This window comes from Methylotenera sp. (assembly GCF_029945705.1).
GTDB lineage: Bacteria > Pseudomonadota > Gammaproteobacteria > Burkholderiales > Methylophilaceae > Methylotenera.
The window spans coordinates 1-50329 of sequence record NZ_JAQSDC010000007.1; the positions used below are offsets into that span (position 1 = coordinate 1).

48 protein-coding genes and 3 tRNA genes are annotated in these 50329 nt (G+C 42.0%); 36 read left to right on the forward strand and 15 right to left on the reverse strand.

The window, feature by feature from the left end; genetic code table 11:
- Window positions 1-41: 41 nt before the first annotated feature.
- Window positions 42-1205, reverse strand: a complete 1164-nt coding sequence (locus PSU78_RS02755; RefSeq protein ID WP_300383910.1) for a diguanylate cyclase — start codon at window positions 1203-1205, stop codon at window positions 42-44.
- A gap of 111 nt (window positions 1206-1316) precedes the next feature.
- Between PSU78_RS02755 and PSU78_RS02760 the strand changes: the two genes are divergently transcribed.
- Both PSU78_RS02760 and PSU78_RS02765 read left to right on the forward strand, forming a co-directional pair.
- Complete coding sequence (locus PSU78_RS02760; RefSeq protein ID WP_300383913.1) at window positions 1317-2333, forward strand: quinone-dependent dihydroorotate dehydrogenase; 1017 nt, start codon at window positions 1317-1319, stop codon at window positions 2331-2333.
- A 24-nt stretch (window positions 2334-2357) separates the two neighbouring features.
- Window positions 2358-2960, forward strand: a complete 603-nt coding sequence (locus PSU78_RS02765; RefSeq protein WP_300383918.1) for a glutathione S-transferase — start codon at window positions 2358-2360, stop codon at window positions 2958-2960.
- A gap of 37 nt (window positions 2961-2997) precedes the next feature.
- Here the strand turns inward: PSU78_RS02765 and clpA are convergent, their stop codons facing one another.
- The 7 genes from clpA to tgt all read right to left on the reverse strand — a co-directional run bounded on the left by clpA (window position 2998) and on the right by tgt (window position 11712).
- Window positions 2998-5271, reverse strand: a complete 2274-nt coding sequence (gene clpA / locus PSU78_RS02770) for an ATP-dependent Clp protease ATP-binding subunit ClpA (protein ID WP_300383921.1) — start codon at window positions 5269-5271, stop codon at window positions 2998-3000.
- Window positions 5272-5335: 64 nt separating this feature from the next.
- Window positions 5336-5662 carry an ATP-dependent Clp protease adapter ClpS gene (clpS, locus tag PSU78_RS02775; RefSeq protein ID WP_300383924.1) on the reverse strand — a complete coding sequence of 109 codons (327 nt, stop codon included), beginning with the start codon at window positions 5660-5662 and terminating at the stop codon, window positions 5336-5338.
- Window positions 5663-5876: 214 nt separating this feature from the next.
- Window positions 5877-7148, reverse strand: coding sequence for an HlyC/CorC family transporter (locus PSU78_RS02780; RefSeq protein WP_300383927.1), 1272 nt, complete (start codon window positions 7146-7148; stop codon window positions 5877-5879).
- A gap of 125 nt (window positions 7149-7273) precedes the next feature.
- On the reverse strand, window positions 7274-8242 hold the full coding sequence (gene secF / locus PSU78_RS02785) for a protein translocase subunit SecF (protein ID WP_300383930.1): 969 nt from the start codon (window positions 8240-8242) through the stop codon (window positions 7274-7276).
- 33 nt (window positions 8243-8275) lie between these two features.
- A complete protein-coding gene (gene secD / locus PSU78_RS02790; RefSeq protein WP_300383933.1) occupies window positions 8276-10120 on the reverse strand; it encodes a protein translocase subunit SecD in 1845 nt (614 codons plus the stop codon).
- A 55-nt stretch (window positions 10121-10175) separates the two neighbouring features.
- A complete protein-coding gene (yajC, locus tag PSU78_RS02795) occupies window positions 10176-10493 on the reverse strand; it encodes a preprotein translocase subunit YajC (RefSeq protein ID WP_300383936.1) in 318 nt (105 codons plus the stop codon).
- Between the two features lie 85 nt (window positions 10494-10578).
- Entirely contained in the window at window positions 10579-11712 is a 1134-nt protein-coding gene (gene tgt / locus PSU78_RS02800) for a tRNA guanosine(34) transglycosylase Tgt (RefSeq protein WP_300383939.1), read from the reverse strand.
- Window positions 11713-11872: 160 nt separating this feature from the next.
- Between tgt and PSU78_RS02805 the strand changes: the two genes are divergently transcribed.
- The 6 genes from PSU78_RS02805 (at window position 11873) to PSU78_RS02830 (ending at window position 18008) form a co-directional block, all read left to right on the forward strand.
- A complete protein-coding gene (locus tag PSU78_RS02805; protein WP_300383942.1) occupies window positions 11873-12451 on the forward strand; it encodes a 1-acyl-sn-glycerol-3-phosphate acyltransferase in 579 nt (192 codons plus the stop codon).
- Between the two features lie 27 nt (window positions 12452-12478).
- A complete protein-coding gene (locus tag PSU78_RS02810; protein WP_300383945.1) occupies window positions 12479-13471 on the forward strand; it encodes a phosphatidate cytidylyltransferase in 993 nt (330 codons plus the stop codon).
- A 75-nt stretch (window positions 13472-13546) separates the two neighbouring features.
- The gene (gene pssA, locus PSU78_RS02815) at window positions 13547-14356 is read left to right on the forward strand and encodes a CDP-diacylglycerol--serine O-phosphatidyltransferase (protein ID WP_300383949.1); all 810 of its coding nucleotides are present in this window, start codon (window positions 13547-13549) and stop codon (window positions 14354-14356) included.
- Between the two features lie 383 nt (window positions 14357-14739).
- Entirely contained in the window at window positions 14740-16302 is a 1563-nt protein-coding gene (locus PSU78_RS02820) for a 2-isopropylmalate synthase (protein ID WP_300383952.1), read from the forward strand.
- Window positions 16303-16389: 87 nt separating this feature from the next.
- Window positions 16390-17280, forward strand: a complete 891-nt coding sequence (gene yedA, locus PSU78_RS02825; RefSeq protein WP_300383954.1) for a drug/metabolite exporter YedA — start codon at window positions 16390-16392, stop codon at window positions 17278-17280.
- Between the two features lie 56 nt (window positions 17281-17336).
- The gene (locus PSU78_RS02830; protein ID WP_300383957.1) at window positions 17337-18008 is read left to right on the forward strand and encodes an HAD family phosphatase; all 672 of its coding nucleotides are present in this window, start codon (window positions 17337-17339) and stop codon (window positions 18006-18008) included.
- A 16-nt stretch (window positions 18009-18024) separates the two neighbouring features.
- Here PSU78_RS02830 and PSU78_RS02835 read toward each other — a convergent pair whose 3' ends face one another.
- Window positions 18025-18831 (reverse strand): inner membrane protein YpjD, encoded by an 807-nt coding sequence (locus PSU78_RS02835; protein WP_300383960.1) that lies wholly within the window; start codon window positions 18829-18831, stop codon window positions 18025-18027.
- 81 nt (window positions 18832-18912) lie between these two features.
- On the opposite strand from PSU78_RS02835, the gene ffh reads away from it, so the two are divergent.
- The 3 genes from ffh to PSU78_RS02850 all read left to right on the forward strand — a co-directional run bounded on the left by ffh (window position 18913) and on the right by PSU78_RS02850 (window position 20856).
- A complete protein-coding gene (gene ffh / locus PSU78_RS02840; protein ID WP_300383963.1) occupies window positions 18913-20277 on the forward strand; it encodes a signal recognition particle protein in 1365 nt (454 codons plus the stop codon).
- A 291-nt stretch (window positions 20278-20568) separates the two neighbouring features.
- Window positions 20569-20644: transfer RNA gene (locus PSU78_RS02845), tRNA-Lys, on the forward strand.
- Window positions 20645-20780: 136 nt separating this feature from the next.
- Window positions 20781-20856, forward strand: a tRNA-Lys gene (locus PSU78_RS02850).
- A 93-nt stretch (window positions 20857-20949) separates the two neighbouring features.
- Here PSU78_RS02850 and PSU78_RS02855 read toward each other — a convergent pair.
- Window positions 20950-24459 carry an EAL domain-containing protein gene (locus PSU78_RS02855; protein WP_300383966.1) on the reverse strand — a complete coding sequence of 1170 codons (3510 nt, stop codon included), beginning with the start codon at window positions 24457-24459 and terminating at the stop codon, window positions 20950-20952.
- Between the two features lie 335 nt (window positions 24460-24794).
- Entirely contained in the window at window positions 24795-25700 is a 906-nt protein-coding gene (locus tag PSU78_RS02860) for a LysR family transcriptional regulator (protein WP_300383969.1), read from the reverse strand.
- Between the two features lie 145 nt (window positions 25701-25845).
- On the opposite strand from PSU78_RS02860, the gene PSU78_RS02865 reads away from it, so the two are divergent.
- Both PSU78_RS02865 and PSU78_RS02870 read left to right on the forward strand, forming a co-directional pair.
- Entirely contained in the window at window positions 25846-26412 is a 567-nt protein-coding gene (locus PSU78_RS02865; RefSeq protein ID WP_300383971.1) for a YceI family protein, read from the forward strand.
- 64 nt (window positions 26413-26476) lie between these two features.
- Window positions 26477-27349, forward strand: a complete 873-nt coding sequence (locus tag PSU78_RS02870; RefSeq protein ID WP_300383974.1) for a pirin family protein — start codon at window positions 26477-26479, stop codon at window positions 27347-27349.
- Between the two features lie 58 nt (window positions 27350-27407).
- Here PSU78_RS02870 and PSU78_RS02875 read toward each other — a convergent pair whose 3' ends face one another.
- The gene (locus PSU78_RS02875) at window positions 27408-28457 is read right to left on the reverse strand and encodes an acyltransferase (RefSeq protein ID WP_300383976.1); all 1050 of its coding nucleotides are present in this window, start codon (window positions 28455-28457) and stop codon (window positions 27408-27410) included.
- Between the two features lie 162 nt (window positions 28458-28619).
- Here PSU78_RS02875 and arfB point away from each other — a divergent pair, with 162 nt between their 5' ends.
- The 11 genes from arfB (at window position 28620) to PSU78_RS02930 (ending at window position 36791) form a co-directional block, all read left to right on the forward strand.
- A complete protein-coding gene (arfB, locus tag PSU78_RS02880; RefSeq protein ID WP_300383979.1) occupies window positions 28620-29030 on the forward strand; it encodes an alternative ribosome rescue aminoacyl-tRNA hydrolase ArfB in 411 nt (136 codons plus the stop codon).
- A 6-nt stretch (window positions 29031-29036) separates the two neighbouring features.
- Window positions 29037-29726 carry a tRNA (adenosine(37)-N6)-threonylcarbamoyltransferase complex dimerization subunit type 1 TsaB gene (tsaB, locus tag PSU78_RS02885; RefSeq protein WP_300383982.1) on the forward strand — a complete coding sequence of 230 codons (690 nt, stop codon included), beginning with the start codon at window positions 29037-29039 and terminating at the stop codon, window positions 29724-29726.
- Entirely contained in the window at window positions 29723-30184 is a 462-nt protein-coding gene (rimI, locus tag PSU78_RS02890; RefSeq protein ID WP_300383985.1) for a ribosomal protein S18-alanine N-acetyltransferase, read from the forward strand. Before tsaB ends, rimI begins: the two co-directional genes overlap by 4 nt.
- A gap of 34 nt (window positions 30185-30218) precedes the next feature.
- Window positions 30219-30851 (forward strand): hypothetical protein, encoded by a 633-nt coding sequence (locus PSU78_RS02895; protein WP_300383987.1) that lies wholly within the window; start codon window positions 30219-30221, stop codon window positions 30849-30851.
- A gap of 130 nt (window positions 30852-30981) precedes the next feature.
- Entirely contained in the window at window positions 30982-31581 is a 600-nt protein-coding gene (locus tag PSU78_RS02900) for a LemA family protein (RefSeq protein ID WP_300383990.1), read from the forward strand.
- Between the two features lie 38 nt (window positions 31582-31619).
- On the forward strand, window positions 31620-32498 hold the full coding sequence (locus tag PSU78_RS02905) for a YgcG family protein (RefSeq protein WP_300383993.1): 879 nt from the start codon (window positions 31620-31622) through the stop codon (window positions 32496-32498).
- Entirely contained in the window at window positions 32498-33004 is a 507-nt protein-coding gene (locus PSU78_RS02910) for a TPM domain-containing protein (protein ID WP_300383996.1), read from the forward strand. The genes PSU78_RS02905 and PSU78_RS02910 overlap by 1 nt, the downstream gene beginning before the upstream one ends.
- Complete coding sequence (locus PSU78_RS02915) at window positions 32985-33602, forward strand: hypothetical protein (RefSeq protein ID WP_300383999.1); 618 nt, start codon at window positions 32985-32987, stop codon at window positions 33600-33602. The genes PSU78_RS02910 and PSU78_RS02915 overlap by 20 nt, the downstream gene beginning before the upstream one ends.
- 109 nt (window positions 33603-33711) lie before the next feature.
- Entirely contained in the window at window positions 33712-35433 is a 1722-nt protein-coding gene (locus PSU78_RS02920) for a proline--tRNA ligase (protein WP_300384002.1), read from the forward strand.
- 6 nt (window positions 35434-35439) lie between these two features.
- Window positions 35440-36069 carry a lytic transglycosylase domain-containing protein gene (locus PSU78_RS02925; RefSeq protein ID WP_300384005.1) on the forward strand — a complete coding sequence of 210 codons (630 nt, stop codon included), beginning with the start codon at window positions 35440-35442 and terminating at the stop codon, window positions 36067-36069.
- Between the two features lie 209 nt (window positions 36070-36278).
- Window positions 36279-36791, forward strand: coding sequence for a DUF1097 domain-containing protein (locus tag PSU78_RS02930; protein WP_300384008.1), 513 nt, complete (start codon window positions 36279-36281; stop codon window positions 36789-36791).
- Between the two features lie 98 nt (window positions 36792-36889).
- Here PSU78_RS02930 and PSU78_RS02935 read toward each other — a convergent pair whose 3' ends face one another.
- Complete coding sequence (locus tag PSU78_RS02935) at window positions 36890-37765, reverse strand: hypothetical protein (RefSeq protein ID WP_300384010.1); 876 nt, start codon at window positions 37763-37765, stop codon at window positions 36890-36892.
- Window positions 37766-37859: 94 nt separating this feature from the next.
- Window positions 37860-38912, reverse strand: coding sequence for a tRNA preQ1(34) S-adenosylmethionine ribosyltransferase-isomerase QueA (queA, locus tag PSU78_RS02940; RefSeq protein ID WP_300384012.1), 1053 nt, complete (start codon window positions 38910-38912; stop codon window positions 37860-37862).
- Window positions 38913-38974: 62 nt separating this feature from the next.
- On the opposite strand from queA, the gene PSU78_RS02945 reads away from it, so the two are divergent.
- The 6 genes from PSU78_RS02945 to PSU78_RS02970 all read left to right on the forward strand — a co-directional run bounded on the left by PSU78_RS02945 (window position 38975) and on the right by PSU78_RS02970 (window position 44479).
- A tRNA-Leu gene (locus tag PSU78_RS02945) sits at window positions 38975-39061 on the forward strand.
- Window positions 39062-39371: 310 nt separating this feature from the next.
- The gene (locus PSU78_RS02950) at window positions 39372-39851 is read left to right on the forward strand and encodes a DUF2244 domain-containing protein (protein ID WP_300384015.1); all 480 of its coding nucleotides are present in this window, start codon (window positions 39372-39374) and stop codon (window positions 39849-39851) included.
- Between the two features lie 20 nt (window positions 39852-39871).
- Complete coding sequence (coxB, locus tag PSU78_RS02955) at window positions 39872-41044, forward strand: cytochrome c oxidase subunit II (RefSeq protein WP_300384018.1); 1173 nt, start codon at window positions 39872-39874, stop codon at window positions 41042-41044.
- Window positions 41045-41108: 64 nt separating this feature from the next.
- Entirely contained in the window at window positions 41109-42701 is a 1593-nt protein-coding gene (ctaD, locus tag PSU78_RS02960) for a cytochrome c oxidase subunit I (protein ID WP_300384021.1), read from the forward strand.
- A 185-nt stretch (window positions 42702-42886) separates the two neighbouring features.
- Window positions 42887-43474: a cytochrome c oxidase assembly protein gene (locus tag PSU78_RS02965; protein WP_300384024.1), complete on the forward strand. Its 588-nt coding sequence runs from the start codon at window positions 42887-42889 to the stop codon at window positions 43472-43474.
- A 96-nt stretch (window positions 43475-43570) separates the two neighbouring features.
- Window positions 43571-44479, forward strand: a complete 909-nt coding sequence (locus PSU78_RS02970; protein WP_300384028.1) for a cytochrome c oxidase subunit 3 — start codon at window positions 43571-43573, stop codon at window positions 44477-44479.
- Window positions 44480-44554: 75 nt separating this feature from the next.
- Here PSU78_RS02970 and PSU78_RS02975 read toward each other — a convergent pair whose 3' ends face one another.
- Window positions 44555-44755 (reverse strand): twin transmembrane helix small protein, encoded by a 201-nt coding sequence (locus PSU78_RS02975; protein ID WP_300384031.1) that lies wholly within the window; start codon window positions 44753-44755, stop codon window positions 44555-44557.
- Between the two features lie 43 nt (window positions 44756-44798).
- Between PSU78_RS02975 and PSU78_RS02980 the strand changes: the two genes are divergently transcribed.
- From PSU78_RS02980 to PSU78_RS03005, 6 genes are all read left to right on the forward strand, one after another.
- A complete protein-coding gene (locus PSU78_RS02980; RefSeq protein ID WP_300384033.1) occupies window positions 44799-45596 on the forward strand; it encodes an SURF1 family protein in 798 nt (265 codons plus the stop codon).
- 78 nt (window positions 45597-45674) lie between these two features.
- Window positions 45675-46286 (forward strand): hypothetical protein, encoded by a 612-nt coding sequence (locus PSU78_RS02985; protein WP_300384036.1) that lies wholly within the window; start codon window positions 45675-45677, stop codon window positions 46284-46286.
- A 2-nt stretch (window positions 46287-46288) separates the two neighbouring features.
- Window positions 46289-47296, forward strand: coding sequence for a heme A synthase (locus PSU78_RS02990; RefSeq protein WP_300384039.1), 1008 nt, complete (start codon window positions 46289-46291; stop codon window positions 47294-47296).
- Window positions 47297-47345: 49 nt separating this feature from the next.
- Window positions 47346-48248 carry a heme o synthase gene (gene cyoE, locus PSU78_RS02995; RefSeq protein WP_300384042.1) on the forward strand — a complete coding sequence of 301 codons (903 nt, stop codon included), beginning with the start codon at window positions 47346-47348 and terminating at the stop codon, window positions 48246-48248.
- A gap of 273 nt (window positions 48249-48521) precedes the next feature.
- On the forward strand, window positions 48522-49280 hold the full coding sequence (locus tag PSU78_RS03000) for a PEP-CTERM sorting domain-containing protein (protein ID WP_300384045.1): 759 nt from the start codon (window positions 48522-48524) through the stop codon (window positions 49278-49280).
- A 157-nt stretch (window positions 49281-49437) separates the two neighbouring features.
- On the forward strand, window positions 49438-49941 hold the full coding sequence (locus PSU78_RS03005; RefSeq protein WP_300384048.1) for an FxDxF family PEP-CTERM protein: 504 nt from the start codon (window positions 49438-49440) through the stop codon (window positions 49939-49941).
- Window positions 49942-50329 lie beyond the last annotated feature (388 nt).

The following is a 50329-nucleotide window of genomic DNA, read 5'->3' on the forward strand; positions in this document are numbered from 1 at the left end:
TTCTTTTCGTCATTTTATACGATAAAAAGTGTCCACTTTTTTCAACAGGGGTCAAACACCACTTTGTTCTTACCTGAATTTTTAGCGTGATACATCGCTTTGTCGGCGGCCATCATGAGTTTTTGGGGAGTGAATGCATCTGAGCGGTGAATGGCGACGCCGATACTGACGCCTACTGATAACATGGCATTTTCAACAGCAATCGGTTTTTTTAATGCGTTGATGAGTCGATTAGCTAATGTTTCCAACTCGTCTTTGTCTTTAAATTTTTGCACGATTAAAGTAAATTCATCGCCGCCTAAACGTGCTAATGCATCGTGTTCTCTTAAACAACTTTGGAATAACTGACTGACGGTGATGAGAAGTTGGTCACCAATTGCATGGCTGTATTGGTCATTAACGGTTTTAAAGTTGTCTAAGTCCATATAGAAAATGGCATATTTCTGTTTTTCTATAATGGCATTATCGTGAATGTGTTGTAGCTTGTTTTCAAAGCCACGCCGGTTTAATAAATTAGTGAGCGGGTCATGTGAGGCTTGGTGGTTAAGGTGGTCAACCTTATTTGAGCTAGATAAAATGACATTAAATAAATGGAGCGTGTTGAGGTATGAAAATATCAAAATACCGAAAATCATTAGCGCCAGTGCTACGCCTGCAATAATGCTGTAAAGGATGGTTGTTTGCATGCGGTTATTGAGTGTATGTCGACGTTCCAGTAAGTCTCCGTCAGCTTCCATCAATGCAGTTCGAATGTTATCCATAACTATTTTGCCGCGGTCCTTAGATAGGCTGAGGTGTGAAGCGTATGAGCCTGCACTCAGCTGCACTGTGGTGCTGGCTTCTATAATGCTAAACTTATCGTCACAAAGCCGCTGTATTTTTTCTAGCATTGGCGTTAGCGTAGTGAGTTTACGTGCGCTTTTAGTGAGGTCACCTATGGTTTTATACGCTTGAATTTTGCTTTCATTATAATGATCAAGAAACGTGACATTATTTGTGATTAAATAGCCGCGCTGGCTGGTTTCCGCATCTAATACGGCATTTCTTAGGGTGATAATATTAAAGCGTTGCATGTCGATAAAATCTTTATTTTTTTCGATTTTATTTAAATTGTACATCGTATAAAAAAGACTCAGCATGACCACGCTAATTAATAGCGACGCCGCAAGCAGCGGGTAGATAATCTCTTTCTTATAGTTCAACATGAGTAACTTAGGGTTAGCATTCTCGTAATTTTAATTATAATAGCGCTTAGCTAAATGTAATTTCCCATATACCAGCAATTTTACCTATCAATTCAAAAGATTAAGCACAATATGAATATATACGCCATGGCAAAACCTTTGTTGTTTTGCTTAGATGCCGAGGTCGCGCATGATGTTACGATTAAAAGCTTAAAGCTAGCAACTAAACTGCATGTGACGCAATACTTTAATCATGCGCCTATTTGTCAGCCAAGAACAGTCATGGGGATTACATTCCCGAATCCCGTTGGCTTGGCTGCAGGTTTAGATAAAAATGGTGCTGTGATTGATGGTATGGCGGCCTTGGGTTTTGGTTTTATTGAAGTGGGTACTGTGACACCGCGTCCGCAACCTGGTAACCCTAAGCCACGTTTGTTTCGGGTAAAAGAAGCACAAGGGATTGTGAACCGCTTTGGGTTTAATAATTTGGGTGTGGATAATCTAATCGAAAACGTAAAAGCTGCGCAATACAAGGGCGTGCTAGGCATTAATATTGGCAAAAATTTTGATACGCCGATGGAAAGCGCGGTAAATGATTATTTAATTGGCATGCAAAAAGTGTATGCGTATGCCAGTTATATTACCGTGAATATTTCATCGCCCAACACGAAAAACCTTCGTGCGCTGCAAGAAAAAGAGGCTTTATCTCACTTGTTGGCGACGCTCAAGCTACAGCAAACTAAATTAGCCAATCAACATGGCAAGTATGTGCCTATCACCTTAAAGATTGCGCCTGACCTAGCACTTGAACAAGTGAATGAAATTGCCGATTTGTTGATGCAGCATAACATCGACGGCGTGATTGCTACGAACACCACTTTGGCTCGCGAAATGTTGCAAGGCATGGAACATGCGGAAGAAACAGGCGGTTTATCAGGTGCGCCTGTACGTAACAAATCAACACTGGTGATTCAGCAACTATCGCAACGTTTACAGGAGGCTTTGCCAATTATTGGGGTAGGTGGAATTTTAAGTGGTGCTGATGCCGTTGAGAAAATAGCAGCGGGGGCAGACCTTGTGCAAGTTTACAGTGGGTTAATATATAAAGGTCCAAAGCTAGTGCATGATATTTGTAAATCTCTTGGTTAACCGACTGCATCTTTCAAAAGCCCAATGTCTTTACCTATTTTATATTCATACCGCCGTTGTCCTTACGCCATGCGAGCGCGTATGGCACTTAGACTTGCCCAAATTGATGTTGAGATTCGTGAAATTTCATTGCGTGATAAACCAGCACATATGTTGCAAGCTTCACCTAAAGCTACCGTGCCAGTGTTGGTGCTGCAAGATGGTACAGTGATTGAACAGAGCTTGGATATTATGCATTGGGCATTGCAAGAGCATGCGCTAGGGGAAGTTGCTCATTCAGGTGCTGAAGCACTTATTTTGGAGAATGATACGGCGTTTAAACAGGCTTTAGATGCATACAAATATCCTGAGCGTTACCCGAGTAAAATGCAAAAAGAGCATCGGGCTGATGGTGAAGTATTTTTGCAGAAGCTCGAAAATTTGCTACTTGAGCATCCTTATTTATTCAGCGCCACACCTAGCTTGGCTGATATTGCCATTTTTCCCTTTGTTCGGCAGTTTGCTGCCGTAGATGCAGTTTGGTTTGAAGCTGCGCCTTACCCAAAATTGCAGGTTTGGCTAAACAAACTTATTGAATCTGAATTATTTATGAGCGTGATGGAAAAACAGCCAACTTATATTGAATAAGCTGGCTGTTATTTGTACTGCTATCAATAATGCCTTGTTAAGCTTCTGCTAATGCACTTTCTGAAGGTGCTTTATCATCGGCAAATATTAATTTCACCTCATCTTTGCTGTCAATATCCACATGTACGTTGCCGCCGTTTGCTAGTTTGCCAAACAGTAACTCATCAGCAAGCGCCTTGCGAATCGTATCTTGAATCAATCTAGCCATTGGCCTTGCACCCATGAGTGGATCAAAGCCTTTTTTGCCTAAGTAAGCTTTCAATGCATCACTAAAAGTTACTTCCACTTTTTTGTCATGCAATTGATCTTCTAATTGAATCAAGAACTTATCAACCACACGAATGATAATGTCTTGTGATAATCCAGCAAAAGACACGGTTGCATCCAAACGATTACGGAACTCAGGTGAGAATAAGCGTTTAATATCAGCTTGCTCATCGCCGGCTTGTTTGGCATTGGTAAAGCCAATATTCGCTTTAGATAAATTCTCCGCACCAGCATTGGTGGTCATGATAATCGTGACGTTTCTAAAGTCCGCTTTGCGGCCATTGTTGTCTGTCAGCGTGCCATTGTCCATTACTTGCAACAAAATGTTGAAAATATCAGGGTGTGCTTTTTCAATCTCATCAAGCAACAATACGCAATAAGGATGCTTAGTAATCGCTTCGGTCATCAAACCACCTTGCTCAAAGCCTACATAGCCTGGAGGCGCACCAATCAAGCGGCTCACCGCATGGCGTTCCATGTATTCACTCATGTCGAAGCGAATCAACTCAATGCCCATGATGTAGGCTAACTGTTTAGCTACTTCCGTTTTACCTACGCCAGTCGGGCCGCTGAATAAAAAGCTACCAACTGGTTTATTATTGCCACCTAAACCACTACGTGCCATTTTTACGGCTGATGTAAGTGCTTCAATGGCTTTATCTTGACCAAATACCACGGCTTTCAAATCGCGCTCTAATGTTTTAAGCGCGCTTCTGTCATCCGCAGAGATATTTTTGGGCGGAATGCGCGCAATTTTAGCAATAATGTCTTCAATCTCTTTAATACCAATGACTTTTTTCTGTTTAGATTTTGGCAAGATCCGCTGCGCTGCGCCAGCTTCATCAATCACGTCAATGGCTTTATCTGGCAGGTGACGATCGTTAATGTATTTAGCTGAAAGCTCAGCGGCTGTTGTTAATGCAGAAGCCGAATATTTCACGCCATGATGCTCTTCAAATCTTGATTTCAAGCCTTTTAGAATCTCAATGGTTTCAGCCACGCTAGGCTCAGTCACATCCACTTTTTGGAAGCGACGTGATAGCGCATGGTCTTTTTCAAAAATACCGCGATATTCTTGGTAAGTTGTTGCGCCTATGCATTTGAGCGTACCGTTTGATAAGGCTGGTTTTAGCAAGTTGCTTGCATCCAAGGTGCCGCCACTGGCTGAACCTGCGCCTATCAAAGTATGAATCTCATCAATAAACAAAATCGCGTCTGGGTTTTCAGCAAGCTGTTTCATGACTGCTTTTAAGCGTTGCTCAAAGTCGCCGCGGTATTTGGTACCAGCCAGCAATGCGCCCATATCAAGAGAGTAAACAATGGCATTGGCCAATACTTCAGGAATATCTTTTTCCACAATACGACGTGCTAAGCCTTCAGCAATCGCAGTTTTACCTACACCAGCTTCGCCAACTAATAACGGGTTATTTTTGCGGCGACGGCATAGTGTTTGCACAACACGTTCAAGTTCTGGGCCACGACCAATCAGAGGGTCAATTTTGCCTGCTGCTACTTGTGCGTTTAAATTGAGTGTGTAATTTTCAAGCGCGCCAGCAGGTGAAGCCTCAACATCAGCTTCTGTATCAGCGCCTTCAGGTTTCGCGGTTTCGCCAACCTTAGATACGCCATGTGAAATGAAATTCACTACGTCTAGACGCGTTACGCCTTGTTGATGCAAGAAAAATACCGCATGAGAGTCTTTTTCACCAAAAATGGCAACCAATACGTTAGCGCCAGTCACTTCTTTTTTACCAGAAGATTGCACATGTAACATAGCACGTTGAATCACACGTTGGAAACCTAAAGTAGGTTGTGTATCAACGTCCTCTTGACCACCCACTGTTGGCGTGTGCTCTTCAATATATTGGTTTAGCTCGGTGCGCAACACCTCTAGTTTCGCACCGCATGCTCGCATTACTTCGGCTGCGGTTGGGTTGTCTATCATGGCAAGTAGCAAATGCTCAACCGTAATGAGCTCATGACGCTTTTGTCTAGCGTCCATAAATGCCATGTGAAGGCTAACTTCTAACTCTTGAGCAATCATTTCATAACCCTCTAAATTTAAATTCCATATTTCAATTTTGCAGTGTCTAGATTAAAAGTAGACACTAAGCTGGCTCTGTTACACACTGCAAAGGATGTTGCTGATCTCTTGCATAGCTCAATACTTGGTTCATCTTTGTTTCTGCAATATCTTGCGGGTATACCCCACACACCGCTAAACCTTCTGTATGTACTTTGAGCATAATTTGCGTCGCTTGTTCACGGCTTTTGTTAAAAAAACGTTCTATACATTCAACGACAAATTCCATAGGCGTATAGTCATCGTTTAAAAGTAAAACATTAAACATTGGCGGCAACTTAGGCTTCGCCACTTCCGGTTTAAGTGCAACATCATTTTCAAAGGGCTTAGTACTTTTTTGTAACTGTGTCATATGAACCTATTTTGAGCCAAACCACAGAAATTTCAAGCCCAATTTCAATAGGGTTATCGTAAATCATTAAATAAAATTCATTGCGTGGAATAAGCGTGCAAAATAGTGGCTGATTGTAAGCAATTATTTTAGGGGAGATATTGAATTTAGATCAGGCTGTACTAAGCGGGACTTGGCGATATTGGTTAAAGCTGAGTGAAAACAGAACGGTGCTTTAAGGGTAGATTTTAACGCTTTTAACAATGCGGTCTTGCGTTTGAATGATTTCTATCACGTGAGTTCCAATTTTAAAACTGGTGTTAGATTCTGGAATATCCTCAAAGTGTTCTAGAATGAGTCCATTAAGCGTGCGCGGGCCTTCAAGAGGTAAGTTCAGGTCTAGCTTTTTATTTAGATCGCGTAGTGTGCTACTACCATCGACTATCCAGCCGCCATCTTCATCTTTGCGATAGCTGCCTAAACGTGAGGGTGATTGCGTAGTAAAGTCACCGATCATTTCTTCTAAAATATCTTCTAAGGTCACAAGGCCTTTAAATTCGCCATATTCATCAACAACCAGTGCTACGCGTTGTTGTTTTTCTTGAAATTGCTGAATTTGCGTATAAAGTGGTGTGCCTGAAGGCACAAAGTAAGGCTCGGCGATTACTTCGCGTAATGTTTCTTTATCAAAATCATTACTTTCATGGTGTGCACGCAATTGCGACATGACTTTGCGCAGATGCAGTATGCCGATGATTTCTTCTTGTTCACCTTGTCTTACTGGCAAGCGCGTGTGTTGGCTATTCGAAATCTGCTGCATAATTTCATCAAGCGGCGCATCAAAGTCAATGCTTTCTACCAAGGTATGAGCGGTCATCACGTCATCAACGGTAATTTTTTCTAAATCAAATAGATTTAATAAAATGGATCTATGCTTTTTGGGAATGAAGTGGCCAGCATCAGTGACAATGCTACGTAATTCTTCAGTAGTAACCGCATGGTGGGCTTCTGCAAAATTGGCTTTCATGCCCAATAAGTACATAAAGCCTCTTACAAAAAGATTGACGAATGAAACGATAGGGTTAAATAACCAGAGCAAAGGGTAAAGTAAATAGCTGCAAGCAAAGGCAAATTTTTCAGGATGAGCTGCAGCAATCACTTTGGGCGATATTTCACTAAACACTAAAATAACGAATGTCAGCGCAAGCGAGCCTGCTGCAAGCACGTATTCTCCCTCACCAAATAATTGATGGCTGATGACGACTTCTAATGCCGATGAGCCAACAATGCACAGTGTATTACCTAATAGAATGACACCTAGTAATTTGTCAGTTTTCGAGAGTAATACACTGGCTAAGCGTGCGCCGCGATGACCTTGCCTTGCCAAATGCTTCATCCGATAACGGTTGACTGACATAAGGCTGGTTTCTGAGATTGAGAAAAAAGCAGTACACAGCAGTAGCAATACCAGAATGCCAAACTGCGAGCTTAAGGAAATATTATCCAAAGGGGTCTACCAAAGGGAGTCTAATTGTTGATATATAAGATAAAGAGAGTGTATACGGCAGGGGGATCAGAAATCAAGTGCAATGTAACTGCACTTGATTGATTTATTTGAAGTTTATGTGAAGGTTAAGAGGCGAATTCAGAAGGGTCTGGCTCAACTACGACTTCTTTCTTTCCACCTTCTTTTTTCTCAACATCACCAATTAAGTTGGCGCGATTGACGCCTAACCACATGGCGATTGGGCAGGCAACCAATACTGAAGAGTAAATACCGAACAAAATACCAATAGTGAGTGCTAATGCGAAGTTATGCAGTACTTCGCCGCCGAATAACAGCATTGAGCCAACCATGGTTTGCGTCATGGTGTGCGTGATGATAGTACGTGACATGGTGCGAGTAATCGCGTTATCAATTACTTGTACCACGCTAGCTTTACGCATCTTGCGGAAGTTTTCACGTACTCGATCAAACACTACTACGGATTCATTCACTGAATAGCCTAGAACCGCTAGAATCGCCGCCAATACCGTTAGGTTGAATTCCCATTGAAAGAATGCAAAGAAACCTAAAATAATCACCACGTCATGCATATTGGCAATAATTGCTGCCACCGCAAAGCGCCACTCAAAGCGTAACCATAGATAAAGCATAATGCCTAAGCTAACGAAAAATAGTGCTAAACCACCATTTTCATATAGCTCATCGCCTACTTGAGCGCCCACTGCCTCTACACGGCGAACTTCAGCCGTAGCGTCCGCTGCGACTAATGCTGTTTTTACTTCCTCTGAAAGTTTAGCCACTGAAACGCCTGTTTTAACAGGTAGTCGAATCAATACATCATGGCTTGAGCCGAAGTTCTGCACGGTGGCCTCTTTCAAGCCTATGCTATCAACCGCTTTACGAACGCTTTCAAGATTAGCCGCTTGTGGATAGTTCACTTCCATGACAGTACCGCCAGTGAAATCTACCCCAAAGTTCAAGCCACGAGTGGCTAAAAACACAACAGCTAAAATGAATGTCACCAATGAAATTGCGGTCGTCAGGCGACCGTAACTCATAAAGGGAATATCTTTTTTGATTCTAAATAATTCCATAATATTTACTCTAATCTTTTAAAAAGTTTGCGCTTAAGCTTTGTAAATTTGGCCAATTGATAGCTTGGTAAGCTTACGGCGATAACCGTAAATCAAGTTCACTATGGCGCGAGATACTAATACAGCACTGAACATTGAAGTCAAAATACCTAAAACATGTACTACCGCAAAGCCTTTAATTGGACCTGTTCCAAACATAAATAAGGCTAAACCGGCAATCAGCGTTGTTACGTTTGAGTCTAAAATAGTATCCCAAGCGCGCTCGTAACCCGCATGAATACTAGCTTGTGGCGTGTTGCCATTACGTAACTCTTCACGAATACGTTCGTTAATTAACACGTTAGCATCAATCGCCATACCAAGTGCTAGAGCAATCGCCGCCAAGCCTGGGAGGGTAAGTGTTGCTTGTAGCATCGATAGAATCGCCACCAGCAGTAGCAAGTTAATCGCTAGTGCGGTCACTGAAACTGCACCAAAAGCCGCGTAGTAAATCATCATCATTACTGCAATTGCAGCAAAGCCCCATAGCGTTGAATGTACGCCACGGTTGATATTGTCTTGCCCCATGCTAGGGCCAACAGTACGTTCTTCAACAATATCCATCGGTGCGGCGAGCGCACCGGCACGTAATAGCAAAGCGATATCGGTGGCTTCCTGTGTATTGGCCATGCCAGAAATCTGCACGCGACCACCACCAATTTCTTCGTTAATAGTGGGTGCGGTAATCACTTCCGTACTGCCTTTTTCAATCAGCAATATTGCCATGCGTTTGCCTACGTTTTCACGCGTCACTTGCTGGAAAATACGTGCACCACGTGCGTCTAAGGTAACGTTTACAGTAGATCTGCCAGATTGACTATCTACGCCAGGGCCTGCATCCGTAATGTAATCACCTGTCAGTACTACATTCTTTTTAACCAACACTGCGCGACCATCACGGTTTTTAAATACGTCGTCACCTATCGGGGCTTGACCTTTTTCCGCTTTTTCTAAGGTAGCCGCATCGCTTTTCTCTTCATCAACCAAGCGAATTTCTAGCGTCGCGGTACGACCTAAAATCTCTTTCGCTTTGGCTGTATCTTGCACGCCTGGCAGCTGAACTACTACACGATCCGCACCTTGTTGTTGAATGATAGGTTCGGCAACACCTAACTCGTTAATACGGTTATGTAGTGTCTGAATATTTTGTTTAATCGCAAAATCTTGAATGGATTTTTGCTCAACCAAATTAAGTGAGGCTGTTAGAATTCTTTCTTCACCAATGGTTGATTCTTCTAGCGTTAAGTTTGGATATTCTTTAGCAATTACTGCATGCGCTTTGGCCAATTCATCTGGGTTATTGAAACGAATTTGCACGGTTTCACCTTCGCGCGACACGCCAACATAAGAAATGCGCTCTTTACGCAGTGCTATTTTGAAATCGCCTACAAAGCGTTCAGCGGCTTTACTTAAAGCTGCTTTCATATCTACTTGCATTAAGAAATGCACACCACCACGTAAATCCAAACCTAAATACATTGGTTTCGCGCCTAAGCTACGCAACCAGTTTGGAGAGCGAGAAAGCAAGTTCAAGGCAACCGTGTAATCAGTGCCTAAATTTGCTTGCAACACATCTTTAGCACGGATTTGTGTATCAGTGCTCTTAAAGCGCGCTTTTACACCACGCGCATCTTGATACACGCCATCATATTCAATTTTCTCTTGCTTAAAAATATCCTCAACTTTGCCCAGTAAAGCTGAGTCAAGCTTGGTGGTGCTTTTAGCAGGGGTGATTTGTACAGCTGGAGATTCACCAAAGAAGTTTGGAATCGTGTAAATCAGCCCAATCAAAATCATGACTGCAACAAGGATGTTCTTCCACATTGGATAGCGGTTCATAGTCTGGCTCTAATTAATAACGTTGTGGTGTTGAAATAGGCTTAGTTAATAGCGTTTAAATGCTCTTAATTGTGCCTTTAGGTAGTGCGCTTTGTACTGCTTGTTTTTGCACAGTGATTTCAGTATTTGCAGCAATTTCTAAGCTTACAAAAGACTCTGTTACTTTAGTCACTTTGCCTACAATGCCGCCGCTAGTGACCACTTCATCGCCTTTTTGCAAAGCGGTAATCATCTCGCGCTGTGCTTTTGCTGCTTTCATTTGCGGACGAATGATCATGAAGAAAAACAATACAAAAATAACGACAAGTGGTAAAAAACTCATTAAATCGCCACCTGTGGTAGCGCCTGCTGCGTATGCATTTGAAATAAACACGTTGGACTCTCTTTAAAAATGAACTGGAATATTGTAAAAAATTAGCTTCGGATTTTAACACAGACTGTTATTTATTGCAGACTCGTCACTTTAGCGTCATTTCGGAGTTTACTTGGGTATTGAGTTGAGTACGCTTAATTGCAAACTCAGTTTTAAACGCATCAAATGTGCCAGCTTCAATCGCACTGCGCATACTCTGCATCAGCACTTGGTAGTAATGTAGATTGTGTATGGTGTTTAAGCGCGCACCTAGAATTTCACCTATTCTGTGTAAATGGTGTAAATAAGCACGACTGAAATTTTGGCAGGTGTAGCAAGTGCAATCAGCATCTAAGGGTTGGGTGTCAGTTTTATAGCGGGTATTTTTAATTTTTACGTCGCCATATTGCGTGAATAGCCAGCCGTTGCGGGCATTGCGCGTTGGCATAACACAGTCGAACATATCAATACCTTGCGCAACCGCTGCGACTAAATCTTCTGGTGTGCCTACGCCCATGAGGTAGCGCGGTTTGTTTTGTGGCATTTTTGGTGCAGTGTGCGCCAATATGCGCAGCATATCTTCTTTTGGTTCGCCTACGGATAAACCGCCAATAGCAAAGCCGTCAAAGTCAATTTCAGTTAAACCTGCCAGCGACACATCGCGTAATTCTTCGAACATGCCGCCTTGAATAATGCCAAATAACGCATTGCTATTGCCTTGATGTGCGTCTTTGCTGCGTTTTGCCCAGCGTAAAGAAAGCTGCATAGAGTCGTTCGCTTCTTTTAATGTTGCTGGAAAGGGTGTGCACTCGTCAAAAATCATCACAATGTCGCTATTCAACACTTTTTGAATGCGCATCGACTCTTCTGGCGTTAAAAAGCATGTGTCGCCATTGATTGGGCTTTTAAACTTGACGCCTTCTTCCGAGATTTTACGCATTGCGCCCAAGCTGAATACTTGAAAGCCGCCTGAGTCAGTCAGAATCGGTCCATCCCAGCCCATGAATTTATGTAAGCCGCCATGTGCTTCAATCACTTCTAACCCAGGGCGTAGCCACAGATGAAAAGTGTTGCCTAAAACGATGTGCGCATCAATTTCTTTAAGTTCTAGTGGCGACATGGCTTTTACTGTGCCATAAGTGCCCACTGGCATGAAAGCAGGCGTTTGCACATCGCCATGCGCTAGGTGAACAGTGCCGCGGCGAGCAAGGCCGTCTTGTTTGTGTAAGGTAAATTGCATGGTAAGGCTATATTTGAACCGTCTTTTAAGAACCCGCGATTTTATCACAAGCCTTTGCTATACTCATTTTTGTATCAATAAACCACAATAAAATACTATAAAAATTCAATGTTGATTCATTAACTTAGCCAATATGCTCGTAAATATTACTCGATTAGCCATGATAGTTTTAGTTAGGCTATTAGTCGGCGCTCATCCGCGCTGGGTGGGTGCTGAGCCTAGTTTTGCGCAAAGTATTTATTTTACTAATCACACTAGTCATTTAGATACACTGGCACTGTGGGTTGCGTTACCTGCCGACATTCGTGCAAAAACCAGACCAGTAGCCGCTAAAGATTACTGGGGTCGCGGCAAAATTAAACAATTTATTGCATTAAAAGTGCTGAATGCCGTGTTAATTGAGCGGGAAGTTTCGCGCCATAGAGATCCATTAGCGCCTTTATTAGCTGCACTTGCTGCGGGTGATTCGTTGATTCTTTTTCCTGAAGGTACGCGTAAAGCGCAGGCTGAACCTAGCGACTTTAAAGGCGGTTTGTATCATTTGGCAGAAGCCTTTCCTCAGGTAAAACTTATCCCGGTTTATTTGGACACATTACATCGCAGCATGCCTAAGGGCAGTTATTTGCCAGTGCCGTTAATTTGTACGGTGCGCTTCGGCGCTACGCTTTTATGGCATGCTGATGAGCATAAAAAAGCATTCCTAACGCGCGCCCGAGCTGCGATTTTGCATTTGATTTAGGGTGAATTATTTAATGAAAGTAGAAGTATGCTAACTCAGCTTGCTAACACGCTTGAAGCGCTAGATCCAACACATAAGTTTTATTGGCTGATAGGCGCGGTAGCTGCATTACTGCTCATAGCGTCTATTGTTGGTTGGGTGCTAAAGCATCGGTTATTAGCCAAAAACAATCCCTCCGAAAAGTCGTTAAAGCTCATTAATAATCTAATTTCCAGAGTGAACGCATGGTGGGTAATGGTGGCAATTCTTGTCATAGCTTTTTTGGCAGGCAAGTTGGGCACCATTATTCTATTTGGTTTTATTTCATATTTCGCGTTGCGTGAATTTATGACGCTTACGCCAACGCGCGCAGGCGATCACCGCACCTTATCGTTGGCCTTTTTTCTGCTGATACCTTTACATTACTATTTAATTTACACCGATTGGTACGGTTTGTTTAGCGTGCTGATACCTGTTTATGCTTTTTTATTGATGCCTTCAATTTCAGTACTCGCGCATGACACTGAGCATTTTTTAGAGCGTGCAGCCAAAATTCAATGGGGCGTGATGGTTGCAATTTACTGCATTAGCCATGCACCCGCATTGCTTTTGCTTCCCATTACAAACTTTGAAGGTCGAAATACCTTGTTGCTGTTTTACTTTCTGCTTATCGTTCAGTTGAGCGATGTATTGCAATATGTGTTCGGTAACTTATTTGGCAAAACAAAAGTTGCACCTATCGTTAGCCCCAATAAAACGTTGGAAGGTCTTATTGGTGGCGGTTTGTCGACAATTTTAGTTGGCGCTGGTTTATGGTGGATTACGCCATTCACAGCGCTACAAAGCGCAGGCATGGCTGCGATTATCGTAACGATGGGCTTTTTAGGTGGCTTAGTGATGTCTGCCATTAAGCGTAGTTTAGGCGCTAAAGATTGGGGCAATATGATAGAAGGTCACGGTGGCATGTTGGATAGAATGGACTCGGTTAGTTTCGCTGCGCCAGTTTTCTTTCACTTAGTACGTTATTATTTTACGCCTTGAGTGACTTAAGTAAATTGTTTGCTTAAGCAAGTGTTTGATATACTAACCCAACTTAATTATTGAAGCTTTTCAAGCATGGCTGAACCTAACGACAAGATTAAATCTAGCGAAAAAGTTAAACGTAGAGAGAGCGATAGCGCCACTTTGCGCCAACGCGGCATTTACTTGTTACCAAATTTGTTTACCTCTGCGGCATTGTTTTCAGGTTTTTTTGCCATTGTGCAGGCGATGAATGGCAACTTTGAGCTTGCCGCCATTGCCATATTTGTAGCGATGGTGTTAGATGGTTTAGATGGTCGCGTTGCCCGCATGACTAATACTCAAAGCGCTTTTGGTGCAGAGTATGATAGCCTTTCAGATATGGTGTCTTTTGGCGTTGCACCAGCACTCATTCTATATATATGGGCGTTAAAGCCGTTGGGTAAATTGGGTTGGCTTGCGGCTTTTACTTATTGTGCGTGTGCTGCACTGCGTTTAGCCAGATTCAACACTAAGTTAGACGACGAGCATCAAGATAAACGCTATTTCCAAGGCTTACCTAGCCCAGCCGCAGCTGCATTGTTGGCTGGTTTTGTGTGGGTTTCGTACGAGTACGGCGTGAGTGGCCGCGATGTGTTTTTCGGTGTATTGCAATGGAAGTGGATGGCGTGGGGCCTTACTATATTCGCGGGCCTTTCTATGGTGAGCGATTTGCGCTATTACAGCGGCAAAGACATTAACCTAAAAGAAAGCGTGCCATTCTTTGTGATTTTGGCCATTATGTTGGTGATTGTGCTGGTTTCATACAGCCCTCCAGAGGTCTTGCTGTTCGTGATGGCATCTTATGCGCTATCAGGTTACATCATGTGGATACAGGAAAAATTTGAGAAAGCTAAACCTGAATAAATCGTTAACTTGACGACTCTTGCGACTTCTCTGAGAGTCTAGTGATTTTAAATTGAGTGCTTCAAAATAAACACTAGAAATTAAACACTTGCGCAACTTTGTAAAAAATACTATATTTATATCACTATGTTTATTTCACATATTTCATCAGTTATTTATGCAGCTAGCGTTATCGCTAGCGCATTGTTATTGCGCAAACTCTTTGCGTTACGTACTGCTGCGCTTCGTAGCAACAACCTGCGCTAGCGCGCAAACTATACCCCCACACACCATTGAATTAAATGCCGTTGCGTAATAGTCGCAGCGAAATGCTATTATTTGTGCTCAATGCATTTGAGTGTGATAGCGCTAAAATTAAACAGAATAAAAGATAGGTAATGACGATGAACACAGCGACCAACCAAGCAGCAAAACAAGATCAAATTATTATTTTTGACACCACATTGCGCGATGGCGAACAAAGCCCAGGCGCAGCGATGACCAAAGAAGAAAAAATTCGTATTGCACGCCAACTTGAAAAATTGGGTGTTAACGTGATTGAGGCAGGCTTTGCTGCGGCAAGCCCAGGGGATTTTGAATCCATTTCAGAAATCGCAAAAATCATTAAAAACTCAACGGTTTGTTCATTGGCTCGTGCCAGCGAAAACGATGTTCGACGTGCAGGCGAAGCGATTAAACATGCCGCTAGTGGTCGTATTCATACGTTTATTGCTACCAGCAAAATTCACATGGAAAACAAATTGCGCATGACAGAAGACCAAGTGGTCGAGCGTGCCGTGCAAGCCGTTAAATGGGCATTGGAATACACCAAAGATGTAGAGTTTTCAGCCGAGGACGCAGTACGCTCCGATATGGACTTCTTAGTACGTGTGTTTGATGCAGTCATTGAGGCTGGCGCAACGACTATCAACGTACCAGATACAGTCGGCTATTCAATCCCAGCACCTTGGGGTGAGCGGATGGCGACACTTATTCAACGCGTGAAAAATAGCGATAAAGTGGTGTGGTCTACGCACTGTCATAACGATTTGGGTATGGCTGTGGCCAACTCATTGGCGGCGGTAATGAATGGTGCGCGCCAAGTGGAGTGTACGATTAACGGCTTGGGCGAGCGTGCAGGTAACGCCAGTTTAGAAGAGGTAGTCATGGCGATTAAAACTCGCAGTGACATTTTTAACTTAACTACCAGTATCGACGCAACACAAATAGTCACAACTAGTAAATTAGTGTCAACTATTACAGGTTACCCAGTGCAGCCAAACAAAGCGATTGTAGGCGCGAATGCATTTGCCCATGAATCTGGCATCCATCAAGATGGTGTATTAAAACATCGCGAAACTTACGAAATCATGCGTGCAGAGGATGTAGGCTGGAATGCTAACAAATTAACTTTGGGTAAGTTGTCAGGTCGCAATGCATTTAGAACTCGCTTGAAAGAGTTGGGCATTGAGTTAGAAACAGATGATTTGTTGAATGTTGCATTTGCAAAATTCAAAGATTTAGCCGATAAAAAGTCTGAGATTTTTGATGAAGATTTGCACGCTTTAGTAAGCGATGACTTTGTTTCAGAAGCAACAGAAAGTTTCAAATTAGTATATTTGCAAGTGTCATCTATTACAGGTGAAGTGCCGCATGCCATTATCACCATCTCAGAAAATGGTAGTGAAACACGTGCTGAAGCTAATGGTGGGGGGCCAGTAGATGCGGCTTTCAAAGCAATTGAAACGATTGTAAGTAGTGGCGCTGAGTTGCAGCTTTATTCAGTCAATAATATCACCAGTGGCACCGATGCGCAGGGCGAAGTGACCGTGCGTCTTTCTAAAGGTGGTCGTATTGTGAATGGACAGGGCGCGGATACCGATATTGTGGTTGCATCGGTAAAAGCCTATTTGAATGCGTTGAATAAAATTCAGTCTAAATCTGAGCGTGCGCATCCGCAAGTATAGTCATAGCAGTATTGTGGAGTAGCTTTGTTGTCTGAGTTGACTACATACATAGTCAACTCAGACACAATCTTGAATATCATCATTTAAATGAAAAATAAAAACCAAGGTCTGTTGATAGTTTTAGCGCTGTTCTGCACCTATTTCATCTGGGGCTCAACTTATCTTGCTATTCGCTTTGGTATAGAAAGCTTTCCACCATTTCTAATGGCGGGTATGCGCTTTGCGATTGCAGGCTCAATTTTATATATTGTGATGCGCATTTTGGGCGCACCTAACCCTAGCAAGCGGCAGTGGCTAGGCGCGACTGCGGTTGGTATTTTGCTGCCGGCACTTGGCAATGGTACTGTTTGTTATGTGCAACAAACCGTGTCGTCAAGTGTTGCTGCGCTTTCTATAGCTACCGCGCCAATTTGGATGGCGATTTTCTCGTCTATTTGGGGTCATAAAATCACCCATAAAGAATGGCTAGGGATCGCTATTGGTTTAGTAGGCATTGTGCTGCTAAACGTTGGTGGTAGCCTGCATGGCGAGTTGGCGAGTGCAATGCTGTTGATATTTGCTGCGGCCAGTTGGTCGTTTGGCTCGGTATGGAGCAAGCGCATGGATATGCCAACTGGTTTAATGGCAAGTGCCGCACAAATGCTGGCTGGTGGCGTGGTGCTTTTGTGTGTAAGCGCATTTCAAGGTGAAAGCTGGCCGCAATATATTAGTGCTAAATCTTGGGGTGCCATGCTGTTTTTGGTCGTCTTAGGCTCTATTGTTGCTTACAGTGCTTATCAATATTTACTTAAAACTGTGCGCCCGCTAGTGGCGAGTAGTAATACATTCGTGAACCCTGTTGTGGCATTCATTGCGGGTATTTGGTTTGCAAATGAGCATGTCACCACTAATGAATACATTGCACTGGCGATTATTTTGGTTGGCGTATTCTTAGTCCTTTCTGAAAGCGGTAAATCGGAAAGTAGCGAAGTAACTTAATTAGCCTTTAACTTATAAAATTTAATTGACAAAGATTTTTAAAAAAGACCTTGAACATGAAACAAAATTTAGCACTATTCGATTTAGACAATACTTTGCTTGCAGGCGATAGCGATTACAACTGGAGCTTATTTTTAATCAGTGAGGGTTTGCTTGATGCAAAAACACATCAAGATCGTAACGAGCAGTTTTATCAAGATTATAAAAATGGCTGTTTGAATATTACAGAATTTTTAGCATTTCAGTTAAAGCCTCTTTCAGAGCATTCTAAAAAGTTCTTAGATGAGCTGCATGTGAAATACATGGATAAAGTGATTCGCCCAATGATGACGAAAAAAGCGCAAGCCTTGGTAAACGAGCATAAAGCCGCAGGTGATTTATGTGTAATCATTACCGCAACCAATAGCTTTGTCACTAAACCAATTGCAGCGGCCTATGGCATTGAGCATTTACTTGGCAGCGACCCTGAAATGGTCAATGGTGAATATACGGGTGGCGTAACAGGCGTGCCGACTTTCAAAGAGGGGAAAGTGATTCGCCTTAATCATTGGCTAGAAGCACGAGGCACCAAACTAGGCGATTACGAAGTGAGCTATTTTTATAGTGATTCGCATAATGATTTACCATTGATGCAATTGGTAACCAACCCAGTTGCGGTAGATGCAGATGAGATATTAACTGCATATGCAAAAGAGCAAGGTTGGCCTGCAATCAGCCTGCGTGACTAGTTGCTAGCCAGCTAAGTTATCTACCAAGCACTACTTCCAGTATGAACTTACTGCCGACATAAGCCAGTACTAGCAACATAAAGCCAGTTAAGGTCCAGCGTATGGCTTTTAGGCCGCGCCAGCCATATTGAAAACGACCGTATAAAAGTGCGCCATAGATAATCCAGCTGGCAATTGAGAATACGGTTTTGTGATTAAATTGCATCGGTTTGCCAAAAATCTGCTCTGAAAATAATATGCCGCTAATGAGTGTGACTGTCAGCAGAATAAAGCCTAGTGTAATGATTCTGAATAGTAATGTTTCCATCACCATCAGTGGTGGAAAGCTCGGTAATTTGATTAGTGTCGGTTTATTATGCAAAGCACGTTCGGCAACCGTCATCAGCAAGGCGTGAAATGTGGCGAATGTGAATAAGCTATAAGCCAGCAATGCAATGGCGATATGTGCTAAAAATAAGGGCGATTCAGCCAGTGGCATGAAGTGATTTGCTGCATTAGTGGCTGGCAGAATTGCAAAAATAGCAGCAGGTGGTAAAACGAAAGCTTGCAAGCTCGTCAGCTCATGTTTTAAGTCAGCCAGCCAGTAAATTAGGACAGTTAACCAAGAAATTGCTGAAAGCATATTAAAAAAGCCTAAATTGAAGTGGTTTTCAAAAATGACTTGATATAGCAACCATGCGTGAATGATTAACCCGAGCGTTATCATCGCTGAGTGTAGCTTTAGGGATTGTGCATTGGTTGTAACTTTAGCGCCGCGCCAAAAGTCCGCAGCTACCGCGATATAAATAACGAAAACGACTAAATATGGAATTAAATTTTGCATAACGTGATTATGGCGCAAATATGCTGTAAATATAATAGGTTGATGTAAAATCAAGTATCTAATGATTTGTAAGAGAACGCGATGCTAGAAAATCTAACCGACCGCCTACAGGGTGTCATCAAAACTTTACGTGGTCAAGCTAGGCTTACGGAAGAAAATATTTCAGATGCAATGCGTGAAGTGCGTATGGCATTGCTTGAGGCAGACGTTGCCCTGCCAGTGGTAAAAGAGTTTATCGCACAAGTTAAACTACGTGCGCAGGGGCAAGAGGTATTGCAAAGTCTAACGCCAGGCCAAGCCGTTATTCAGGTAGTACATGACGAACTTACCGAGTTAATGGGTAAGGCAAATGTCGGCTTGAACCTCGCAGTGGTTGCGCCGGCAATTATTTTGATGGCTGGTTTGCAAGGTTCAGGTAAAACCACAACTTCAGCCAAACTTGCAAAATTATTAAAAGAACAAAAAAAGAAAGTGCTACTTGCTAGTGCAGACGTTTACCGCCCAGCTGCGATAGAGCAGCTTAAAACGCTGGCTAAACAACTAGAGGTTGATTGCTTTGATAGCAACGCCACTCAAAAGCCCGCAGATATTGCTGCAGCGGCACTAGATTTCGCTAAACGCGGATATTACGATGTCATTATTTTCGATACCGCAGGTCGCTTAGGTATTGATGAAGTAATGATGGCGGAAATTAAAGCGCTACATACATTACTTAACCCGATTGAAACGCTGTTTGTGGTCGATGCAATGCAAGGTCAAGATGCGGTTAATACTGCAAAAGCCTTTGGCGACACATTGCCGCTGACAGGGGTAATCCTCACCAAATTAGATGGTGACTCACGCGGCGGTGCCGCTTTATCTGTACGCCACATTACTGGCAAGCCAATTAAATTTGTCGGCGTAAGTGAAAAGGTTGATGGACTAGAGCCATTCCACCCCGAGCGTATGGCGTCACGCATACTGGGCATGGGTGATGTGCTGAGCTTAATTGAACAAGCGCATAAAAATGTCGACATGGCAGAGGCACAAAAACTCGCCGATAAAGTTAAATCAGGTAAGAACTTTGATTTGGATGACTTTAAAGCGCAGATGTCGCAAATGCGCAAAATGGGTGGCATGGGCGCGCTGATGGACAAAATGCCCGCGCAAATGGCGGGTATGGCAAATAAAATGAATCCAGACGATGCTGATAAAGCAGTTCGCCGCATAGAAGGCATTATTAACAGCATGACGCCACTTGAACGTCGCAAACCAGAGCTGATTAAGGCAACACGCAAGAAACGCATTGCGGATGGCTCAGGCGTGCAAGTGCAAGAAGTAAACCGTTTGCTCAAACAGTTCGAAGAAACTCAAAAAATGATGAAGATGTTCGCAAAAGGAGGCATGGCTAAAATGATGCGAAACATGGGCAATTTGATGGGCGGGAAAATGCCTGGTATGCGTTAACCCCTTTGAGTGAGCTGCTTTTAGTTAATAACTTTGAATTAACTACTATGCGGTAAAAATCAGAGCAAATATCTCACGATATTTGCTCTAAACGTATATTCGGCGGGCTTTATGATGTGGTCCGCATTAATAATATAAAAAGTTTAGATAATTTGCTAATTTAGCATTGACCAAGTAGTAAGTTTCTAGCATAATTGCGCCCTTTCGTAGGTGATGCTTTATTAATAACAAAGCAGCTCTGAGAAAATACCAGAAACACAGAATTACCCATTAAGTAGTTAGTTTCACAATGGGGCGTTAGCTCAGCTGGTAGAGCAGCGGACTTTTAATCCGTTTGTCGTGGGTTCGATCCCCGCACGCCCTACCAATTCAAAGCCTAGTCAGAAATGACTAGGCTTTTTTGTTATGCAAATATGCTGGTTAATAGCTGTGCTATTTAACACCTTATATAAACGGTAAATTTCTATTTTTGGTATACTGCTCACTGGTATTTAAAAGTACTTGGGGTGTTAGCTCAGCTGGTAGAGCAGCGGACTCTTAATCCGTTTGTCGCGAGTTCGATCCTCGCACGCCCTACCAATACCTTGATTGTTCAGGTAAACCACATATTTCACTATGGTGAATGTTAAGCCTTGTAATGATTGTTGAGCTTTTGTTCGAAAGTAAGCAGCCTTAACTTTTAGTCAGGAGTTTTTCAAACTCATCTGCGGGAACGGGTCTGGAGAATAAAAAGCCTTGTGCGTAATCACAATCGGCTGCAATAAGTAGATCTCGTTGCTCCACTGTTTCAACGCCTTCTGCAATCACTTTGATGCCTAGTTTGTGTGCCATCACGATGATAGCTTCACAAAGTGCCATGTCTGCGGATGTAGGCGATAAGTTGCGTGTAAATGATTGGTCAATTTTTAGATAGTCAATGTCAAATTTCTTGAGATAGGATAGTGAGGAGTAGCCTGTCCCAAAGTCATCCAGAGCGACTTGAATACCAGCGTCACGAAATGCTAGTAGCTTGTTATTAATTAGGTCGCTGGCATCCATTAGCATCCCTTCAGTAATTTCTACAACAATACTTTGACCAGATAAGTCTAGCGCTTTAAGTTGATCTGGCCAAGGCGCATATTTTGAAAAGTCATCACGAAATTGCACGGGAGATTTATTGATGCTAATTTGGAATTCAGGATGGTATGCTACGCGCCAAGTGGCTGACTGCTTTACCGCTTCATGAAATACCCACTCACCAATGCTATTGATCAGGCCGGTTTCTTCCGCAATCGGGATAAACTCCGCGGGGCTAATCTGGCCACGTATTGGATGTTGCCAGCGAATTAATGCCTCAGCTTTGTGGATGGAGTTATTGGCAAGCTCTATAATTGGTTGGTAAAAAAGTCTTAGCTGACCTGCATCTTGGGCATCACGTAACTCATTTGTCAGTCGCATGCGGTTTAGCGCGGATTTCTGCATGGCTTGAGTAAAGTAATGGTAACGATTGCGCCCCATTTGTTTGGCTGCGTACATCGCTTGATCGGCGCTTGTTAGTAGCGTTTCATTTGTTGTGGCGTCATCAGGATAAAACGCGATGCCCACACTCGCTGAAATGTAGGCAATTTCATTACCAAGATGAAAGGCTTCTGTCATTTGGTTGAGAATGTCTTGCGCTACGCGTTCTACAATGCTGATGTCGTCTAACTGGCCAAGAATCACTGTGAACTCATCTCCGCCAAGTCGTGACAAAGTATCGCTTTCGCGCACACAACGTTTTAATCTTATTGACGCTTCCTTGAGCATTGCATCGCCCATATCATGGCCAAAGTTGTCATTAATCTCTTTGAATCGGTCTAAGTCGATAAAGAGTAGTGCTAACTGTAGATTATTTCGATTGGACTTCTTAATTTCCTGATTAAGACGGTCATGAAACATCTGACGATTAGGCAATCCCGTTAAAAAGTCGAAGTTGGCTTGTTTCCAAATAAGCTGATCGGCTTCTGTTTTCTGCGTAATATCTGTAAACATAGCAATGCGTCTTTGTACTGTGCCGTCTTCGTTATACACAGTATTGATCATCAGCCTCTTAGGATAGATTTCGTCATTCTTTCGTCTATCCCAAATTTCACCTCGCCATTGGCCTGTCGAGTTAATTTCATGCCACATGGTGTTGAAAAATGTTACATCATGTCGGCCAGAGCTCAGCATTCTTGGATTTTTACCAATGACTTCATCGAGACTGTAACCGGTGATATTTGTGAAAGCTGGATTAATAGCAATGATTGCGTTATTAGCATCGGTAATCATAATGCCTTCGCTACTGGTGTCGTAAACTGAGGCTGCGATTCTGAGCGATTCCTCACCAGCCTTACGCTGCATTTCCCTATCGAAGTTATCCAGTGCAAAAGAAATATCTTTCGACATATCTTCTAGCAGGGCTATTGCCTCTAAATCAAATGCATTTGCATACTCATGACAAACAGTCAGTACGGCAAATTTTTTGCCATTACGTTGTATTGGAAATGCTGCAGCTGAAGCCCAGCCAATAGCTATGGCGTTACTGACCCATGTTGCCGTCATTGGATTGGTCATGAAGTCGTTGATAATGATTGGTCTATTTTCCCGTAGTGCCGTGCCCGTAGTGCTTCTACCCTCAAGAACGTCTACTCTGGAGGATACTTTTATATTGTCTAGGTGTTTTGTTGAGTCGCCATTACTCGCTACGGGTAAAATCAGGTCCCCAGTAGTGTCCAGCTGTCCGACCCAAGCGATTTTCATGCCACCAAATTCAACAGCACACCGACACACTAGTGGAAATAGCTCGGATTGTTGTTCCATGCGTACAATGGCCAGATTAATTTCACTGATTGCCTTATACAACATGGATAGGCGTTTAATTCTATCATCAGATTGTTTGCGCTCTGTAATGTCGGTAATAAAGCCATGCCAAAGGATGCTGCCGTCTGACATTTTCTCAGGTTGTGACTCTCCTCGTCTCCAACGTATACCTTGCTTCGGCAACACAACTCTGAACTCATGTTGCCATAGAGATAGTGTACGTGCCGACTCTTGAATAGAGGCTAAAACGTCATCTAAATCTTCCTGATGTATTGTCGAGAATGCCACTGTCGCATTTTCTTTAACTTGTTGTGGTGAAACTTCATATATATCTTGTATTGCTTCACTGGCGTAAGGAAAGCATGAACTACCATCTGGAGATAATTTAAATTGGTAAATAACCCCTGGTACCCGTTGGGATACTTTATTGAACAGCATATTTTTTTGTAATAACAACGATTCTGTTGATTTGACTCTATCAATCACTAACGCAATTAATATACCAACAGTCGTTAGCGCCAGCATATACAGCCAAAAGTTTAGCAAGCCAACTGGTACTTGATTATTTGTCGTACCACCCACCGCTAATACCATCCCTAACAGCATTTGTATGGCTGTCATAACCAGTAAAAGTAGTGCGCCATGACGACCGAAGCGAACAGCTGCCCATGTTACAAATAGGAAGACCCAGTAACCTCTAGCGGTAATACCAAAAATATCGTGAAACCAACCCAAAAAGATCACCTGACCAGCAAAAAATGCAAGTCCGAAGCCAATGATGGCCTCAGTGATACGCTCCCGCTTTACCCAGTCGTAAGGTATTTGGCGCCAGACCAAAATCAGCGGTGTCACAAGTAGTATGCCTAATATATCGCCTTGCCACCAATTTAAAAAGTTATGCCCAACTTCGGATTTTGTCACTATCCCATTTAAGAACAGAGTGCTTAGGCCGATTGCTGCACTCACCAGAGAACTTAAAGCACCTGCTGCAGAAAGCCACAAAAAATCATGTGGCTGCTGAAGTGTGGGTTTGAATCGTTGTATGTGTGACAATATCCAGAAGCAGCTGAGCGCTTCTAATGTGTTACCAAAAGCAATCACCATAGAAATGCCAATTGGACTGCCTTGCATGATGTTGCCTGTGAGCGCCCCTATGAAAACGCTAGGCCAATATTTTTTCTTGCCGAGTATGAGTGCGGCCAGCGCTAAGCCGCTAGATGGCCAAACCATGGAGACAACGCCGTTGGTCGAGAAGTATCCTAGTGCAATTTTGGCGAGTAGCGCATAAGCTAAAGAAATACCAATCAGTAATGGTAGATCAGACCAACGGTAAAGTTGTTTTAGTTTGTAACTTGGCGCCACTTTTTATACTCAATATAAGTTAAATCATTTATTTTTATCTAAATCCCAACACGAGCGAATTTCATATTGCCATACAGGTAGCAGCAAATTTTTATGCGGCTATGTTTAAGGAGGGGTGATTAAAAATGCTTTACTTGATTAGTATATTATGCGGCGCTAAAGGATATTTAGAAGTTGGAATAAGACATAGAAAAAATACTTAGATCATTATAAGGATTACAATAAATAAGGTGCTTTATAGATTTAGTATACTCAATAATTACTGTAGAAATTATAAAAATACTCGATTTTTTTATTCTGCAATCACACTCAAAGTGTCTATCTTGGCTATATTTTTAGTCAATCTTATTACTGTATCTCTCCTCAACCGAGCTTTTAATAATCTCTGCTAAGCGTCTAATTCCTGGCCCCGCAAAATCAGGATTGGCTATCACTAGGTAGAGCGGAACTTCACGCGTGCCACCTTCAAGGAGCGGCAGTGGCTTAAGCAAGCCAGCTTCAAGTTCTTGCTTAATATGTGCTTCGGGCAGCCATGCGAAGCCATAGCCCATCGATACGGCTTGAATTGAGGTAGCGATTTGACTGACGGTCCAGCGTTGATCAACATCGACAATCGCAGGGCGCTGCCCGCGATTTTTACCTGAATCTCTCACCACTAGGTGACGATAAGCCCTAAGGTCTTTATAGGTGAGCGTGTGCCCTAAATGATGAAGGGGGTGGTCGGCATGGGCAACGGCAATTATTTTAATGCGAATCAACAGGTTACCTAAAAAGCCTGGAGGTAGTTGCGGAGAGATGGCAATATCTGCCTCCCCTTTGAGTAAAGCTTCAGAGGTACCGCCTATCACTGATTCAATTAGTTCTATACGTGTATGAGGGCTTTCTATGCCAAATTTTTGCATGCAGCTTAATAATAAGTGCGGCGGCAGGAGTATCTCGGCAGCAAGGTTAATATTGGCTTCCCAGCCTGCAGATAAGGCATGTGCGGCTTGTTCGAGTTCGTTGGCTTCATTAACAAGTGCTAGGGCACGGCGATACAGCATTTGACCCGTGGGGGTAAGTATGGCTTTGCGCCCTTGAATCTCAAACACTTTAACACCTAACATCGATTCAATTTTTTGCACCGCGTAAGTGATGGCTGACTGGCTCTTATACATCGTTTCTGCTGCCTGTGCATAGCCGCCAGCCTCTACGATACTAATCAACGTGCGCCATTGTTCTAAGGTGATATTTGGAGCCATTTAAGCTAATCCATCTAATTAGTTGATGATTTATAGCAGATTATTATACTTTTATATCTTATTGTTAAAGTATTTAATGGCTTCCTAGAAATTAATTTATTCAACCCCCTTTATTTTTAACGCTATTCACTTTGGAGTAAATCTTATGAAACGTTTTATTTTATTAGCTATTGCCGCCACCATCTCTACTGCAGCCATTGCTGCGCCAGAAACTTATGTGATTGACAGCAATCACAGCATGCCACGCTTTTCATACAGCCATTTTGGTTATTCAACACAGTTAAGTCGTTTTGATAAAGCAACAGGCAAAATCGTCATTGATCGTGCAGCGAAAACAGGCTCTGTGGATGTGACCATCGACACGACTTCAGTAAATACAGGCTTTGCTTTATTTAATGAGCACATTCAAGCTGAAGACTTATTTAATACAGCAAAATTTCCAACAGCAACATTTGTGTCTAAGAAAATGAATTTTGAAGGTGATAAGCCTGTTTCAATTGATGGCACGTTGACAATCAAAGGTGTTAGTAAAGCAGAAACACTGACTGTGACTTCGTTTATGTGTATGCCACACCCAATGTTGAAAAAAGATGCTTGTGGTGCGAACGCAACCGTAGTGATTAAGCGTTCAGATTTTAATATGGCTAAACATGTGCCTTACGTGAGTGACGAAGTGACCATCACTTTGCCTGTTGAGGCGGTTAAGCAATAAGTAGTAAAAAGGTTGATAGCGGATAGCTGGCTAGTTTTGTCAGCGGCAGAATATGGAGTTTGGTATGCAATATCAGCAAGTTAAAGCACGGCAATTGCAACGAGTAATTCAGTCTATTCCAACCTCAGATGGCGGCGGCGTGAAGTTGCGCCGTAGCCTCGGACAGTCTGGATTTACGCGACTAGACCCATTTTTAATGCTGGATGAATTTTCTTCTGAAAATCCAAATGATTACATTGCTGGCTTCCCTGATCACCCGCATCGAGGTTTTGAAACTGTGACTTATATGCTAGATGGCCATATGTTGCATCAAGACCATTTGGGTAATCAAGGCAATTTAAAAAGTGGAGGTGCGCAGTGGATGACTGCAGGTCGCGGCATTATTCACTCAGAAATCCCACAGCAAGAAAGTGGCCGTATGCGCGGTTTTCAGCTTTGGATAAATCTACCAGCCAATGAAAAGATGAAACCCGCGAGCTATTTAGATATTCAGCCTGATGAGATTCCATTAGTACATTTAGCAAATGCCGGTAGCCTTAAAGTGATTGCTGGCACGGCAGTGCTGGATGGTAAATCTGTTGCTGGACCGATTCAAGGTTTAACGACGGCGCCATTATTTATCGATGTACATTTGTCTGCAGGTGAAAGCTTTAGCCAATCAATTACAGAAGGGCACAATGCGTTTGTGTATCCCTATGAAGGTAAAGTATTGATTGGTGCTAACAGTGGTCAGCAGTTATTAGAACCACAATCTGTTGGTGTGCTGTCAGAAGGCGACTTTGTTGAAGTTAGCGCAGCAGAAACGCCTGCATCATTCTTGATCTTGGCTGCAAAGCCATTATTAGAACCTATTGTTCAATATGGTCCATTTGTGATGAATACACGTGAAGAAATCGACCAGGCTATTGCAGATTATCAAAATGGGCAGCTTGTGTAGGTGCCTAAATTAAGCAGTTTGTTTAGATACACAAAGCCCAGCCAGCAATGACTGGGCTTTATTTTTTCTGTGTTTTTAGTTTCAAATACAAGGTGGTTGGCTTTTCAACTTTGCGATGAAAAAAGTCGGCTAATATTAAACTGATAGCCCATGTGAGAAGCATGAAAATGCAAGCTAGCCATGAGTTTGTAAGGTTTAGCCAGCTAAAAATCGCATTAGTTAACATTAAAACTGAAAAATGCACGAGAAACAAAGCGTAGGAAATCGAACCTAAATAATGAATAAGCCTTTGTTGTTTTACATGCTCCTTGATTTGCATATTTCTGGTGAAAAATAGCGCAAGCGCAGTCAGCGCTGCAATCAAAATCCGCAATCTAAAATCAATCAAAATGGCAGTCATGGCAATGGTTATGTTTAGCCACAGCCAAGCGTTTGAATGCTCGAGTTGCCCTGCGTAATAAGCGATTGCACCCATGCCGTACGCACCAAAGAAATAAATCGCCCAGTCATCATAACGTTCGTGACGGTTAAACCAGAATAGAGAGCTGGCAGCGGTTAGCGTGATAATAATTAGAATCGCTTGTTTAGAGTTGGCTGCTTTTCCACCAAGCCAGCTAATACAAAGCATCACAAAGAATAGCTGAAAATCTACGGCAATGAACCATGCACCAGCTAATAGCGAATCGACATCCAGAACACCTTGCAGTAAGAAAACGTGCGACAGAAATTGAGAGAGTTTAGGAAAGTCTGGAATAAATTCATGGTCCACAATATTGCGTGCAATCATGGCGCAAATGACGGCGAGCATAAGTGCGAAAAAGAATGGAATCACTAATCTTAAATATCGGTTAGTTAAATTCACTTTTAGGTGGCGCATGCTGTTGCCATAATTAAGTACAGAGCGCGCTGCAAGGTAACCGCCAATGACAAAAAATATCTGTACCGCCATCCGCGCATAGTCATATAGCCAAGTGATGAGGGATGGTGCTATTTGTTGCACCGCATCTGAAATTGGGCCATAAGCGGCAAGATGGTGTAAAACAATCAACTGTGAAGCGATGGCTTTAAAAGCATCGATCATCGGGAAACGATTGAAATGGTCTTTCATGGCGTACTAATTCACATCGTATTAATTCATCTAGCGCCAATTATAATGTTTTCTAGGCGATTATGTGGCTTGGCTTGTGTACAATGTGACGCTTATTCATCGCGCTTTATGCGCCATATTGCCGCCTCAATAGCCACTCTAAAATAGTTTGAAACTTAAGCAATGATTTTAATCCCCGAAACCGAGTATGAACTTAGTGCAATCCGCGCACAGGGTGCGGGTGGGCAAAACGTGAATAAAGTGTCGAGTGCAATTCATTTGCGTTTTGATATTCAAGCCTCAACATTGAGTGGTTGGCTAAAAGAGCGCTTAATGCATTTGAAAGATAACCGCATCACGGCGGAAGGTGTTTTGGTGCTAAAAGCGCAACAATATCGTACGCAAGAAGCCAATAAGAAAGATGCTGTTGCGCGTTTACATGAAATTATTAATGCCGCAAACCAAGTAAAACCAACTCGTTATGCAACACGACCGAGTTACGGTTCGAAACAGCGGCGATTAGAAAGTAAAACACAACGTGGGCAAATTAAGCAGATGCGTGGCAAAATAGCGTCTGACAAAAATGAGCATTAACTTAACGTGAATATATTAGCTTTTGATACTTCAACTGAATACTTATCGCTAGCCTTGCTAAAAGATAGCGAAACGTATCGCTATGATTGCAATGCAGGCCAAACGCATTCGCAAATGATATTGCCGCAGATACAAGCCTTGCTGGATTCAGCAAGCTTGCAATTAAGTGATCTACAATGCATTGCTTTTGGCGCAGGTCCGGGCTCATTTACTGGTGTGCGCATTGCTGCTGGCGTTGCGCAGGGCTTGGGTTTTGGAGCTAACTTGCCGGTGGTTAGTGTGTGCACACTATTAGCGCTGGCCGAAGCCAGTGGCGCAGATAAAGTGATTGCTTGCTTGGATGCGCGCATGGGTGAGGTGTATCACGCAGCATATGAAAAAATGGATAATGTATGGCAATGCATCATTGAGCCTGGCTTATATAAACCAGACACTGTACCTGCCATTAATGGAGCAGGTTGGGTGGGTGCTGGTAGTGGTTGGCAGACTTATGCTGAACAATTAAGCGCTGCCTACGCAGAGCAATTGCAAGCGACTCAACCGCAGTTGTTGCCCGTAGCCGAAGCGATACTCAAACTCGCTTTGCCAATATTTACAAAAGGCGAAGCAAAACCAGCAAGTGAAGCCATGCCTCTTTATATTCGTAACCGCGTAGCGCTTAAAACCGCTGAGCGCGAGCAAGGCTTACGTTTATGAGCGCTGTGCTAAAAACACAATATCAGTTCCGCCCTATGCAAATGGATGACTTGGATGCCATCATGGCGATTGAGCCAAAGATTTATCCTTATCCATGGACGCGTGGTAACTTTAGTGACTCATTGACCTCTGGTTATAGCGCTTGGGTCATGATGTTGAATGAACAAATTATCGGTTATTCATTGATGATGCTAGTGTTGGATGAAGCACATTTGCTTAACTTGAGCGTAGCAAAATCCTACCAAAAACAGGGTTTAGGACGAACGCTTTTAGAGTATATGGTGAGTATTGCCAAAAACAATCAAATGGCTAATATGTTTTTGGAAGTACGCCCAAGTAATATTTCTGCCATCGCTTTGTATGAAAATATGGGGTTTAATGAAATGGCCGTTCGTCGTGGATATTATCCTGCTGCAACTGGCCGTGAAGATGCGGTTTTAATGGGTTTGGCACTTTAATGGCCGCTTTGATTAGTCTCTGGAAAGTAATGCGATGATGACGCGCGAAGACATAATGCGAGAATTAGGGCTGTTGCCAGTATGGCAGTCGCGCGCGCCAGCGCCTGTAGCTGAGGCAATTAATATTGAAAATCAGGCTTTAATCCAACAAGACATCACATTAAAGCCTGACCTAGAAGTACAGTTGGTAGATGTGGTTGTAGAGGAGTTATTGGTAAATCCAGACAAATCTCCAGAAATGTTAACGCCAGTCGCCATTGAACCGCCAGTATTCACCCATATTGCGAGCGATGATGGTGAGTATTTATTTGTACTGCCGAGTGCTGCAATGAGCGCAGACGAGCTACAGTTATTTCAAAATATATGCAAAGCGCTACGGATTAAAACCAAGGCAGCTGAAACCTCATCTGATATTTTGGCGTCCATCAGTGGTATGCCAACTAAATTGCTATTGGTCATGAGCGAAGCCGTGGCGCAAGTGACACTCCAATCTACTGAGCCAATCGCTCACCTACGTAGCACCCCGCATCAATTACATGGCGTTGCATTAGTCGCTACTTATGGTTTACTGCATTTATTACAAAACCCTGCAGATAAAGCAAAAGTCTGGCGTGATTTATGTATGGGATTGCAGATTTTACAAGACTTAAAAGTTACAAATAGTTAAAACAGCTAGAATTGCAAGGTCTTGAAATACAGAGCATAAGGCGCAATCTCATTTGAATAGAATGTATCTCGGTATGATGAATGTTAGTACAATGAGTCTTTAAATTTGATTTATTCATTAAGGAATGAACATGCAAAAAATTTACTTAAAACTATTGATGGTTTTGCTTTTGTTGAATCTAAGTGGCTGCGGCTACAACAATTTTCAATCACTAGATGAAGAGTCAAAAGCCAGTTGGTCGGAAGTGCTAAATCAATATCAGCGCCGTGCTGACCTGGTGCCTAACCTAGTGAATGTGGTAAAAGGCTATGCAGAACATGAAAAAGACGTGCTGACACAAGTGGCAGATGCCCGTTCAAAAGTAGGTAGCATGCAAGTAAATGCTGAGGTGCTGAATGACCCAGAGTTATTTGCTAAATTTCAAGCTGCACAAGCACAAATGAGTTCTGCTTTATCACGTTTAATGGCGGTTTCTGAAAACTACCCAAATTTAAAAGCAGATCAAGGTTTTAGGGATTTGCAAGCTCAGCTTGAAGGGACTGAAAACCGAATTACAGTAGCACGTAATCGTTATATAGAAACCATTAAAGTTTACAACATTGCAATACGTTCATTCCCACAGAACCTAACAGCAATGATGTTTGGCTATAAAACTAAACCATCATTCACTGTTGAAAATGAAAAAGCGATTTCAGTTGCACCAACCGTTGATTTTGGCGATAAAAAATAGCCATTGGTTAATCACATAACCTTCTAAATGAGCAGTAAGTGATTACTCACATTAAAGCGAGTTTGCTTGCAGTTTGCACAATGTTGTTATTTGTAACGTGCAATCTGCATGCTGAGCTCGTTGCTATTCCAGCACTGCAAACACACGTCACAGATTTAGCTCAAACACTCACCACCGAACAGCAAAGCCAGTTAGAAGCAAAATTCAAGGCTTTCGAGCTGGAAAAAGGCAGTCAAATTGCCGTGTTAATTGTACCTAGCACCAAGCCAGAAGAGATTGAGCAATATAGTATTCGGGTGGTGGATGCTTGGAAATTAGGTCGTGAAAAGCAAGATGATGGCATTCTTATTTTAGTGGCAAAAAATGACCATAAAATGCGGATTGAAGTAGGTCAGGGCCTAGAAGGTGCAATTCCAGATTTAATAGCGAAGCGTGTTATTAGTGAGGTGATGTCACCAAGTTTCAAGCAGGGAGATTTTTACGGCGGCATCAACAACGCTGCTGATAAATTGATGGGCTTGATTTCAGGTGAAAAACTAGCGCCGCCGCTACCTCAAGCTAGTCATGCCAATATGAGTTTTGATAATAGCCTAGCGCTTTTTGTTGTTGGCTGCTTAGTAGTAGGCGCCTTTCTTAGTTCGGTTTTAGGTCGACTTTTTGGCGCAGGCGCTACCGCAGGTATTATTGGAGGTGTCTCTTGGTTTATTTTAGGCACATTAGGGATGTCAATTTTTGTTGGTATCATGGCCTTTGTCTTCACCTTAATCATGCCCTATATTTTTGACGGAACTCGCGGCGGCGGAACATACTCAAGCGGCGGCTATGGGGGCGGTGGGTTTGGTAGCGGTGGCGGTAATGACAGCTTTAGCGGCGGCGGTGGTGGTTTTAGTGGCGGTGGCGCGTCAGGAGATTGGTGATGTCGTTTAAGCGCATAAAACGTTTAGCTAAGCACCTATTTATTTGGCCTGGCATGGTTAAACAATACTTTCCAAAAGAGTCAATGCTGCGTATTGAGAAAGCCATTGCTGCTAGTGAGAAAAATCACTTTGGCGAAATATGTTTTGTGGTCGAATCTAACTTACATGCGTTTGATATTGTTAAAAAAGTATCTGCTAGAAAACGCGCCATTGAGATTTTTTCAAAATTTCATGTGTGGGATACTGCGCAAAATAATGGCGTGCTAATTTACTTGTTGTTAGCCGATCACGATTTTGAAATTGTCGCTGACCGAGATATTCATCATCATGTAGGTAGCGAGGGCTGGGAACAAATCAGTCACGAAATGGAAAAGCACTTCAAAAATGGTGATTTTGAGTTTGGTGTTCTACATGGCATTACAAAAATAACTGAGCATTTGGATCGACATTTTGCCTCAGACAAAGAAAATGTTAACGAGCTAAGTAATGCGCCTATTGTTATCTAGTATCGTTTTTTTGTCGTTGATTTCTTTCAAGGCAACAGCCGAAATTTCTGATATATCAAAAATTTATCGCGAAGTACCAACTTTAGATGGCTTAGATGTATGTTTTGGAGGAGGTTGTGCTGAACTCAGACATATTTCCATTAATGCGCAGGAGTGGTCTCAAGTAGTAACTATTTTTGCGTTTAAAACAGAGGATGCTGCAATTGAGCGTCAGCAGATTTCTGATGCCGTAGGTATGATGGAAACTATAGTTGGCGCTAAAATAGGTACGTCAGGTGACCGCGCAGGAACTTTCAGTAATTCAAAGTTTCCGGGTCAGTTAGATTGCAATGATGAGGCGATTAACACCACAACCTATATGCATTTGATGCAACACTACGGCTTGATTAAGCTGCACGAAGCCGAAGACACGCGCACAAGAAGTTTCTTTTTTAACGGCTGGCCGCATACCACGGCTGTGATGCACGAAAAAGCCACGGGCGAACGCTTTGCAGTGGATAGTTGGTTTTATGATAATGGCGTACCCGCCACGATAGTGCCATTTGAGCTTTGGAAATCTGGCTATGTTCCTGCGGACAGCCCAGTTCGTAGCCACTAAATTTTTCTATCGGTGATGCCGTACTCTAATCCATTATAACAATTGCTGACTAAATGACTGATTAAATGTAAAATTCGGTCTTTGATTTTTGCTCAGATTCGATACCACCATGCGCGCCTCACAATTTTTCTTCAACACTCAAAAAGAAGCCCCAAACGATGCCGAGTTGCCAAGCCATATTTTAATGGTACGAGCAGGGCTGATTAAACGTTTGGGTTCTGGCTTATATAGCTGGATGCCACTAGGTCTTCGGGTGCTGCGCAAAGTTGAAACTATCGTGCGCGATGAAATGAACAAAGCGGGTGCCTTAGAGTTATTAATGCCAGCAGTTCAACCTCGCGAGCTATGGGATGAAACAGGTCGTTGGGCAGTATTTGGTCCGCAAATGCTAAAAATTACTGATCGCCACTCACGGGAATTTTGTTTTGGCCCGACGCATGAAGAAGTCATTACCGATATCGCACGTTCAGAAGTGCGTAGCTATAAGCAATTACCACTTAACTTCTACCAAATTCAAACTAAATTTCGCGATGAAATTCGCCCACGTTTTGGTGTGATGCGCGCGCGCGAATTTATGATGAAAGATGCTTACTCATTCCATACCGATTTTGCCTCTTTAGAAACTACTTATGCCAATATGTATCAAGCCTATAGCAATGTATTTAATCGCTTAGGTCTAAAGTTTCGCGCAGTAAAAGCCGATACAGGTGCTATAGGCGGTGATGGTTCTCATGAATTTCACGTGCTTGCAGATTCAGGTGAAGATGGTTTGGCGTATTGTGATACGTCAGATTACGCAGCCAACGTAGAGTTGGCTGAAGCGGTTGCGCCGAATGCACGTGCTGCCGCAACAGAAGCGATGAAAGATGTTGAAACGCCGAAACAAACTTCATGTGAAGAAGTTGCAGCATTACTTAATATTGGCTTAGATCGCACGATTAAAGCCATGGCATTAATCGCCACACTTGAGGATGGTAGTACTCAGTTTAATTTACTACTGATTCGTGGCGATCATCGCATGAATGAAATTAAGGTGAATAAATTGCCAGGCTTGCATGATTTCAGATTCGCCACTGAAGAAGAAGTGCGCGAGAATTTAAAATGTCCACCAGGCTTTATTGGTCCAGTGGGTGTTGGTGCACACGTACGCGTGATTGCAGATAGAACAGTGGCTGCGATGAGTGATTTTGTGTGTGGTGCAAATAAACCAAAATACCACCTAAGCGGTGTTAATTTCGGACGCGATTTGCCAGAGCCAAGTTTAGTGGCGGACATTAGAAATGTGGTTGAAGGCGATGCAAGCCCAGATGGTAAAGGTACTTTATCACTTTGCCGCGGCATTGAAGTCGGCCACATATTCCAGCTGCGCACTAAGTATTCTGAAGCGATGAATGCGACGTATCTTGACGAAAGTGGTCAAACGCAAGTGATGGAAATGGGTTGTTACGGCATTGGCGTTTCACGTATTGTAGGTGCGGCCATAGAGCAGGGCAATGATGCGCGTGGAATCATCTTCCCGAAAAGCATGGCGCCCTTCTCTGTGACAATTTGTCCGATTGGTTATGATAAATCAGAGGCAGTTTCAGCTGCGGCGAATAAGATATATGCGGATTTGAATGCTGCAGGCATCGAAGCCATGCTAGATGATAGAGGTGAACGCCCAGGTGTGATGTTTGCCGAGGCGGATTTAATGGGTATTCCACATCGCTTAGTCATAGGTGAGCGAGGCTTGGCGGATTGCACAGCGGAGTATAAAGGTAGAACGGATGCGGAAGCGCAGATGGTTTCATTGAATAATGTAGTTGAGTTTATGCAAAAAGTGGCACTATAATCAAATATGCTTAAAAATATTCAAATTTGCTTGCTGACATTGATTGGAGCTTTGGCTTCAATCAATAGCTATGCTGGCGCGCAGATTGAAGAGCCGTTGTCTAATAGTGTAAAAGCGATGATGCAGCGCAGCATTAGTGATAAAGCCGTACCAACGCTTACTTTTGCCAGCCCTGAGGAGGGCGAAGCTTGGCTGAGTGAGATGTCTCGACGTTTGCAAAAGCGCATTCCTGATACCAATTATCGTGAAGATTTACTACGTACCGTTCACTATGAAGCAACGCGTGCGGGGCTGGATCCTCAAATGGTTTTAGGTTTGATACAAGTGGAAAGCGGCTTTAAAAAGTACGCATTATCCTCAGTAGGCGCACGTGGATTTATGCAAGTGATGCCATTTTGGGCGCGCAGCATTGGTGCAACAGATCATAACTTATTCCTTTTACGTACCAACTTACGCTATGGCTGCACAATTCTAAGGCATTATATTGATATTGAGCATGGTGATTTATATCGTGCATTAGGTCGATACAATGGTAGTTTAGGCAAGCCTCAGTACCCTAATCTGGTGCTTGGTGCTTGGCGTAAGAACTGGGATTATTCGACCAAAAACTGGAATTACGCACCAAAAAATACTTAAATTATTGGGTTTTTTCTCAATTGGTCTACATTTTGCACTAGATTAGTGCAAAAATCTCCCTCAAAAAAGTTTACATTTCAGTAAAAATCATTCAGTATGCCCCTAGCGTTTATACGACTAAGGCAAAATTTGCACTATTCCAATAAGCCCAGCGTATGACGTTGCTGTTCGAAAAACTTGCTACTCAATATAATAATTAGGAGAAAAGTATGTCGAAATTAACTGCATTAGCACTAAGTATTGCTGTTTTAGGTGGGGTATGGGCATTTTTAGCATTGGGTCCGCTAGGTGGAGCTGCGCCAATTGCGTTAGTCTGGGTTGGCTTTATTGCATGGGGTTGTTATTTTCATACTGGTGGCGATAACGCAGCATTACAAAAAACAATAGCGGGTATGTCTTTTGGTGCTGTCATCGCAGGTGTTGCATTGTATCTAGTGAGTTCTGATATGTTGGCTGCGTTGGGCACATTAGCTGCGCCTGTTATTATTGCAGTCACTGTGTTTGTACTAGTGATTGTTGCAGGTATAAACTTACTGTCAGTTGTTCCAGCAAACGTATACGGCTATGCTGCAACCGCTGGCTTGGCTTTAACTGCCGGCACTGCAGGAAACTCAACGGCAATGAACTTAACTAACCCAGTACTGATCGTGATTGTTTCTACAATTATTGGTGCAATATTTGGTATGCTTTCAGGTAAATTAGCTGGCATGCTTGGGAAGTAATCATGACTAAATAATCTTACTTAACGAATTAAGTAAGATTTAAAAAAACCGCCTTAAAAGGCGGTTTTTTGTTTTAATGACTTAATTGCCAGTAAAGCTTAGTTTGCTTTTTGTACTTTAAAACCATAATAGGTACCAAACTCACCCTCAGAGTCATGATAAACAAATAGCATGTCATTAGCGTATCCAGCACCATTTAGGTGATTGTGTGAGCGAAGTTTTAAGTCCTTGGGAAGCTCGCTTTTACCAATATATTGACCACTCAAATCGAATATCAATACAGCTTTATGGTCAATATCTAGTAATTCTAGTTCCTCACCCTTAATGCCTGTGTAAGCCACAAAATAATCACTTACATCGTCAAAAGCTACGCCAGCTTTAGCTAAATCTAAATTAATTTCACCGATTGGTTCTCTAGCCTTTAAGTCAATAACGAGTACTTTGTTGCTACGCCCTTGCTTGGCGTAATAAATATTCTTTTCTGAGTTATAGCTAGGCATGGTATTAGCGTCACCAAATGCTGGATTAAAGCCGAACACATCAGAAGAGGTCTCTTTTACTTCGCCTGTTTCAGTTAAATCAATTGAATATATACCTGTGTTTGGTGAAAATCCGCCGAAGCTCGAGATGTTATAAGTAATCGTTTCTAGTTTTTTTGAGTTTGGATTGTAATAAATAGAGCGATTGTCATAGCCAGGCTTTGCAGAGTTAATATATTTACCTGCATCATCATAAGCATGAACTTCAGATTTAGAAACTGGCGCTTCTGTGTCGCTACCCATAGGCGCTAATCCGCCATCAGCAATATAGTAACGTTTTAAACTAGCTATATAAGCCACAGTCATAGGGCGTGTGCTTGGTTTTTGTGTCAGAGGGATTTTAATGCCAACCTGCGCTTCAGGAAAAATCGCGGCTTGTGAGGTTTGCAGTGCTGTTGCGAATGCAATTGAAACTATCACTGTAGAAATACGCATAATTACTCTTTCTTTTATCACTTAATATATAACGTTAGGTATGAAGCGCGACTGAGTTTAGTCAGTCTATTGTTCTTAATCGTTCAATTCAAATTTATGCCGTAGGGTGCTTCTCAATTAGCATGGCATCACCATAACTAAAAAAGCGGTAATGCTCATTGATGGCATGTTGATAGGCCTTTTTAATATTATCCACTCCTGCAAACGCAGACACTAACATGAGTAGCGTACTTTTAGGTAAATGAAAGTTGGTAAATAGTCGGTCTACCACTTTAAACTGATAACCTGGTGTAATGAATATATCGGTACCGCCATTACCCGCCAGTAAATTGCCCTTAGCATTAGCCTCAGTCACTCTCGCTGCACTTTCAAGAGCGCGTAACGCAGTCGTGCCGACTGCCGTTACTTTGGCACCATTGCTTTTAGTAGCATGAATCATATCAATCGTCGTTTGTGAGATGCTATATAGTTCACTATGCATTTTATGTTCATTAATATTATCTACTCTTACAGGTTGGAAAGTACCAGCGCCAACATGCAAAGTAACGTAGGCAATGTTGATACCTTTCTGTTTAAGCGTATCTAACATGGCCTCGTTAAAATGCAAGCCTGCAGTCGGCGCAGCCACCGCACCTAGATGTTTGCTAAATACCGTTTGATAGCGTTCCTCATCGTCGCTAGTGGCTGTATGCGCTATATAAGGTGGCAAAGGCAAAGCGCCATGTTGCTCTAGTAAATCCAGCACAGAAGACTCGCTTAAAAAACGAAGTTCAAATAAATCGTCATGACGCGCGGTAACTTCAACATCAAATGCGTTTGATAAAGTTAAGCGAGTGCCAATCTTAGGCGCTCTGGACGCCCTGACTTGAGCATATGCGATATGTTGATTAATCACACGCTCAATCATTACCTCAACATTGCCGCCTGTATGCTTCACGCCAAATAGACGCGCTTTAATAACACGCGTGTCATTAAACACCAATAAATCACCAGCTTGCAGGTGTTCTGGTAAGTTGATAAACATCTTATCGGCCAGTTCACCTTTGCTACTATTCAGGTGCAACATGCGGCTGGCCGTTCTGTCTGCGGTGGGGTGCTGCGCAATTAATGCGTCAGGTAAATAAAAATTGAAATCTTCTGTTCTCATAAATGCTATAGCTTGCTATAATGGCGACCGTTGCAATTATACAGTAATGTATATTCCCAAATGCCCGGGTGGCGGAATTGGTAGACGCACGGGACTCAAAATCCCGCGCTGGCAACAGCGTGCCGGTTCGATTCCGGCCCCGGGCACCAAATAAAATTATGGCTTACATCTTTGTAGGTCATTTTTTTTGCCTATTTTCTGCTTGATTTAAGCTAATGCATTGAATTTTAATATTAAAAATGCAAATGAGCAATCGTATGTTCTTCTCCGTACCTCAGATTCAGAAGTTTAAATAATCACATTAATGTTGTATAAGTATTGCCAAATTGTTACATAAGTGTAACTTTTCGCTTGAGCCTGATTACTTTTTATGATACTTTTGACATGCGTCAAATTGTCGCATGTCAAAGAAGTGTAAGAAAATTTAACTAAATAAGTTTTCTGGGTGAAGGGCAGTCTATGGCGATCACTGATTTAGGTTACAAAATCATTGCTAGGCACAATAACTCACTTGCGCCAAAAGCTGGAGTTAAGCTCCTATTGGCACTGGCAGGCATAGTTTTAATTGTCGGTTTCGGTTTCGCTCGGATAGGTGCTTGGTTGGTGCTGCCTTTTGCGGGTTTGGAAATATTGGCATTTGCATATGCTTTTCATTACATCTATTTGCATTCAGGTGATTTTGAAAGCATTACGATAGAAAAAGACAATGTTGTTGTAGAAAAAAGAGATTATAAAGAAGTCACTACAACGGTTTTTCAAAGGCATTGGGCGCAAGTTAGTTTGCGTGAGGTTGCAAGTGTAGGTGGAGTGATTGGTAAGCGCGGGCTTTTTATTCGTTCGCATGGAAAAGAAATTGAGTTCGGTAAACACTTTATGAATGATGAGCAGCGTACTTTATTGGCGCGGGAGCTCAAACAAAAATTAAAAAATATTGATTAATTAGTTTTGGAGCATGTTTTATGCAGGTATTTAGAAAAATTGGTTTAGGTATTTCAGCAATGCTGGTTTCATTCAGTGCTTTTGCTGATTATTCATGGAATTTCCCTACACCAGCTACCCCTATGGCATTAGATACTTTGCATGTGCATAACAAGTTCATGCTGATTTCGATGGCTATTTTTGTTTCTGTATTAGCTATTATGATTTATTCTATTTTTGCACATCGCAAAAGTAAGGGTTTTAAAGCGGTTGCTGACAAGGCGCCATCTACGACAGTCGAGATATTTTGGACGCTGATTCCGTTTGTAATACTTCTGTTGATTGACTTCGTTATTATGGGTATTCCTGCTTACCATAGCGTGATCATGATGGAGAATACGCGCGAAAAAGCAGATATGTTGATCAAAATTACTGGCTCACAGTGGCGCTGGCAGTATGAGTATTTAGATGGCGACGCTAAAGGGGTGAAGTTCGTTAGTAACTTATCAACACCTAAAGAGCAGACAGATAAAGGCTTTGAGGGCAAAAAAGATGAGCACTACTTACTTGAAGTAGATAATCGCTTAGTATTGCCCGTAGGTAAAAAAGTACGTATTTTGATGACATCTACAGATGTGTTGCATAATTGGTGGGTTCCTCAGTTTGGTTCTTCACGCGTTGCTGTTCCTGGTTTTCTTCGTGAAACTTGGGTTCAAGTTGAAAAAGAAGGTACTTATCGCGGTCAATGTAAAGAGCTCTGCGGTAAAGGTCATGGCTATATGCCAATAGTCGTGGATGCAGTGCCAGAAGCGGAATATAAAACTTGGGTTGCCACTAAGAAAGATGAGTTAGCTAAAGCCTCTGCGGGAGCAGACAAAGAGTGGACGAAAGAAGATTTAGTAGCAAACGGTAAAGGTGTTTATGAGAAAAACTGTGCAGTTTGCCACCAAGTGACCGGCGCAGGACTTCCGCCAGCATTTCCAGCTTTAACGGGCAGCAAAATCGCAACCTCGCCAATTTTTGGTGCTGATGGCAAATATTTAAAAGACAGCCATTTGGATCGTGTTTTAAATGGTAAAAATGTCATGCCGTCATGGAAAGCATTGTTGAACGATACGGAAATTGCATCTGTTATAACATACGAACGTAATGCTTTGGGTAATAGTGTTGGCGACATTTTGCAACCTTCACAAGTAAAAGCAGCGCGTCAGTAGTAAGTGTAATTAAATTTTAAGAGTTAACGATTAGTTATTTAGTTTGAGTAATTAGGAGAAGGCAATGAGTACAACAACGGTAGCACATCATGATGACCATGCTGAACATCCGACAGGGATTATGCGTTGGCTAACCACCACGAATCATAAGGACATTGGAACGATGTACTTAACGTTTTCGCTGATCATGTTCTTTGTTGGTGGTGCGATGATTTTAGGCATTCGTGCCGAGTTATTTAAGCCCGGTTTGCAATTGATGAATCCAGAGTTTTTCAATCAGTTGATTGGCGTGCATGCACTGATTATGATTTTTGCAGCATTAATGCCGGCAGCAACGGGCTTTGCTAACTGGATGATTCCATTACAAATTGGCGCACCTGATATGGCTTTGCCGCGTTTGAATAACTGGGGTTTCTGGTTGCTTCCTCCTTCAGCAATCCTTTTAACTTTACCGTTCACACTTGCATTATTTGGTATCGGTGATGGTGCTTTAGCCACGGGTTGGACGTTCTATCCACCGCTATCTGTGCAGGGTGGTATAGGTGTTGATTTTGCGATTTTTGCAGTTCATTTGTTAGGTATTTCTTCAGTACTTGGTTCAATCAATGTGATTGTTACTGTGTTTAACATGCGCGCTCCAGGCATGACATTAATGAAAATGCCAATGTTTGTATGGGGTTGGTTGATTACTGCTTTCTTATTGATTGCAACCATTCCTGTTTTAGCTGGCGCTGTGACTATGTTGCTAACAGATCGTCACTTCGGTACGCATTTCTTCGATGCCGCTGGTGGCGGTGATCCAATCATGTTCCAACACTTGTTCTGGTTCTTCGGTCATCCTGAAGTGTATATTTTGTTATTACCAGTATGGGGTTTCATTCCACAAATTCTAGAAACATTCTCACGTAAGCCGATGTACGGTTACAAGGCTCAAGTGTATTCACTATGGGCTATTGGTGCTTTAGCTGTGGTTGTTTGGGCACATCATTTCTTTACTGCTGGTATGCCTGTGCCTGCTCTGCTTTACTTTATGTATAGCACAATGGCAATTTCACTGCCATTAGCGGTACTGTTCTTCTGCTGGATTAAAACCATGTGGAGAGGCTCAATGAGCTTTGAAACACCTATGCTATTTGCAGTGGGATGGATTATTTTATTCGGTATTGGTGGTTTAACTGGTTTGGTTCTAGCAGACGTTGCTGCTGATGCGCAATATCATAATAGTTATTTTGTGGTAGCTCACTTCCACTACACACTTTTTGCTGGTGGCATTATGGGCATTATGGCTGGTACTTATTACTGGTTACCAAAAATGACTGGGCATATGTATAGCGAGAAATTAGGTAAGCTACATTTCTGGCTCACTGCAATTTCATTCAACATGACCTTTATTCCTCAGTTCTTCTTAGGTTTAGCAGGTATGCCGCGTCGTATTCCAGACTACGCATTGCAGTTTGCTGAATTCAATATGATTTCATCAATTGCGGCATTTACACTTGGTTTGTCACAACTACTATTTGTTTACAACATTGTAAGTTGTGCAAGAGGCGGTAAAAAAGCGACAGATAAAGTGTGGGATGGCGCACAAGGCTTGGAGTGGACGTTACCGTCACCACCGCCTTATCATAGCTTTACTGAGCAACCAGTAATTAAATAGGTCCAGTTATTAAATAAAGATAGCAGCTAGGCCCATTAAAGTTGGACCTAGCTGCAAAGTAACAAGAATATGATTTGGGTAAATATGAGTGACAAAGAAACACAAACTAAACGTAGCAATAAAAAGATCGCATTAGTGTTAGGGGGCATTGCTTTGATTTGGTATGTGGTGTCTATGTTTTCAATATGGCATTAATTGAAGAACCTAAAGTAGAAAGACCTGAAAATTTAACGGCTAAAGAGCAGCTAGATTTAAAAAACAAAAAACTAGTGCGAAAGTTGCTGTGGTTAGTTGTTGGGTCTTTATTATTTGCATTTGCTTTAGTGCCTTTGTATGACGTGTTATGTAGCCTTACTGGTTTAAATGGTAAGACACAAAACTCTGCTGCACTGCTTACTAAAGCTAAAGTTGATAATTCTAGATGGGTAAATGTACAGTTTACTTCAAGTGTAATGCCAGGTTTAGGTTGGAATTTTTACCCTAAGCAAACAAGTATTAGGCTGCATCCTGGGCAGATAGAAACTGTGTTATTTGTAGCAAAAAATATTACAAATGAAGTTGTCGTTGGTCAAGCAGTGCCAAGCATCACACCCGGTATTGCAGCGGCCAATCTTAAAAAAATTGAGTGTTTTTGTTTTGTGAGGCAATCACTTAAACCAGGCGAAGAAAAAGAAATGCCATTAAGGTTTTTTGTAAGCCCCGAACTGCCAAAAGATGTATCTGATATGACATTGTCATATTCATTTTTTCCAGCAGTGAGTGAAAGTAAATAGATTTAGTAATATGCGTAAGTAGTTTCAAGTGAGGAAATGGCGGCTACAAGCCATTGTGAATTTAAAATATTTATAAAAATGCACAGGAGTTATTGCATGGCGACACATTCTAACAATCAATATTATGTACCTCACGGTAGTGTTTATCCGTCTATCATATCTGTAGGCTTACTATCACTAGCATCAGGTTTTATTTTTAGCGTAGCGACAGATAGAAGTAAAGAGTTAGCCTATTTGCAAGCGCCTGGTAAGTGGATGATGATATTAGGCGCGCTACTTATTCTGGCCATGGTATTTAAGTGGATGGGCTCAGTTATAACTGAAAATATAACTGGTAAGTTTAAGGGCTGGGAAGATAAATCATTCCGTATTGGTATGATCGTATTTATTTGCTCTGAAGTTGCATTCTTTGCGGCATTCTTCGGCGCATTGTTTTACATGCGAGTACTTTCAGTGCCTGATTTAGCTGGATATGATACTGATATTACGCCATATAAAGACTTCTTGGCTAGTTGGCCATCAATTGGCCCAGGTGGCAATGTTCTAGGTATGGAATACACTCCGCCTGCAAATTTTCATGCGATGTCTGCATGGGGTTTGCCAGCCATTAATACTGCTCTATTGCTAACTTCAGGTGCAACCATTACTTGGGCACATTGGGGATTGATTAAAAACAATCGCAAACAGTTAATCATCGGTATGGCACTCACCGTGGCGCTTGGTATTGCATTCTTAGCTTGCCAAGCAATGGAGTATCACGAGGCTTATACAGAGATGGGCTTAACATTGAAATCAGGTGCGTACGGTGCTAGTTTCTTTATGTTAACTGGCTTCCACGGCTTCCACGTGATGCTTGGTACTATTATGTTAATTGTTATTTTAATTCGCTGCATGAAGGGTCACTTCACCCCTGAGCATCACTTTGGTTTTGAAGGTGTAGCTTGGTATTGGCACTTTGTAGACGTGGTTTGGTTAGGCTTATTTATTTTCGTATATTGGCTGTAAATCATCTAAATAAAAAGGGCGATGCAACAGCATCGCCCTTTTTATTTTGTTTTACTAATGACGAGTAATGTTGATTTAAAGTGGGTGACCAATTAAACCAAATTTGCCAGCAATTAATAAAAGAATAAATAATAAAATTGACAGCCCAATTCGAACAGTCAGTGCTTTAACAGTTCTATCACCACCAGTTTTGTCTTTAGATAAAAAGAATAGGGCAGAAAATAAACTGCCAACTATGACAATTAAAGTTAACACAACCACGATCTTTATTAACATAACTTTGTCCAATTAATCTTTAAATAAGCATTATGAGTCTCTAATGAAACAATTGCAATTTAGAATGCATCGCTATGTTTTTCAGCCAACTTTAGTAGGCGTGGCTGTCACTTTGATATGCATTCCATTGTTTATTAAGCTTGGTTTATGGCAATACAACAAAGCGCAACAAAAGCAAGCTGTTCACGAGGCATATGATCAAGCAAAGTTAGATACGGCATTGAAATTCCCCGTAGGTCTAATCGATAGTAATGCGATCAATATTGATGGTTGGAAGTACAAGAAAGTGACCTTGCAAGGCGTGTATGAAACAAAATATCAGTTTTTATTAGACAATCAAGTCGAGGGTGACCGGGTGGGTTATCATGTGATTACGCCACTAAAAATTGATAATGCTAATGAGTATGTGCTGGTCAATCGCGGTTGGATATTAGGTAAGGATACGCATGCTGAGCTACCTTTATTTAATACACCTACAGGCAAGCAGACGCTAACAGGCCAGATATGGGTGCCTAGTAAAAAGATTTTTACTTTAGAGGGGCCTGATGACTCATCTACAGGAGGCTCTATGTCTGCTAGCCAACCGTGGCAACAAGTTTGGCAGAACATGAGTATGGCGAAGTATAAACATAGCGTGCCATTGGTCGTTTCAGAGTTGGCTATAAAGTTAGACCAAGACAGCCATGCAGGCGGTTTTGTAAGAAATTGGCAGATACCAGCTGAACGGATTACGAGCAATCTTGGCTATGCCTATCAATGGTTTGGCTTCGCTTTTGCGACATTATTAATATTTTTTTATATGAGTACAGCTAAAATTGAAGCAGAAAAGAATGCGGCTTAAAGCGTAAATATATTAGCAGCTAGATGCTGACTCACTACCCTCATCATTAATTATCAATTTTTACTATTAGAGTGATACATGCAAAACGAGAAACAATTAACTGAATTAGAGATGCAAAGTAAAGGCCGCAAGGTATTTATGTTGATGGTGGTGTTTTTTGTGGTGCCTGTCATTGTGGTGATATTGATGTACCAATTCAATTGGAAGCCTAATGGCAAAAGTCTAGGTGAGTTGGTTAATCCACCACGCTTAATCAATAGTCCAAAAGAACTCAGTGATGATCAAGGCTTTGCTTTATCAGATCAGTTTTGGAAAGCCAAGTGGAGTATTGTGTATGTGACTGATCACTGTGAGCAAACTTGTTTAGATAAACTACACGATTTACGTCAATTGCATGTTTCACTTTACAAAGATATTGATCGCGCGCAACGCGTGTTGATTACCAACACGCAAGATATCACAAAAATTAAACACGATTATCCTGACTTAATTGTCATCAATAAATCACAAGCTAATGTGTCGAGTCTTGCTCAAGAGTTTCAAATTGGGGCCGAGAATCCGATGGCTAGTAATCGAATTTACTTAGTGGATTCACTCGGATATTTTATGATGAGTTATCCAGCTAGCTTCCCTTTGGCAGATATGCGTAAAGATGTCACTCGCTTATTAAGATACTCTTGGGCAGGTTAACCATGTACGGAAACTCAAAAAGCTTTAAATGGTTCAGAGCACTAGTATTAATAGGCGCAATACTCGCTTTAGGTGTTGTTGTGTTAGGGGCATATGTCAGGCTTACCGACGCAGGTTTAGGCTGCCCAGACTGGCCAGGCTGCTATGGCACACTCACTGTACCGCAAAGTGAAGCCGCGATTGCTAGCGCACAAAGCGCTTATCCAAGCAATATGATTGTGGTCGGCAAAGCATGGCGTGAGATGATACATCGCTACTTTGCTGGTACTTTAGGTTTAATCGTATTGGCAATTTTCGTACTAGGCTGGAAGGCTAAGCGCGAAATTAAATGCTCACCTTGGACGCCGAGTTTTTTACTCGTATTAATTGCGTTCCAAGCCATGCTAGGTATGTGGACCGTGACGATGCTACTAAAACCCGCTATCGTCAGTTCGCATTTGCTAGGTGGAATGTCAACGCTAGCAATACTTACTTGGTTAGCACATCGGCATTGGGGGCATTACTCTGCCACTATCGTTACTTCAACTCGACTAAGAGTCGCTATACGCATCGGATTATTAGTCTTGTTTATGCAGATTTTTTTAGGTGGCTGGACTAGTACTAATTATGCCGCTTTAGCCTGTACTGACTTTCCAACATGTCATGGTGTGTTTATGCCAGAAATGGACTTTAAAGACGCATTTCACATGGTAAGAGATCTTGGTCAGAGCGCCAATGGCGGTGCATTAACGCTGGCATCCATTACTGCCATACAGTGGACGCATAGATTAGGTGCTTTAATCACTTTTATTTATTTGGGTTTATTAGCGCTTAATATCTTAAAGTACTGGCAGTTAAAACGCTTAGGCGTTATTTTGTTGATAGCGCTTTGCGCTCAGGTATCACTGGGAATTGCTAACTTATTATTGCACTTACCATTAGTGTTAGCTGTAGCGCACAATTTTACAGCAGGCTTATTAGTCATTATTTTAGTGACAATGAATTCCAAGATAACTGGGTCTAAAAAGTAGAGATTAATCAATGATAGTTGAGTTAAATGAAAACAAGCGAGAAAGTAAAATGAGTAACCATGTCAGCACCATACAGAATATAGGGCTAAGCTTTAAAAGCTTTTTCTCATTATGTAAACCAAGAGTTACCTCGCTCATCGTATTTACAGCCATCATTGGCATGTACCTAGCCAAACCTGCTGAGCTGCCCATGTACTGGCCGTTGCTTATTGCAACGACCATTGGTATTGCATTTGCGTCTGGTGCGGCGGCCGCATTTAATTGCCTGATTGAGCATAAAATTGACGCGATTATGGCGCGTACTCGTGCGCGTGCTATACCAACAGGACAGGTGTCTTCAACGCAAACTACGATATTCGCCACAATATTAGGCGGTACAGGCTTGGCCATTTTGTATTTTTACGTGAATCCCCTCACCATGTGGCTTACTTTCGCAACATTTGTCGGATATGCGGTTATTTATACGGTATTTCTCAAGCCAGCCACACCAATGAATATTGTTATCGGTGGCGCATCTGGTGCAATGCCACCAATACTAGGTTGGGCAGCTGTTAATAATACGGTTTCACCAGAGTCATTGATTATGTTTTTGATTATATTCGCTTGGACGCCACCACACTTCTGGGCGCTAGCACTATATAGACGTGAAGAATACGCAAAAGTAGGTATGCCTATGCTACCAGTAACACATGGTGAAGCATTTACCCTGTTACATATTTTGCTATACACCATTATTTTGGTTGCCGTATCACTTATGCCTTATGGGCTTGGCATGAGCGGGTTACTCTACTTAGTATCAGCAATTATTCTGAACGTGATTTTTATGGCCTACGTGATTGGTCTTTACCGTAAATATTCCGATGATTTAGCTAAAAGAACATTTAAATACTCAATTATTTATTTAACACTGCTTTTTGCAGCTTTGTTGATAGATCACTATTGGATGTTTTAGCTGGAATTAATTAGTTACAAATGAATATTTAAGTATTCAAGATGCTGTAAAAGCTAATTTTTTCAGCTTGAGTATTGATGCGAAATGGCTTTAAATCCATGCCATTCTCATACTAGCTTCATCACGTTAGTACTAATGGACTAATGGATTGTTGACGTTAGTACTAACGGGCTATTGTCGAAAAAATCCAATTTAGTAGTATGTGCCTGTACTCAAAAGCAAGCTAAAACTTAATTAGATGCTTTCACAAATTTGCTAGATATTGGATGAATCATGAAAACACGTAAACTTATACAATTGGGTTTATTAGCTGCTTTAACAAGCACTTCGCTAGCAGCTAACGCTACAGCCAACACATTTAATACTATCTACGGTAGCAACTTCGGCGCAGGTGGTAGTTACTCAACCACTTTCCTAGGTGATATTAACACTACCTTTTCTGCAAAAGTAGGTGCTGCAGATGGTAAGTTTAGTTTTAAAGCTGCACAAGGTGGTTATCAAGGTGTTGGCGTTTCACCAAAAACAGGTTCAGAAAGAACTCCTGGGGAAATTGATATTGGTGAGTCAATTAATGCTAGTTTCTCTAAAGGTATATTCATTACAAACTTTAAATTAGGTTTGTTGTTTGATGGCCCAGAATACGGTGATGTAAACGAGAAGGCACAAATCACTGCTACTTATCTTGATAACTCTGTGCAAACTTTTATTTTCACAGCTACAGGTAAAAATACTGGCTCTTGGATGACTTCAACAGGCTTTGCTGCGCCAGGAACTTTTGCGAACCTAAGCACAGCTGAAGACGGCAAAGGTGGCGTTTGGAGTTTAAGCAATCCATTCGGTAATGTTCGAGTGAAGGATCTTTCATTTACTGCAATTCATGGTTCATGCGGAGCGGCAGGTGGTTCATGTACAAATCAATCTGATTACACTTTAATTAGTGTGTCTGCAGTACCAGAGCCAGAAACTTACGCAATGATGTTACTTGGTCTTTTAGGAGTAGGTTTTATGGCGCGCAGAAGTAAGCAGGCTTAGTAGGTTAGTACGTATGGACTATTGTTCGCTAAGAGCTAATCAGGTCTAATAGTTGTTAAGGAATCAAGTTTTATAGCAGTTTGTTTAGTTTCAAAAAGTTAGATTCAGCAGTATTTGTGGTTTAATTTTTTTCAAATTTTTAATTAGGGGTAATATCATGAAATCTTTAAAGTTAAATGCTTTAGTTTTGGCTGCTGGCTTAGTAGCAGCTTCTTTATCAACAATTGCTAGTGCAACAGTAGTAACAACACCAACATTATCAAATGGTTACACATTTGGTGGTACTTTTGATGGCGCTTCAGTAAATGACTACATTCCTTTAGATTTTTCATTTAGCAATGTAACAGGTACTCTATCAGGTTCAGTTGCTAGTAAAACTATTACGTTTTCATTATTTGATATAGTTAACACTGCAACTAACGCTTTGGTAATTAATGGTACTGTATTTGGTGGTGTTGCTAAAGTTGATTTTGGTTTCCTTGAAGGTACACTAGGTTCAGGCATGTACTCACTTCACATAGCAGGTACAGCAACAGGACCAAAAGCTAGTTATGCAGGTACTTTGTCAGTTTCACCAGTGCCAGAACCAGAAACTTATGGCATGATGTTAGCAGGTTTAGGCTTAATGGGTTTTGTAGCGCGTCGTCGTAAATCTGTTTAAGCTAGTTTTAAATAGGTTAATTGATTAACCTATTTGTAAAAAAATAAAAAAGCCCGCTTAATGAGTGGGCTTTTTCTATTGTATTAACCCCCATCCTAATCGATGCTACAAACTAGGTATTTCAACAAGCCTAAGATTTAGCGGGTCGGAATTGTACAGAGCTAAGTGTAACAATCAATTGGCTACAAACTTTATGTTGGTGTTAATATCAGCTTATCTCATCTTATAGCCTGCCTATCTCTTACAAGTAACTTTAGGTAGCGCTTATGCTATGAATCTTAAATATACCGCTAACAAACTAGCTGCTTCTGCAGGTGGGTTGCTGAATAGCTTATTGGGTATTATGGCCCATCGTGACCAGTAAAAACGGTCCAACGTGACCGCTGAT

Bases quoted from the DNA above. Each gene is read 5' to 3' on its own strand.
- PSU78_RS02755 (WP_300383910.1), bottom strand. From the start codon at position 1,205: ATGTTGAACTATAAGAAAGAGATTATCTACCCGCTGCTTGCGGCGTCG.
- PSU78_RS02760 (WP_300383913.1), top strand. From the start codon at position 1,317: ATGAATATATACGCCATGGCAAAACCTTTGTTGTTTTGCTTAGATGCC.
- PSU78_RS02765 (WP_300383918.1), top strand. From the start codon at position 2,358: ATGTCTTTACCTATTTTATATTCATACCGCCGTTGTCCTTACGCCATG.
- clpA (WP_300383921.1), bottom strand. From the start codon at position 5,271: ATGATTGCTCAAGAGTTAGAAGTTAGCCTTCACATGGCATTTATGGAC.
- clpS (WP_300383924.1), bottom strand. From the start codon at position 5,662: ATGACACAGTTACAAAAAAGTACTAAGCCCTTTGAAAATGATGTTGCA.
- secF (WP_300383930.1), bottom strand. From the start codon at position 8,242: ATGGAATTATTTAGAATCAAAAAAGATATTCCCTTTATGAGTTACGGT.
- secD (WP_300383933.1), bottom strand. From the start codon at position 10,120: ATGAACCGCTATCCAATGTGGAAGAACATCCTTGTTGCAGTCATGATT.
- tgt (WP_300383939.1), bottom strand. From the start codon at position 11,712: ATGCAATTTACCTTACACAAACAAGACGGCCTTGCTCGCCGCGGCACT.
- PSU78_RS02805 (WP_300383942.1), top strand. From the start codon at position 11,873: ATGATAGTTTTAGTTAGGCTATTAGTCGGCGCTCATCCGCGCTGGGTG.
- PSU78_RS02810 (WP_300383945.1), top strand. From the start codon at position 12,479: ATGCTAACTCAGCTTGCTAACACGCTTGAAGCGCTAGATCCAACACAT.
- pssA (WP_300383949.1), top strand. From the start codon at position 13,547: ATGGCTGAACCTAACGACAAGATTAAATCTAGCGAAAAAGTTAAACGT.
- PSU78_RS02820 (WP_300383952.1), top strand. From the start codon at position 14,740: ATGAACACAGCGACCAACCAAGCAGCAAAACAAGATCAAATTATTATT.
- yedA (WP_300383954.1), top strand. From the start codon at position 16,390: ATGAAAAATAAAAACCAAGGTCTGTTGATAGTTTTAGCGCTGTTCTGC.
- PSU78_RS02830 (WP_300383957.1), top strand. From the start codon at position 17,337: ATGAAACAAAATTTAGCACTATTCGATTTAGACAATACTTTGCTTGCA.
- PSU78_RS02835 (WP_300383960.1), bottom strand. From the start codon at position 18,831: ATGCAAAATTTAATTCCATATTTAGTCGTTTTCGTTATTTATATCGCG.
- ffh (WP_300383963.1), top strand. From the start codon at position 18,913: ATGCTAGAAAATCTAACCGACCGCCTACAGGGTGTCATCAAAACTTTA.
- PSU78_RS02860 (WP_300383969.1), bottom strand. From the start codon at position 25,700: ATGGCTCCAAATATCACCTTAGAACAATGGCGCACGTTGATTAGTATC.
- PSU78_RS02865 (WP_300383971.1), top strand. From the start codon at position 25,846: ATGAAACGTTTTATTTTATTAGCTATTGCCGCCACCATCTCTACTGCA.
- PSU78_RS02870 (WP_300383974.1), top strand. From the start codon at position 26,477: ATGCAATATCAGCAAGTTAAAGCACGGCAATTGCAACGAGTAATTCAG.
- PSU78_RS02875 (WP_300383976.1), bottom strand. From the start codon at position 28,457: ATGAAAGACCATTTCAATCGTTTCCCGATGATCGATGCTTTTAAAGCC.
- arfB (WP_300383979.1), top strand. From the start codon at position 28,620: ATGATTTTAATCCCCGAAACCGAGTATGAACTTAGTGCAATCCGCGCA.
- rimI (WP_300383985.1), top strand. From the start codon at position 29,723: ATGAGCGCTGTGCTAAAAACACAATATCAGTTCCGCCCTATGCAAATG.
- PSU78_RS02895 (WP_300383987.1), top strand. From the start codon at position 30,219: ATGATGACGCGCGAAGACATAATGCGAGAATTAGGGCTGTTGCCAGTA.
- PSU78_RS02900 (WP_300383990.1), top strand. From the start codon at position 30,982: ATGCAAAAAATTTACTTAAAACTATTGATGGTTTTGCTTTTGTTGAAT.
- PSU78_RS02910 (WP_300383996.1), top strand. From the start codon at position 32,498: ATGTCGTTTAAGCGCATAAAACGTTTAGCTAAGCACCTATTTATTTGG.
- PSU78_RS02915 (WP_300383999.1), top strand. From the start codon at position 32,985: ATGCGCCTATTGTTATCTAGTATCGTTTTTTTGTCGTTGATTTCTTTC.
- PSU78_RS02920 (WP_300384002.1), top strand. From the start codon at position 33,712: ATGCGCGCCTCACAATTTTTCTTCAACACTCAAAAAGAAGCCCCAAAC.
- PSU78_RS02925 (WP_300384005.1), top strand. From the start codon at position 35,440: ATGCTTAAAAATATTCAAATTTGCTTGCTGACATTGATTGGAGCTTTG.
- PSU78_RS02930 (WP_300384008.1), top strand. From the start codon at position 36,279: ATGTCGAAATTAACTGCATTAGCACTAAGTATTGCTGTTTTAGGTGGG.
- PSU78_RS02935 (WP_300384010.1), bottom strand. From the start codon at position 37,765: ATGCGTATTTCTACAGTGATAGTTTCAATTGCATTCGCAACAGCACTG.
- queA (WP_300384012.1), bottom strand. From the start codon at position 38,912: ATGAGAACAGAAGATTTCAATTTTTATTTACCTGACGCATTAATTGCG.
- PSU78_RS02950 (WP_300384015.1), top strand. From the start codon at position 39,372: ATGGCGATCACTGATTTAGGTTACAAAATCATTGCTAGGCACAATAAC.
- coxB (WP_300384018.1), top strand. From the start codon at position 39,872: ATGCAGGTATTTAGAAAAATTGGTTTAGGTATTTCAGCAATGCTGGTT.
- ctaD (WP_300384021.1), top strand. From the start codon at position 41,109: ATGAGTACAACAACGGTAGCACATCATGATGACCATGCTGAACATCCG.
- PSU78_RS02965 (WP_300384024.1), top strand. From the start codon at position 42,887: ATGGCATTAATTGAAGAACCTAAAGTAGAAAGACCTGAAAATTTAACG.
- PSU78_RS02970 (WP_300384028.1), top strand. From the start codon at position 43,571: ATGGCGACACATTCTAACAATCAATATTATGTACCTCACGGTAGTGTT.
- PSU78_RS02975 (WP_300384031.1), bottom strand. From the start codon at position 44,755: ATGTTAATAAAGATCGTGGTTGTGTTAACTTTAATTGTCATAGTTGGC.
- PSU78_RS02980 (WP_300384033.1), top strand. From the start codon at position 44,799: ATGAAACAATTGCAATTTAGAATGCATCGCTATGTTTTTCAGCCAACT.
- PSU78_RS02985 (WP_300384036.1), top strand. From the start codon at position 45,675: ATGCAAAACGAGAAACAATTAACTGAATTAGAGATGCAAAGTAAAGGC.
- PSU78_RS02990 (WP_300384039.1), top strand. From the start codon at position 46,289: ATGTACGGAAACTCAAAAAGCTTTAAATGGTTCAGAGCACTAGTATTA.
- cyoE (WP_300384042.1), top strand. From the start codon at position 47,346: ATGAGTAACCATGTCAGCACCATACAGAATATAGGGCTAAGCTTTAAA.
- PSU78_RS03000 (WP_300384045.1), top strand. From the start codon at position 48,522: ATGAAAACACGTAAACTTATACAATTGGGTTTATTAGCTGCTTTAACA.
- PSU78_RS03005 (WP_300384048.1), top strand. From the start codon at position 49,438: ATGAAATCTTTAAAGTTAAATGCTTTAGTTTTGGCTGCTGGCTTAGTA.